This is a genomic window from Kitasatospora sp. SolWspMP-SS2h (assembly GCF_003259315.1).
Lineage (GTDB): Bacteria > Actinomycetota > Actinomycetes > Streptomycetales > Streptomycetaceae > Kitasatospora > Kitasatospora fiedleri.
On sequence record NZ_QLLT01000010.1, the window covers coordinates 168777 to 226447 of the forward strand.

At 75.2% G+C, this 57671-nt stretch carries 31 protein-coding genes (2 of these 31 cut by a window edge); 17 read left to right on the top strand and 14 right to left on the bottom strand.

All coding sequences use genetic code 11. The features are described from left to right. The 8 genes from K353_RS14700 to K353_RS14735 all read left to right on the top strand — a co-directional run. On the top strand, nt 1–807 hold the 3' portion of the coding sequence (locus K353_RS14700) for an FAD-dependent oxidoreductase (protein ID WP_305000303.1). The gene continues 612 nt to the left of window position 1, outside the view; only the last 807 of its 1419 coding nucleotides appear in the window; its start codon lies off the left edge, out of view; it ends in the stop codon at nt 805–807. 105 nt (nt 808–912) lie between these two features. Further along, entirely contained in the window at nt 913–2622 is a 1710-nt protein-coding gene (locus tag K353_RS14705) for a class I adenylate-forming enzyme family protein (RefSeq protein WP_111554041.1), read from the top strand. Continuing rightward, nucleotides 2622–4061 (top strand): KamA family radical SAM protein, encoded by a 1440-nt coding sequence (locus tag K353_RS14710; protein WP_111554042.1) that lies wholly within the window; start codon nt 2622–2624, stop codon nt 4059–4061. Before K353_RS14705 ends, K353_RS14710 begins: the two co-directional genes overlap by 1 nt. Further along, nucleotides 4058–5122, top strand: a complete 1065-nt coding sequence (locus K353_RS14715) for a RimK family alpha-L-glutamate ligase (protein WP_158585411.1) — start codon at nt 4058–4060, stop codon at nt 5120–5122. The genes K353_RS14710 and K353_RS14715 overlap by 4 nt, the downstream gene beginning before the upstream one ends. Continuing rightward, nucleotides 5119–6330, top strand: a complete 1212-nt coding sequence (locus tag K353_RS14720; protein ID WP_111554044.1) for a phenylacetate--CoA ligase family protein — start codon at nt 5119–5121, stop codon at nt 6328–6330. The genes K353_RS14715 and K353_RS14720 overlap by 4 nt, the downstream gene beginning before the upstream one ends. Beyond that, nucleotides 6327–7673, top strand: a complete 1347-nt coding sequence (locus tag K353_RS14725) for an MFS transporter (RefSeq protein ID WP_146616467.1) — start codon at nt 6327–6329, stop codon at nt 7671–7673. Before K353_RS14720 ends, K353_RS14725 begins: the two co-directional genes overlap by 4 nt. Next, nucleotides 7670–8509: an SDR family NAD(P)-dependent oxidoreductase gene (locus K353_RS14730; protein WP_111554045.1), complete on the top strand. Its 840-nt coding sequence runs from the start codon at nt 7670–7672 to the stop codon at nt 8507–8509. The genes K353_RS14725 and K353_RS14730 overlap by 4 nt, the downstream gene beginning before the upstream one ends. Nucleotides 8510–8521: 12 nt before the next feature. Further along, nucleotides 8522–9784, top strand: a complete 1263-nt coding sequence (locus K353_RS14735) for a phenylacetate--CoA ligase family protein (RefSeq protein ID WP_111554046.1) — start codon at nt 8522–8524, stop codon at nt 9782–9784. A gap of 76 nt (nt 9785–9860) precedes the next feature. Here K353_RS14735 and K353_RS14740 read toward each other — a convergent pair whose 3' ends face one another. From K353_RS14740 to K353_RS14790, 11 genes are all read right to left on the bottom strand, one after another. Then, complete coding sequence (locus K353_RS14740) at nt 9861–10598, bottom strand: ferritin-like domain-containing protein (protein WP_233533585.1); 738 nt, start codon at nt 10596–10598, stop codon at nt 9861–9863. Between the two features lie 146 nt (nt 10599–10744). After that, nucleotides 10745–14869, bottom strand: coding sequence for a bifunctional nitrate reductase/sulfite reductase flavoprotein subunit alpha (locus tag K353_RS14745; RefSeq protein WP_233533586.1), 4125 nt, complete (start codon nt 14867–14869; stop codon nt 10745–10747). Nucleotides 14870–15068: 199 nt separating this feature from the next. Further along, nucleotides 15069–15455 (bottom strand): hydroxyphenylacetyl-CoA thioesterase PaaI, encoded by a 387-nt coding sequence (gene paaI, locus K353_RS14750; protein ID WP_111554048.1) that lies wholly within the window; start codon nt 15453–15455, stop codon nt 15069–15071. A 175-nt stretch (nt 15456–15630) separates the two neighbouring features. Beyond that, nucleotides 15631–18507 (bottom strand): BTAD domain-containing putative transcriptional regulator, encoded by a 2877-nt coding sequence (locus tag K353_RS14755; protein ID WP_111554049.1) that lies wholly within the window; start codon nt 18505–18507, stop codon nt 15631–15633. A 155-nt stretch (nt 18508–18662) separates the two neighbouring features. Further along, on the bottom strand, nt 18663–35222 hold the full coding sequence (locus K353_RS14760; protein ID WP_111554050.1) for a toxin glutamine deamidase domain-containing protein: 16560 nt from the start codon (nt 35220–35222) through the stop codon (nt 18663–18665). Between the two features lie 4 nt (nt 35223–35226). After that, a complete protein-coding gene (locus tag K353_RS14765) occupies nt 35227–36303 on the bottom strand; it encodes a hypothetical protein (RefSeq protein ID WP_111554051.1) in 1077 nt (358 codons plus the stop codon). A 47-nt stretch (nt 36304–36350) separates the two neighbouring features. Beyond that, the gene (locus tag K353_RS36860; protein WP_111554052.1) at nt 36351–38852 is read right to left on the bottom strand and encodes a hypothetical protein; all 2502 of its coding nucleotides are present in this window, start codon (nt 38850–38852) and stop codon (nt 36351–36353) included. Nucleotides 38853–39054: 202 nt separating this feature from the next. Next, complete coding sequence (locus tag K353_RS14775; RefSeq protein ID WP_146616468.1) at nt 39055–39756, bottom strand: hypothetical protein; 702 nt, start codon at nt 39754–39756, stop codon at nt 39055–39057. A 352-nt stretch (nt 39757–40108) separates the two neighbouring features. Beyond that, nucleotides 40109–42247 carry a WD40 repeat domain-containing protein gene (locus K353_RS34355; protein ID WP_111554054.1) on the bottom strand — a complete coding sequence of 713 codons (2139 nt, stop codon included), beginning with the start codon at nt 42245–42247 and terminating at the stop codon, nt 40109–40111. A gap of 45 nt (nt 42248–42292) precedes the next feature. Further along, nucleotides 42293–42862 (bottom strand): GNAT family N-acetyltransferase, encoded by a 570-nt coding sequence (locus K353_RS14785; protein ID WP_111554055.1) that lies wholly within the window; start codon nt 42860–42862, stop codon nt 42293–42295. 273 nt (nt 42863–43135) lie between these two features. Then, a complete protein-coding gene (locus K353_RS14790) occupies nt 43136–44050 on the bottom strand; it encodes a LysR family transcriptional regulator (RefSeq protein WP_111554056.1) in 915 nt (304 codons plus the stop codon). A gap of 199 nt (nt 44051–44249) precedes the next feature. On the opposite strand from K353_RS14790, the gene K353_RS14795 reads away from it, so the two are divergent. Both K353_RS14795 and K353_RS14800 read left to right on the top strand, forming a co-directional pair. Then, complete coding sequence (locus K353_RS14795) at nt 44250–45155, top strand: MBL fold metallo-hydrolase (RefSeq protein WP_111554057.1); 906 nt, start codon at nt 44250–44252, stop codon at nt 45153–45155. Between the two features lie 215 nt (nt 45156–45370). Next, a complete protein-coding gene (locus K353_RS14800) occupies nt 45371–46369 on the top strand; it encodes an NADP-dependent oxidoreductase (RefSeq protein ID WP_111554058.1) in 999 nt (332 codons plus the stop codon). Nucleotides 46370–46376: 7 nt separating this feature from the next. Here K353_RS14800 and K353_RS14805 read toward each other — a convergent pair whose 3' ends face one another. Both K353_RS14805 and K353_RS14810 read right to left on the bottom strand, forming a co-directional pair. Then, on the bottom strand, nt 46377–48551 hold the full coding sequence (locus tag K353_RS14805) for a DEAD/DEAH box helicase (protein ID WP_233533587.1): 2175 nt from the start codon (nt 48549–48551) through the stop codon (nt 46377–46379). Between the two features lie 97 nt (nt 48552–48648). Next, a complete protein-coding gene (locus tag K353_RS14810; RefSeq protein WP_111554060.1) occupies nt 48649–49896 on the bottom strand; it encodes an MFS transporter in 1248 nt (415 codons plus the stop codon). Between the two features lie 242 nt (nt 49897–50138). Between K353_RS14810 and K353_RS14815 the strand changes: the two genes are divergently transcribed. Then, a complete protein-coding gene (locus K353_RS14815; protein WP_111554061.1) occupies nt 50139–50630 on the top strand; it encodes a helix-turn-helix domain-containing protein in 492 nt (163 codons plus the stop codon). Nucleotides 50631–50709: 79 nt separating this feature from the next. Here the strand turns inward: K353_RS14815 and K353_RS14820 are convergent, their stop codons facing one another. After that, on the bottom strand, nt 50710–52143 hold the full coding sequence (locus tag K353_RS14820) for a glyceraldehyde-3-phosphate dehydrogenase (protein ID WP_111554062.1): 1434 nt from the start codon (nt 52141–52143) through the stop codon (nt 50710–50712). Nucleotides 52144–52552: 409 nt separating this feature from the next. Here K353_RS14820 and K353_RS14825 point away from each other — a divergent pair, with 409 nt between their 5' ends. The 6 genes from K353_RS14825 to K353_RS14855 form a co-directional block, all read left to right on the top strand. Next, nucleotides 52553–53083: an EF-hand domain-containing protein gene (locus K353_RS14825; protein WP_111554063.1), complete on the top strand. Its 531-nt coding sequence runs from the start codon at nt 52553–52555 to the stop codon at nt 53081–53083. A 211-nt stretch (nt 53084–53294) separates the two neighbouring features. Then, nucleotides 53295–54428, top strand: coding sequence for an isocitrate/isopropylmalate family dehydrogenase (locus K353_RS14830; RefSeq protein WP_111554064.1), 1134 nt, complete (start codon nt 53295–53297; stop codon nt 54426–54428). After that, entirely contained in the window at nt 54425–55234 is an 810-nt protein-coding gene (locus K353_RS14835; protein ID WP_111554065.1) for a cysteine hydrolase family protein, read from the top strand. The genes K353_RS14830 and K353_RS14835 overlap by 4 nt, the downstream gene beginning before the upstream one ends. A 119-nt stretch (nt 55235–55353) precedes the next feature. Continuing rightward, a complete protein-coding gene (locus tag K353_RS14840; RefSeq protein WP_111554066.1) occupies nt 55354–56307 on the top strand; it encodes an SAM-dependent methyltransferase in 954 nt (317 codons plus the stop codon). A gap of 83 nt (nt 56308–56390) precedes the next feature. Next, a complete protein-coding gene (locus tag K353_RS14845; protein WP_111554067.1) occupies nt 56391–57035 on the top strand; it encodes an RNA polymerase sigma factor in 645 nt (214 codons plus the stop codon). Then, nucleotides 57032–57671 carry the 5' portion of a CU044_5270 family protein gene (locus tag K353_RS14855; RefSeq protein ID WP_158585412.1) on the top strand. 398 nt of this gene lie beyond the right edge of the window, so only the first 640 of its 1038 coding nucleotides appear in the window; it begins with the start codon at nt 57032–57034; its stop codon lies beyond the right edge, outside the window. The genes K353_RS14845 and K353_RS14855 overlap by 4 nt, the downstream gene beginning before the upstream one ends.

Here is a 57671-nt window from a genome sequence, read left to right on the forward strand (position 1 = left end):
GTCCTGCACATGGCCTTCTACCTGCGCTCGGGCGGCGGCCTGCGCTACCTGAACGCCTTCGCGGGCGGCGCCCAGCAGGACCGGGTGGCGGGCGGCGCGCACCGGCTGTGCGAGCGGCTGGTCCGGCGGCTGCTGGACGCCGGCGGGGTGCTGCGCACCGCCGAGCCGGTGCTGGCCGTCGAGCAGTCCGACGCCGAGGTCACCGTCCGTACGCCGGACGGGAGTTACAGGGCGGAGGCGGCCGTGGTGGCGGTGCCGCCGCTGCTCGCGGACGCGATCGAGTACCGGCCGGGGCTGCCGGTGCGGCGGGCCGCCTCGCGGACCGGGCGGGGCTGCGCGGTGAAGCTGCACCTGGTGTTCCCGGAGCCGGTGTGGCGGGCGCACGGGCTGTCCGGCTGGTCGGTGAACGCGGCCGGTCCGCTGCTGTCCACGGTGGACGACACCCCGCCGGAGGGCTCGCCCGGCGTGCTGACCGGCTTCGTCACCGGCGCGGAGGCGCACCGCTACGCCGCCCTGCCGCCCGCCGAGCAGCGGGCGGCGGCGCTCGACCAGGCCCGGCGGCTGTTCCCGATGCTGCCCGAGCCGGTCGGCTTCCACCTCACCGACTGGGTCAACGAGCCGTGGAGCCGGGGCTGTTACGCCGCGCTGTTCGGCCCCGGCGACTGGTCGGCGCTCGGGCCGACGCTGACCGCCCCGCACGGCCGGGTGCGGTTCGCGGGCACCGAGACCAGCACCGAGTTCTTCGGCCTGCTGGAGGGCGCGATCCGCTCCGGCCGCCGGGCGGCCGCCGAACTGCTCGACACCTGACGTTCCATCAGATCCCCATCCCGGCCAGCCTTCGGACCATTTCCCCCGGACCGGTGCACGCCCCACGAGGGCCGTCCCGGCGACCCGTCCTGCTTGGAGACCCCCATGAGCGACCAGACGCCCCTCGCCCCGCTGTCCGTCCGGGAGCGGTTCATGACCGATCCGGACCTCGGCGCGGGGAACTTCCTCGACCGGGCGGTCGAGGCGAACCCGAACCGGGCGGTGCCGTACGCGTTCTCCCACCGGCTCGACCACCGCGGCGAGGTGGTGTTGGTCGGGCACAGCCTGCTGGACCTGGTGGCGCTGCGCGACCGGTACGCGGCCTGGTACCACGCGATGGGGGTGCGGCCGGGCGAGCCGGTGGCCGTGGTGGTCGCGGAGGGCCTGGAGCCGCTGCTGCACTTCTTCGCGCTGACCGCGCTGGGGGCCGTCCCGGCGCTGGTGAACGACGCGATGCGGCCGGACGTGATGGTGCGGTACCTGAACCACGTCGGCGTGGTCGGGGTGGTGGCGGACGACACCACCCGGCTGGCGTCCGCGTACCGGCAGGACCCGCAGCGCCGGCCCCGGTTCCTGGCGCTGACCGCCGAGGTGCAGGCGTTCGACGCGGCCGCCGCGCCGCTGCCGGCGGAGTACCCGTACCGGCACGCGGCCGAGGACGTGGTGGCGCTGATCCACTCCTCGGGGACGACGGGCACCCCGAAGTCGACGATCCTGGCGCACCGGCAGTTCTGGGAGGGCAAGCAGCCGCGGATGGTCCGCTTCCCGGCCGAGCCGTCCGACCGGCTGATGTCGCTGATGCCGCACACCCACGCGGGCGGTCTGAGCTACTTCCTGACCGCGACGCTGCTGGGCCTGCCGACGGTGGTGATGGCGGGCTGGCGGCGGTCGGTGGTGGAGCCGGTGATGGAGGCGTTCCAGCCGACCATGGTGGCCTCCTTCCCGCGCACCTTCGTGGAGTTGGCGACCGGCGAGCTGCCGGTGAGGGGCGCCGCCAGGGTGCACTCCTGGTTCAACACCGGTGACAGCGCGCACTACGGGCACGTCCGGCGGCTGGTGCAACTGGGCGAGCGTCCGGCCGGGTTGATCCGGCCGTGGCTGCTGCCGCAGGAGAAGGCCGAGCAACCCGCGCTGCCGGGTTCGCAGTTCGTGGACGGGCTGGGCTCCTCCGAGATGGGCATGGCGCTGTTCGGGCAGGTCACCTCGCCGGAGACGGATCGCGCCGACCGCTGCGTGGGCAAGCCGTCCGAGGTGGTGGAGCACGCCACCGTGCTGGACGAGGAGGGGGCCGAGCTGCCGGTCGGGGCGGTCGGCCTGCTGGCGGTGCGGGCGCCCTCGATCACGCCCGGGTACTGGAACGACGCGCGGCTGACCGAGAGCTTCCACCTGTCCGGGTACTGGCTGACCGGCGACGTCGCCCGCCGGGACGCCGAGGGCCGGTTCTTCCACCTGGACCGGACGGTCGACGTGATCGACACCCTGGACGGGCCGGTGTACAGCCTGCCGCTGGAGGAGGTGCTGCTGGCCGACTGCGCCGAACTGGTGCAGGACTGCTCGGTGGTGGGCGTCCCGCACCCGGACGGCGGACAGCGCCCGATCGCCGTGGTGCGGCTCCAGCCGGGGGCCGGGTCCGCCGACGAGGACGGGCTGCTGAAGGCGGCCAACGCCGAACTCGGCCGGGCCGGGCTGGCGGAGCTGGCCGCGCTGCGGGTGGCCCGCGCGGACGGCGACTTCCCGCTCGGCCCGACCGGCAAGGTGCTCAAGCGGGAGCTGCGCACCCGGCACGCCGGCCTGCTCACGTCGAGAGTCTCCTGATGGAGCGGCACGGCGGCTCCGGTCAGCCGCCGCCGCAGCCCTACCCGTACGTGCGGCAGCCGCTGGCGGAGCCGGACTGGCGGCGGCTGCCGGGCTGGCGGGAGGTGACGGCCGCGCAGTGGCGGGACGCGCAGTGGCAGCGGGCGCACTGCGTGCAGGGCGAGCGGCAGTTGCGGCAGGTGTTCGGGCCGCTGCTGACCGACCGGTTCTATGACGAACTGGCGGCCGATCAGCGGGAGTTCGCCACTATGTCGGTGCTGGTACCGCCGCAGATGCTGAACACCATGGCGGTCGGGGCGCCGCTGGTGCCGGACGCGTTCACCGAGGCGTTCCTGGCCGATCCGGTGCGCCGCTACATGCTGCCGGTGCGCGCGGACCGGCTGGCGTCCTGGCCGAGCCACCCGCTGGCGGCCCGGGACTCGCTGCACGAGGCGCAGATGTGGGTGGTGGAGGGGCTGACCCACCGCTACCCGACCAAGGTGCTGGCCGAGCTGCTGTCCACCTGCCCGCAGTACTGCGGGCACTGCACCCGGATGGACCTGGTGGGCCGCTCCACCCCGCAGGTCGCCAAGACCCGGCTGGTGCTGCGTCCGGCGGACCGCGAGGAGCAGATGCTCGACTACCTCAAGCGCACCCCGTCGGTGCGGGACGTGGTGGTGTCGGGCGGCGACCTGGCGAACGTGCCGTGGCCCCGGCTGGAGTCGTTCCTGCTGCGGCTGCTGGAGCTGGGCTCGGTGCGGGACGTCCGGCTGGCCAGCAAGGCGGTCGTCGGCCTGCCCCAGCACTGGCTCCAGCCCCGGGTGCTGGCGGGGGTGGAGCGGGTGGCCCGGCTGGCCGCGCGGCGCTCGGTCAACCTGGCGGTGCACACCCACGCCAACCACGCGGCGTCCGTCACCCCGCTGGTCGCGGAGGCGGCCCGGGCCCTGCTGGACGCGGGCGTGCGGGACGTGCGCAACCAGGGCGTGCTGATGCGCGGCGTGAACGACACCCCGGCGGCGCTGCTCGACCTGTGCTTCGCGCTGCAGGGCGAGGCCAACGTCCTGCCCTACTACTTCTACCTGTGCGACGTGATCCCGAACGCCGAGCACTGGCGGCTGCCGCTGGCCGCGGCGCAGCGCCTCCAGGAGGCGATCCTCGGCTACCTGCCGGGCTACGCCACGCCCCGGCTGGTCGCGGACGTGCCGCACGTCGGCAAGCGCTGGGTGCACCAGGCGGTGGGCTACGACCGGGTCCGCGGCGTCTCGTACTGGACCAAGAACTACCGCACCGGGCTGGAGCTGCGCGAGGCCGGGGGGCCGGGCGGCGGGGGCGGGCTGGACCGGCGCTACCCGTACGTGGACCCGGTGGACACACTGCCGCCCGAGGGCCGCGCATGGTGGGCCGAACGGGCCGGCGCCGAGCGGGAATTCGACCTGAGCGAACTGGAGGAGAGCGAGTGAGCGAGCCGCAGGCGCCGCTGCGCCGGATGTGCTGGATCTTCCCGGACCGGGAGTCGAGCCGGTCCGGGGCGATGTGGAAGCACTACTTCTGGGACATGTACGCGGAGATCGCCGCCGAGCTGGGCCTGGCGTGGACGATGCACGCGCCGGAGGCGGTGACGGTGGACGGCACCGACCCGGGCCGGCCGCGGGTGTACGTGGACGGCGAGCCGGTCACGCCGGGGGACACCCTGTTCCTCACGGCGCTGTACTCGCTGCCGTACCAGTCGATGGACGTGTTCAACCAGTTGACGCTGTGCGCGGTGCTGGAGCAGGCCGGGTTCTACCTGCCGTTCCCGGCGCAGGTGTCGCTGCTGGGCAACGACAAGCTGGCGACGGTGCTGTTCCTGGCGGACTCGCCGGTGCCGCCCGTCCCGTCGGTGCGGATCGGCTCCGGCCGGGACGTCTCCAAGCACCGGTACGAGGCGGCGCTGGACGGCCTGACCTTCCCGGCGATCGTGAAGCCGTCCGGCTGGTGCGGCGGCGGCGGGATCTGCCTGGCCCGCTCCCGGGAGGACGTGCGCGGCCTGGCCAGCCTGGCCCAGGGCGGCGACACCGTGCTGGTGGCGCAGCCGTACCTGGGGGACGGCACGGTCGACTACCGGGTGTACGTGATCGACGGGCGGCCGTACGCGGCGCTGCGGCGCACCCCGGAGGCGGGCTCGCCGGTGGCCAACGCGAGCCGGGGCGGTTCGATGGAGTTCTGCGAGGTCCCGCCCGAACTGGTCGACGCCACCGGCTACTTCGCGAAGAAGTTGCCGATCCCGTTCTTCTGCGTGGACTTCCTGCACGACGGCGAGCGGTTCTGGTTCTCCGAGCTGGAGCCGGACGGGGTGATCGCCCCGGACCTGGACGATCCCGGCCGGCCGGTGCAGCGGGACGTCACCCGGGCCCGGTTCGCCGCCTACCGGGACGCGCACGCGGCCTTCCTGGCGGGCGGGGGCGGCCCGGCGCACGGCCCCGCGAACGGCCTCTCGAACGGTCTCGTGGACGGCCTCGCGGGCGGCGGTGCGCGGCGATGACCTTCTCCCTCACCGAAGCGGAAGCGGCGGACGGCCTGGCGGTGGCCCGGCGGACGCTGGAACTGCTGCGCGGCGTACCGGAGTTCGGCGAGCGGTACGCGGACGCGGCGGTGCCGTCCTCGCTGGCGGAGCTGGCCGCGCTGCCGCCGCTGGCCAAGGACGACCTGAACACGGCGCTGGCGCACCTGGAGCCGGCCGCCGAGAGCGGCGCGACCTGGCTGTTCCAGAGCGGTGGTTCGACCGGCGCGCCGAAGGTCGGCTACGCGCCGACCGGGTTCTACATGGCGGAGGTGCACCGGCACTGGCAGCCGCTGGATCGGGACGACGTGTTCGTCAACGCCTGGGGCGCGGGCCGGATGTGGGGCGCGCACTTCCTGGCGGCGGGCCTGGCCGACCTGTCCGGCTGCCGGGTGGTCGCGCTCGGGTCGGTGACGGCCGAGGAGTACCCGGAGTGGCTGGGCTTCCTGGCCGACCGCGGGGTCACCGCGATCGGCGGCACCCCGAGCGTGCTGCGGCTGTGGTTCGCGCACGCCCGCGCCGCCGGGATCGCACTGCCCTCGCTGCGCAAGGTGCTGTGGCTGGGCGAGGCGTGGCAGCCCCAGCTGGAGGAGGACCTGGCGGCCGTCGCGCCGAAGGCCCGCCGGCACGGCATGTTCGGTTCCACCGAGACCTGGGTGGTGGGCTCCAACTCCCCCGACTGCCCGGCCGACACCTTCCACCCGTTCCCGCACCAGCTGGTGCACGTCGGCGCGGACGGGCTGCTGGACTTCACCTCGCTGGACCCGGCGATGCTCAACCCGGTGCTGCGCTACCGCACCGGCGACGCGGGCGAGTTGGTGCCCTGCCCGTGCGGGCGGCCGGGTCCGGCGATGCGGGTGCTGGGGCGCCGCGACAACGTGGTGCAGGTCCGCGGCCTGGGCCTGCACGTGGACGAGCTGCTGGCCCGGGTCGAGCGCGAACCGGGCGTCACCCGGGCCCAGGTGCTGGTCACCGAACAGGGTGGCCGGGCCAGGGGGGTGGACGTCCTGGTGCTCGGCGAGCTGCCGGACCCGGACGCGCTGCGGCGCGAACTGCTCTCCGCCACCTTCACCCTGAGCACCGCCTTCGCGCACGACCCGGAGAACGTGCGGGTCCGGGTGGTGGACGCGCTGATCAGCAACGACCGCACCGGGAAGACCGCCGGGTTCGCCGTCCGGGAGGAACTGTGAAACTGCGCAGCCCCGAGCAGCTGGGCCGGGCGTTCAACCTGTTCTGGTTCGGCAAGTCGGTCTCCAACGTCGGCGACCGGGTGACGGTGTTCGTCGTCCCGACCCTGATGATCTTCGTGCTGCACGCCTCCGCGTTCCAGGTCGGCGTCGTGGCGATGGCCCAGTACCTGGGCATCCCGCTGCTCGGGCCGGTGGCGGGCGTCCTGGTGGACCGCTGGGACAAGCGGCGCACCCTGATCGCCTGCGACCTGGTCCGGCTGGCGGCCGTCGCGGTGATCCCGGTCGCGTACTGGCTGGACGTCCTCTCCACGCCGCTGCTGTTCTGCTGCGTGGCGGCGGTCTCCGGCGCCACGATCTTCTTCAACGTCGGCTACCTGGTGGCCGTCCCGGCCGTGGTCGAGCAGCCGCACCTGGTGCGCGCCTACTCCCGGCTGGAGGGCAGCGGCTCGGTCGCCGAGGTCTCCGGGCCGTCGATCGCCGCCGCCCTGTACGCGGCGCTCGGCGCGGCCTCGCTGCTGGTCGACGCCGCCAGCTACCTGGTCTCGGCGGTCTGCTTCCGCTGGATGCGGCCGTGGGGGCAGCCGACCGTCGCCCGGGGCTCGGTGTGGCAGCGGCTCACCCTCGGTTTCCGGCTGAACTGGCAGGACCCGGTGCTGCGCCGGGTGGTGCTGGCCGCCGTCACGCTCAACTCCGGCGGCCCGGTGTTCGTCACCGTCATGCCGGTGCTCGCCTACCGCGGCCTGGGCGTCAGCGTCGGCGTCTACGGCGCCGCGATGTCCACGGCCGCGGTCGGCGCGCTGCTGGGCGCGCTGGTCGCCCCGAAGATCGGCGAACGGTTCGGCATCGGCCGGACCCTGGCCTGGGCGCTGCTGCTGCACTGCCTGGTCGGCCTGGGCGTGCTGGCCGCGCCCGCGCTGCCCTCCGGGCCGGTCATCGCGGCCACCATGGGCTGCTACGGCTTCTTCATGTCCTGCATCAACGTGTGCTCCGCGCCCGCCCGGCAGTCCCGGATGTCCGCGCAGCACCAGGGCGTCATGCACGCCGCCTTCCGGACCGCCACCTGGGGCGTCATCCCGCTGGCCGCGCTGGCCGGCGGCCTCGCCGTCTCCCTGCTCACCGGCCCGCTCGGCGTCCTGGAGGCGGCCCGCTGGACCATGGTCGGCGGCACCCTGCTGGCCGCCTGCTCCTTCCTGCCCGCGCTCGGCATCCAGTCCCGGATGGACGCCGACCTGCCGAAGGCCGTGGACCGGATCGCCGGGCTGGCGGAGGACGGCGGCCCGGCCGAGGGTGCGGGACCGGCGGGGGCCGGCGGCCCGGCCGAGCCCGCGGAGGTGGTGAAGTGACCGGCCGCCGGGTGCTGTTGGTCACCGGCTGCTCCTCCGGCATCGGACTGGCCACCGCCGCGGCGGCCGACCGGGCGGGCTGGGCGGTGGTCGCCACCGTCCGCGACCCCGGGCGGGCCGACGCCCTGCGGGCCGCCGCGCCCGGCGCGCGGGTACGGCGGCTGGACGTCACCGACGAGGAGTCGGTGGCCGACTGCTTCGCCGGGCTGGAGCGGCTCGACGCGCTGGTCAACAACGCCGGGATCTCCAACTTCGACCCGACGCTGGAGATGTCCACCGCGAAGGCGCTGCGCGCCAACCTGGAGGTGAACTTCTTCGGCACCGTGGCCGTCTCGCGGGCCGCGATGCCGCTGCTGCGCGCCTCCGGCGGGCGGCTGCTGACCATCGGCAGCGTGCACGGCGTGGTCGGCCAGCCCTTCAACGAGGCGTACTGCGCGGCCAAGTTCGCCGTCGAGGGCTTCATGGAGGCGCTCGCCCCGGTCGCCGCCGCGCACGGCGTACGGGTGTCGGTGCTGGTGCCCGGCTACGTCCCGGACACCCGCTTCGGGATCTTCCCGGACGTCAACCGCCGTACCGTGCAGGCCGCTTCGGGCCCGTACGCGGAGACCTTCGCCGCGTACGGCGCCCGGATCGGCGCGCACTGGGCGGGCGCCGGGCAGCCCGCCGCGGAGGTCGCCGAGGCGGTGCTGCGGGCGCTGGCCGAGGAGCGGCCGCCGTTCCGCATCCCCACCGGGCCGTGGGCGGCGGCCTACCTGGACGCCAAGCTCGCCGACCGCGACGGCAGCGCCGTCCAGCGGCTCGCCCACGACTGGATCGGCCTGAACCCCCTGCCCTGAGGAGCAACCGCCATGCCCGCACTGCCACTTCACGTGCTCGTCGACCACGCCCGGCGGCACTCGCCGTTCTACGCCGAGCTGTACCGCGACGTGCCCGCCGTCGTCACCTCGCTCGCCCAGCTGCCCCTGATCGACCACGTCGCGTTCTGGTCGGCCAACCGCTGGCCCGACAACCGGCTGCTGACCGGCCCGCTCACCGACGCCGCCGTCTACAAGTCCGGCGGCACCACCGGCGCGCCCAAGTTCTCGCCGTGGACGCGCTCCGAGCACGTCGACTCGGTCAGCGCGTTCGGTGCCGGGCTGGTCGACGCTGGGCTCAAGCCCGGGCAGAAGGTCGCCAACCTGTTCCGGGCGGGCGAGTTCTACAGCGGCTTCCTGTTCATCGAGGGGGCCCTGCACCACGCGCCGATCGACAACGTCCGGCTGCCGGTGGCCACCGCGCCGGACGAGTACGTGGCCGACCTGATCCACTCGTTCGGCGTCGACGTCCTGGCGGGCGAGCCGATGAAGCTGTCCGCCGTCGCCGAGACGCTGCTCAAGCAGGACCGGCCCGCCCCGCAGGTCGAACTGATCCTGTTCGGCGGCGACATCCTCTTCGCCGACCTGCGCCCGCTGCTGCGTTCGGCCTTCCCGAACGCCGCGCTCTCCTCGATCGGCTACGCCTCGGTGGACGCCGGGCTGGTGGCCGGGCCGGTGCCCGCCGGGGACGACCTGCGGGTCCACCGGGCCTTCCCGAACCGGACGGTGGTCGAACTCGTCGACGACGCCACCGGCGAGCCGATCACCGAACCCGGCGTCCCGGGGCGGGTGGTGGTCACCAACCTGTTCCGCACCCTGGTGCCGATCCTGCGCTACCCGGCGGGCGACCGCGCCGAGTGGACGGGCCCCGGGCGCGGCACCTTCCGGCTGCTCGGCCGCTCCACCGAGGGCGCCCGGATCGGGATCGTCACCATGCCCACCGAGGACGTCCGCGACGTGCTGCTCGCCCACGACCCCGACCACCGCATCACCGGCCTCCAGTTCGTCCAACGCCGCTGGAAGGGCCGCGACGGCCTGGTCATCCGGCTCGGCCACACCACCGACGCCCCGCCCTCCGCCGCCTTCACCGAGACCCTGCGGCAAGCTGTCCTGGACGCCCGGCCCGCGTACGCCTCCGAGACCGCGATCGGCGCGATCCACCCGCTCCGGCTCGAATGGGTGCCGCGCGGCGAGCTGGTCACCAACCCCCGCACCGGCAAGCTCCGCCAGGTCATCGACGAGCGCCCCGCGCACTGACCGACCGCCCTGCCCCACCCCGGCCCGCCCCGGCCCGGGTGCGGCGCACCGGCGGCAGCGCCGGCGGGTGGCCGCCCTACCCGGTGAGCGGGTCCGCCGCGACCCGCCCGGGGCGGGCGGTCATCCGGGCGCCGACCGACCAGGCGTGCCGGGTGACCGCGAGCAGGAAGCGGGTGCGGGAGGCCCGGACGGCGTGCAGGGCGGGGCCGTGGTCGACGGCGACGAAGAGGGCGCCGGCCAGCGCCAGCAGGAGCCAGACCGGGTTCACGAACGGTCGGGCGGAGGGCGGCAGTTCGGCGGCGGACTGGTGCAGCCGGCGGACGTGGAACGGGATGTGGCGGCGCTCGTCGCGCAGGATCCGGTCGGTGACCTCGCGGGCCAGCGGGTCGGCGAGGCCGTCCCGCAGGCTGCGGTAGTACTCGACGGCGACCAGCTCGGCGACCATCAGCACCATCAACTCGGTGCGCAGGCCCAGCAGTCGGCGCACCCGGACGAAGATCCCGTCGCTCCAGTGCCCGTCCAGCAGCGGGACGCCGGCCGCGCCCAGCAGCTCGGCCAGCAGCCGCGCGTGGTTGCGCTCCTCGGCGACGAACAGCCGCACCGCCGCCGCGTACTCGGCGTCCCCCGCCAGGTCGGCCTTGGCCAGCAGGCTGGTCCCGTCCCCGTCCTCCCCCACCTGGAACTTCTGCAGGCTGCGCGCCACCGCCGCGGGCAGCCGCACCCCGTGCCCCCACTCCGGATCGGCGATCCACTCCCGGCGCGCCTTCTCCGCCTCGAACTCCGCCACCCACTCACCGAATCCGCTTCCGGGCATGGCTGCGCCCCCGCTCTCGTGCCTGTGCTGCGCCCGCCGCGCCGGCGGCACGCGGGCATACCGGGACGGACGCCGCGGTGCGGCGGCGCCCGACCCGTACGCTACCGCACTCCTGAACGCGTTCAAATAGCTGGCGCGGACCCCGCTCAGTACACGTCGCGGACGTAGCGCTTCTCGGCGGCGAGGGACTTGACGTAGGCGGCGGCGTCGGCCGGGGTGAGGCCGCCGTGGGTGGTGGCGAGGTCGCGCAGGGCGCGGTCGACGTCCTTGGCCATCCGGGAGGCGTCGCCGCAGACGTAGAAGTGGGCGCCGTCCTGGAGCCAGGACCAGAGGTGGTGGCCGTGTTCGCGCATCCGGTCCTGGACGTAGACCTTGGCGCGCTGGTCGCGGGAGAAGGCGGTGTCGAGGCGGGTGAGGGTGCCGTCGGCGAGGTGGGCGGTGAGTTCCTCGCGGTAGTAGAAGTCGGTGGCCTCGTGCTGCTCGCCGAAGAACAGCCAGTTGGGGGCGCGGTGGCCGCGGGCCCGGCGGTCGTCCAGGAAGCCGAGGAAGGGGGCGACGCCGGTGCCGGGGCCGACCATGACCATGGGGGTGGCGGGGTCGGCGGGCGGGCGGAAGTGCGGGGAGCGCTGGAGGTGGACGGGGACGGTGGCGCCGGGTTCGGCGTCGGCCAGGTGGGTGGAGCAGACGCCGCCGCGCGGCCGGCCCTTGAGGCTGTCCCAGCGGACCACCGAGACGGTGAGCGAGACCTGGTGGGGGTCGGTGAGCGGGCTGGAGCAGATCGAGTACTGGCGGGGCTGGAGCCTGCCGAACACCTCGGCCCACTCCTGGGCCGAGGCCCGGACGGCGAACTCGGCGGCCACGTCGACGGCTTGGCGGCCCCACGTCCAGCGGGCCAGTGCGTCGGTGTTGTCGGCGCGCAGCAGGGCGCGCAACTCGCGCCCGTCGCGGGTGCGTTCGGCGGTGAAGCGGAGCAGCGCGGGGCCGACTCTGGTGATGTCGAGGTGCCGGGCGAGCGCTTCGCGCAGCGGCAGCTCGCCGGGGCCGGGGAGGGTGACGGTGCTGTCGCCGGACAGGCCGGTCACGGAGAGCCACTCGTCGACCAGGGCGGGCGGGTTGACCGGGTGGACGGCGAGCGCGTCGCCGGCCGCGTAGTCGAGCGGGAGGCCGAGGCCGCCGGTGTCGAAGGTGAAGCGGCGGACCTCCTTGCCCGAACCGGCCCCGGAGAGCAGGCGGTTGCCGACCAGCCGGGCGGGGACGGTGCTGCGGCGCGGAGCCGGGGCGGCGGGGACGGTGACTGCGGGGGCGGTGGGCGCGGGGGCTGCGGGCGCGGCGGCCCGGCCGAGGGCGGTCAGGACGCTGTCGAGCCAGCTGTCGGCGGTGCGCGCGTAGTCGGGTTCGCAGTCGGCGCGCGGGGCGAGGCGGTGGGCGCCGAGTTCGGCGAGGCGGGTGTCGAGGCGGCGGCCGTGGCCGCAGAAGTCCTGGTAGCTGGAGTCGCCGAAGGCGAGGACGGCGTAGCGGCGGCCGTCGAGGCGGGCGGGACGGTCGGCGGTGAGGGCGTCCCAGAAGCCGGCGCCGTTGTCGGGGGCGTCGCCGTCGCCGTAGGTGGAGGTGATCAGCAGCAGGTCGGCGTCGCCCGGCAGGGCGGCCGGGTCGGTGTCGGCCATGGCGTGCAGCGCGGCGGGGTGGCCGTCGGCGGTGAGGCGGGCGACGGCGGTGGTGGCGAACTCCTCGGCGGTGCCGGTCTGCGAGGCCCACAGCACGAGGAGCTGCCGGGTCGGCGCGGCGGGCGCGGCCGGGTCGGGTGCGGCGGCCCGCGAGTACAGGCCGGCCAGGGCGCCGTTGACCCACTGGGCGTGCCCGGGGTCGAACGGGGCGTCGGCGGGGAGCACCGGCACGCCGGGCCGTCCGGTCGGGATGGCGGCCAGGAACCCGGCCAGGTAGCGGCGTTCGCCCTCGGCGAGGACCGGCGGGGGCGCGGCGTCCAGCCCGAACACCGAGGCGGCGGCCCCGGGGGCGGCGGCCGGAACGGCGAGCGGGACGGCGGGCGGGACGGCGAGCGCGGGCACGGTCACGGGCGCGGGAGCGGTGCCGGCGGGCGTCGGGACCCTGCTCAACGCCACCGCGCAGTACTTGAGTTCGGGCTGGAAGGAGAGCGGGTCGACGGCGTCGGAGGTGACGGCGTTGACCGACAGGTACTCGCCGAACAGGTCGTTCCAGTGGAACGGGGCGAAGCAGCTCCCCCGCTGCACCCGGTCGGTGACCTTGGCGGGCAGCACGGCCCGGCCGCGCCAGGAGGAGACCTCGACGCCGTCGCCCTCGCCGATGCCGAGCGCGGCGGCGTCCTCGGGGTGGATCTCGACGAACGGCGACGGGTTCAGCTTGGCGAGTTTGGCGACCTTGGCGGTCTTGGTGAGGGTGTGCCACTGGTGCGGGAGGCGGCCGGTGTTCAGGACGAACGGGTAGTCGTCGTCCGGGAGTTCGGCCGGGTCGAGGTGCGGGCGGGGGTGGAAGGCGGCCCGGCCGGAGGGGGTGGGGAAGCGCGGGGTGCCGTCGGGCTGCAGGTAGCGGATCGGGTTGCGGTCGGGCCCCTCGGGGTCGGCGGCGGGCCACTGGACGGGGGTGTCGCGCAGCCGGGGGTAGGAGGCGCCGCGCAGGTCCCAGCCGGTGACGGGGTTGTGGGCCCGCTTGAGCTCCTCGAAGACCTGCTCGGCGTCGGTGAAGTCGAAGCCCTCCGAGTAGCCCATGGCGCGGGCGACCTCCGCGATGATCCGCCAGTCCGGGAGCGCCTCGCCGGGCGGGTCGGCGGCGGGGCGGGCCAGGGTGAGGTTGCGCTCGCTGTTGACCAGCACGCCCTCGGTCTCGGTCCACAGCGCGGCCGGGAGCACCACGTCGGCGTAGGCGTTGGTCTCGGTGTCGGTGAACACGTCCTGGGTGACGACGAGTTCGGCCCGCTCCAGGCCCTCGATGACGGTGCGCCGGTTGCCGACCGAGGCGACCGGGTTGGTGCAGATGATCCAGCACGCCTTGATCTCGCCGTCGGCCATCCGCCGGAACATCTCGACGGTGCCCCGGCCGACGCCGTCGGCGCGCAGCGTGCCCGGCGGCAGGTCCCACAGCCGCTCGGTGAACTCCCGGTCGGCGGCGGCCAGGACGGAGCGCTGGCCGGGCAGCCCGGGGCCCATGTAGCCCATCTCGCGGCCGCCCATGGCGTTGGGCTGGCCGGTCAGCGAGAACGGGCCGCTGCCGGGGCGGCAGATGGTGCCGGTGGCCAGGTGCAGGTTGACCAGCGCGTTGGTGTTCCAGGTGCCGTGCGTGGACTGGTTCAGCCCCATCGTCCACAGGCTGGTGAACTCCCCGGCCTCGCCGATCAGTTCGGCGGCCCGGCGGATGTCGGCCTCGGCCAGGCCGGTGAGTTCGGCGACCCGGTGCGGCGGGTAGTCGGCGAGGAGCTCCGGCATCGCCTCCCAGCCCTCGGTGTGCCGGGCGATGAACTCCGGGTCGGTGTGCCCGTCCGCGTGCAGCAGGTGCAGCAGGCCGTTCAGCAGGGCCAGGTCGGTGCCGGGGCGCAGTTGCAGGAACAGGTCGGCCTTGGCGGCGGTGGCGGTGCGCCGGGGGTCGACCACGATCAGCTTGGCGCCCGCCTTGACCCGGTCCATCATCCGCAGGAACAGGATCGGGTGGCAGTCGGCCGTGTTGGAGCCGATCACCAGGAACACGTCCGCCAGGTCGAGGTCCCGGTACGAGCCGGGCGGGCCGTCCGCGCCCAGCGACAGCTTGTAGCCGGTGCCCGCGCTGGCCATGCACAGGCGGGAGTTGGACTCGATCTGGTTGGTCCGGACGTACCCCTTGGCGAGCTTGTTGGCCAGGTACTGGGCCTCCAGGCTCAGCTGGCCGGACACGTACAACGCGAACGCGTCCGGCCCGTGCTCGTCCACGATCGCCCGCAGCCGCCGCCCGGTGGCGGCGATCGCGTCGGCGACCGGCGTCGGCACCGGGTCCTCGCCGCGGACGGTGCGCACCAGGGCGGTGGTCAGGCGTCCGGGCGCGGCCAGCAGGTCCGCGGTGGTCGCGCCCTTGGTGCACAGCCGGCCCCGGTTCGCCGGGTGGTCCGGGTCGCCGGAGACCCTCCGCACGGTGCGGCGGCCGTCCGGGCCGGTGCCGACGTCCAGGAGCAGGCCGCAGCCCACCCCGCAGTAGGAGCAGACCGACCTGACCTGTCCGGTCCCCGGCCGCTGCGGCTTCGCTGCGTCCTGCGCCACCTGTCCGGCCACGGGAGCCCTTCCGTTCGACCTGCACCTGCCTGCGGCGACTGTAGGAAGGGCGCGTTTCGCGGCTGTCTCCGCGGCGCACGGCCCGCGGTTACACCGGCCGCACAGCGGGGCGGGCCGCCCGGTGAGGGCCGCGACGCCCCGCCGGGGCCCTCACCGGGGCCCTCCACGGGGGCCGCCCGCACCCGTGGGCCCGGCGGGCTCAGCTGCTGTGCGGCACCCCGGTGACCAGCACGCTCTGGCCCCGGAACTCGGCGACCACCGCGCCCGCGGCGGTCCGCACCGTGACGTCGTAGACGCCCTGCCGGCCCGCCAGGGTCCGCTCCACGGCCTCCGCCACCAGCTCGTCGCCGAGTTGCGCCGGGGCCAGGAAGCTGATCTGCGCGCCCTGGGCGAGCGCGACCGGCCCGTAGCTGTTGCAGGCGTACGAGAAGGCGGCGTCGGCGAGCAGGAACACGTACCCGCCGTGCCCGATGCCGTGCGCGTTGGCCATCTCCTCGGTGACCTTCATCCGCGCCACCGCGCGCCCTCCGGACACCTCCTCCAGCACGATGCCCGCCCCGCCGGCGGCCCGGTCGCGCTCGAACATTGCGTCGATCCTGGAACGTCCCACGGCGGCCCCCCGGTGAGCTGGTCATTCGGCGAAGCAGCATTAGACCGACCGCATTGACGGCCTGTCAATGACGTACCGGCGGAACCCGTTCCGTCCGCGGCGGCCGGACGTGACGCGGGACACGCCGCCGACGGCGGTGGCCGGCGGTCGGTCAGACGGGCGACAGCAGTTCGGCCCGGCGGCGGTGGGCGGTGGCGGCGTGGGTGTGTCCGGCGGCGTCCTCGGCGCGGGCGAGGGCCCGCAGGACCTCGGCGGTGGCCTCGTCGTGGCCGACCCGCTCGGCCTCGGTGAGGGCGGTGCCGAGCCGGGCCCGGGCCTCGGGGTGGCGGCCGAGGGCGGAGAGTGCCTCGCCGGCGGCGGTGTGCAGCAGGACGCGGCGCGGGCCGGGCCGTTCGCCGGTGCTGAGCGAGATGCCGTGCAGGGCGTGGTCGAGGGCGGGGCCGGGGCGTCCGGCGTCCAGGTGGTGGCGGGCGAGGTGCTGGAGGACGAGGGCGACGGTGTGCGGGTGGTCGGCGGCCAGCGCGACCTCCAGGGCCCGGGCGAGTCCGGCTCCGGCGGCGGCGTGGTCGGCGAGTTCGGAGTGGACGGCGGCCAGGTTGATCAGGGCGATCGCCCGGCCGACCCGGTTGCCGGCCCGGGCGGCGAGTTCGGCGGCGGGGGCGAGGCAGGCTGCGGCCTCGTGCAGGCGGCGGTTGGCGACCAGCACCCAGCCGAGCAGCGCCCGGACCTGGCTCTCGCCGTCCAGGTGGCCGGTCTCCACGGCGGCCTCCAGGGCGAGTTGGAGCTGCGGCACCCAGCCGTCGCGGACCCGGCGCAGGATCAGCGGCCACTGGGTGAGCACCAGTCGCCAGGCGCGTTCGGGGTCGGCGGTGGCGATCACTTCGGCGAGCGTCTCGCGGTGCGCGCCGAGCCAGTGCAGGGCGTCCTCGACGGTGGTGAACTCGGGTACGGCGCGCGGACGGTGTGCGGCGGCGGGCGGTTCGCAGCAGGGCTTGCTGCCGGGTTCGGCGCACTGCGCGGCGGCCAGGCCGGTGTACAGGTACTGGTCGGCGAGCCGGGCCCGGGCGGTGCGCTGCTCGGCGCGGTCGGTCTCGGCGGCGAGTTGGCGGGCGTACAGCCGGACCAGGTCGTGCAGGGTGTACTGCTCGGCGCCGGTCTCGGTGATCAGGTGGGTGGCCGCGAGCTGCTCCAACGCCTGGGCGGCGTCCGGTTGTTCGAGGTCGGCGAGGGCGGCGGCGGCGTAGGGGTCGACCATCGGGCCGGGGTGCAGTCCCAGGGCGCGGAACAGTCGGGCGGCGGTGGGCGGGAGCTGTTCGCAGGAGATCCGCAGGGCGCTGGTGACGCTGATCTCCTCGGCCGCCAGGTGGCTCAACCGGCGCTGTTCGTGCCGCAGTTGCTCGGTGACGGCGGCCAGGCCCCGGCGCGGGTCGGCGGCGGCCTTGGCGGCGGCGATCCGCAGCGCGAGCGGCAACCCGTCGCACAGGTCGGCGAGTTCGCGGGCGGCCTCGGGTTCGGCGGCGATCCGGGACGGGCCGAGCACCCGGGCCAGCAGGGCCGCGGACTCCTCGGGGCGCAGCACGGACAGCGGGACGGGGCGCGCGAGTTCGGAGGCGACCAGGCCGAGCATCCGGTGCCGGCTGGTGACCAGGGCGGCGGAGTCGGTGCCGGCCGGGAGCAGCGGGCGGACCTGCTCGGACGTGCGGGCGTTGTCGACCACCACCAGCAGCCGGCGGTCGGCGGTGGCGCGCCGGTAGAGGGCGGCGCGGCCGGCCAGGGTGGGCGGCAGGTCCTCGTGGGCGGTGCCGAGGGCGGCGAGGAACTCGGCCAGCACGTCGCCGAGTTCACGGTCGGGACGGTCGCTGAACCCGCCGAGGTCGGCGAACAGCACCCCGTCGGGGAAGCGCCGGCCGTGCCGGTGCGCCCAGTCCAGTGCGAGCGCGGTCTTGCCGACCCCGGCGGGGCCGGTGACCAGGGCGATCGCGCCGTCCGGCCCGGGGCGCAGCGCGTCACCGAGGGCGGCGAGTTCGGCGGCGCGGCCGTAGAAGCCGCGCGGCGGGCGGGGCAGCAGGTCCACGGCGGGCGGCGCGGCGGCCCGGTCCGCGGCCCCGATGGGCGCGGCGAGCGTGAGCGCGGGGGCGGCCGACCGCGGACGCGCTGGACTGCGCGTACCGGCGGGGGCGGCGCCCGGCCCCATGGCGCCCGGCCTAACGGCGTCCGGCCCCACGGCGTCCGGGCCCGCGGCGTCCGGGCCCGCGGCGTCCGGGCCGCCGGGCGTGCCCTCGCCGCGCAGGATGCGCTCGTACGCGGCGTTCAGGGCCCGGCCGGGGTCGACGCCGAGGCGGTCGGCGAGGGAGTCCCGGGTGCGGTGGTACCAGGTGAGGGCGTCGGACTGCCGGCCGGCCCGGAACAGGGCGAGCATCAGCGCGGAGACCAGGGACTCGCGCAGCGGGTGGGCGACCATCTCGGCGCGCAGCAGTTCGGCGGCGCGGGCGGGCTCGCCGAGCCGCTGGAGGTGGTCGGCGAGGCTCTCGACGGCGGCGAGCCGGTTCTCCTCCAGGGTCTGCCGCCACGCTTCCAGCGGGGCGCTGGGGACGGTGCCGGTGAGGGCGGGGCCCCGCCACAGGCCGAGGGCGTGTTCGAGGGCGCCGACCACCTCGGTGGAGCGTCGCTCGGTGCGGGCGGCGGCCACCAGGGCGTCGAACCGCTCGACGTCGAGCATCCCCTCGGGCAGGCGCAGGGTGTAGGCGTCGCCCGCGGTGGTGAGCCGGACGCCGGGCCGGCCGGTCCCGGCCTCGCCCCCGGCCTCGGCGAAGAGGGCGCGCAGCCGGGAGACGTGGCTCTGCACGACGGTGCGGGCGTTGGCGGGCGGTTCGTCGACCCAGAGCGCCTCGGTGAGCTGGGCGACGGACACCGCGCGGTTGCGGCGCAGCAGCAGGAGCGCGAGCAGGCTGCGCCGCTTCTCCGGTCCGAGGTGGAGTGCGCCGCCGGCGCCGTCCGCCTCGACCGCCCCGAGCAGCCGGAATTTCACCCTGTTCCCCCCGCCGTGGTGCCGCGTCCGGTGACGGAGGCTATCCGGTCGTTATCCGGTGCATGCCACCGGCCCCGGTGGCATGCCGGTCGGACCGCCCGGGAGCCGCCGCGCCCGCAGGTGGGACGCGGCGGCCCGGGACGGCCCGGGGCGGCTCAGTCGCTCGCCTCCGACGCCCCGCTGCGGTCCGCGACGAACCGGTCCAACCCGGCGGATCGGGCGTCGGCCTCGGCCTGGGCCTGCGGGTCGCGCTGCTGCCCCTCCTTCGGGTTGAGCTGCCGGATCATCAGCTCGCGACTGCGGTCGGAGCGGGCGGTGATCCGGTAGTCCCAGTCCTGGCCCGCGCCGGGCTTGCCGGTCAGCCGGACGGTGACCTCGCTCGGCCGGGTGCCCGGCTTGAGGTAGGTGTCCCCCTCGATGGTCCGGATCTGGTCCGTCACCGGGCCGTCGTCCAGGTCGAACGTCCGGTGCAGCGGCAGTTCGGGGCCTTCGCCGGTCACGGTGAGGTGCAGTAGCCCGGCCGCGGGCGCCCCGCCCCGGAGCAGTGGTCCGGCGGCGTCGGCGGCCGTCGCCATGGCGGCGGTGACCAGTTCGCTGGCCGGGCCGTCGTCGGTCCACGTGCCGCGGTGGATCTCGTACGGCTCGCGGTCGGGCCAGTCGTCCTGCGCCCCGGCGACCAGGTCGTCCAGCGTGACCGGCCCGGCGGTGTTCTTCCGCGCGACGTAGTCGATCACCTGGCGCACCTGCTCCGCCTTCAGCGCGGTCCCGCCGGGGTCCTTGAGCAGGGTCCCGAGCAGGGCGGAGGTGTCGGCCGTGGTGCCGCCGGCCAGTTCGACCAGCCGGTGGGCGGCCTTGATGCGGGCGACGCCGGCGTCCGTGCCGGAGGTGAACTCCCCGTTGGCGAACGCCTGTCCGAGCCGCGCGGTGCCCATCAGCTGCTCGTGCCGGGCGGCGGCGGACGGGACGGGGCCGGTCGGAGCGGGAGTGATCGGAGCGGTCGGAGCGGGGCCGGTCGGAGCGGTCGGGGCGGGGGTGGTCGACCCGCCGCCGTCGCCGTCCGGCGTCAGCGCCCGCTCGACCTCGGCGAGCCGCCACGCCCCTTCGGCGAGGCGCGCCTCGCCGCCCTTCTGCTCCGGGGTGAACGCCAGGTAGTGGTCGCCCGGCACGGACTTCGCGGTGGTCTCCGCCGTGGGGATCTCGACGGTGAAGGGAACGACCCCCTTCTCCGTGACGCGCTCCTTGTTCCCGTTGAAGAACGTCACGTCGACCTCGGCGTAGCCGGTGTAGCGCGCCATGTCGTCGGAGTACTTGGCGTTGGAGATCACCTGACCCGAGTCGCTGTGCCCGCCGCCTTCGCGTCCGACCCGGGACGCCCCGCCGATGAGCGACGGGCTGTTGGAGGTCGGGTCGCCGGTGACCTTGGCGCCGACCTGGGCCTGGAGGCCCGCGTTGTTCGCCGAGAGGTCGTACCGGGTGCTGCCGGAGGAGAGCGTGTTGGCCGGGGCGACGTCGGCCTTGCCGCTCGACAGGCTCTCCAGGGAGACGACCTTGACGCCGATCTCGACGCCCTTGCCGCCGCCGAACGTGACCTTGTTGGTCGGGACCGTCGCCGCCACCTCCGCGCCCTGGCTCGCGCTGCCGAACAGCGCCGAGAGGTGGCTGTGCGTGGTGATCTTCCCGACCTGGGGTTCCATCTTCTCCCAGGTCGACGCGCCGAAGTACTGCGGTCCGCGCAGCCGCACCAGGTCCTGGACGCCGCCGACGTCGCCGAGCCAGCGCAGGACGTCGGTGTCGCGCAGGCCGGTCTCCCAGATCCGGTCCGGCGGGACCTGGACGGTTCCCGGCCCGGACGGCTGGAGCGAGACGGTCTGCGGCTGCCGGTCGGCGGCGGGCGCGGCGGTGGCGGCGGCGTCGGACTGCGCCTGCGCCGGCACGTTCTCGCCGGACTCGACGATGGTCTCGTAGCCGATCACCGCAGTGCGCCGCCGGTGGACCTGGGTGCCGACCCACGGCTTGCGGGAGATCGTGAACTGGAGCTCCGCCTCGCCCTTGTAGGCACTGCCGTCCGCCTTGGTCTTGGTGGCGGCACCGGCCGTGGTGCTCCGGGTCTGGACGTCCACCTGGTTGTGGCCCCGGCCGCCGGTGCCGATCAGGCCCCCCGTCACCGAGACGGCGGGTGCGTGCGGCACCGGGACGGCGGCCACCGCCCCGAACACGCCCTGGTGGGTGGTGCCGGTGCCGTCGGCGGTGGCGAAGGTCCGCTGCACGTCGGTGCCGGCGTTGAACTCGGTGGTGCCCGAGTCGCCCAGGTGCTCCAGCTTGTCGCGGAGGACGGCACCGACCCGGACGGTGGTCCGCCCGTGCCGCACCACGATCTCGTCGCCGGCCGTCATGCCCTTGAGCCTGGACTGGAGCTTGTCGGGGGTGAGTTCCGCGTCCAGCTTGCGGCGGACGCCCGCCCAGTCGCTGCCGAACGGGTTGCTCTCCGCCCCGGGCCGCCCCTGCCGCCCGCTGCCGGGCAGGCGCAGGCCGCCGGGCTTCCAGCCCGACTCCACCTGGGACAGGATCGACTCGCCGAGGGTGCGCCGGGGAGCGGGGGCCGTCCCGGCGGAACCGTTCGGCGTGCTGTTCGGCGTGCCGTTCGCCGGGGTCGGCGACACGGTCGGCGTCGGGTCGGGCAGCGCGTGGACGTCGGTGACGATCGCCGACGAGTCCAGGCGCCGCTGCTCCACGAAGCCCTTCGGCTGCTTCGTCGTGTCCCGCTGGACCGACCCGCTCACCGGCTCGGCGTCGCGCTCCGGGACGGCGACCCGCGCCACCGTGTGCACCTCCAGGGGGACGGTCCCGTGGTCCACGCCCAGCTGGGTGAACTTGACCTCGACGTCGTAGGCCGTGTCGACGTCGAAGAGCACGGCCTTCTCGACGTGCTTGCCGCGGTTCGAGGCCGAGCCCACCGTCTCCGTGGTCCGGCCGTAGCTGCGCTCCAGCCGGTACGCGTAGCCGGTCGGGATGTCGACGAACGGCGCCTTGATCTTGACCTGGCCGCCGCCGGCCGTCCGGTCGCGGCCGTCGTGCAGATTGCCCTGGCCGCTCGACGCCCGGGTGCCGGACTCGAACTCGTACTTGTCCGCCTTGGAGTGGTAGGTGGCCTCCCCCAGCCGGGCCCGGACGGTGATCTCGGCCGACCAGGTCTTGCCGGAGACGGTCTCGGTGATCTTCCCGCCGCGGGTGAGCTGGGAGAGCTGGGTCTTGAGCGCGACCCGGTCGAAGCTCGCGTCGAGCCGCTGCCTCATCTCCTCCGACGGCTCGCCGTGCTTCCGGCGCAGCGCGTCGTTCACCGCCGAACGCACCTTGTCGGCACCGCTCAGGCTGTGCACCACGTAGGACGCGTTCAGCTCGTGCTGCTCGCGCATCCGGCGCGGTGCGACGTGGGTCGCGTCCGCCTTCGGCGCGGTGCTGGTGGTCGTGTCCGCCTTCGGCGCGGTGCCGTCCGTCGCGTCCGCCTTCGGCGCGGTGCTGGTGGTCGTGTCCGCCTTCGGTGCGGTGCTGGTGGTCGCGGGCCGCTTGAAGTCGATCACGCCGTCCTCGGTGCGGGGCGCCTGGACCTTGACGGTGTCCCGGGCGTCCATGCCCACCTCGGCGCGGACCGGCACCGACACGTCGGGCTCGCCGTCGGCCGCCTTGCCGGGCGGGCCGATGCGGACGTCCACGACCAGCTCGGTGCCGTAGATGACCTGGGGCGCGCCGTACTTGCCGCTGGCGTACACCCGGTCGGCCTGCCGGCCCTGTCCGCCCGCGCGCCGGCGCTGCTCGGCGGCCGCGGTGGCGGTCAGGTCGAAGCCCGGCGTGCCCTTGACCGGTACGCCGCCGACGTGGCCCTGCTCCATGGTCGTGCGCGCGCCCAGCCGACGGTCCAGGCTGAACGAGCTGGTCTCGTTCACCACGTTGAGTTCGGCCTTGCCGTCCTCCCGGCGGTAGGTCATCGTCCGGACCTCGGCGACGGCGGTGACGACGAGGCTCTCCTTCCCGGGGACCTTGATCTCCAGCGGCTCGCCGCGGGTCATCCCGGTCAGCCGGGCGGACAGGTTCGGCTGGCTGAACCCGCGCATGACCTGTTCGCGGACGGTGTCCCAGTCCTTGCCGAACTTCGCCCGCCCGGCGGTGTCCAGCGCCTCGCGCAGCTGCTTGGTGCTCTCCAGGTCGCGGACGACGACGGTCTCGCCCAGCCCGCCCGTGTCGTCGCCGCCGTGCCAGACACTGGCGGGCGGGCTGACGACCTCGTGCAGCTGCGGCCCGGTGGAACCGTCCGTCTTCGGGGCGGTCCCGTCCGCCTTCGGGGCGGTTGCATCCGCCTTCGGCTGGTCCGTCTTCGGCTGCTCCGTCTTCACCGACTCCGGTGCCGTGTCGGCGCGGTCCACCAGCAGCCGGACGGCCGCCGTACCCGCATCGCTCGCCACCGGCTTGCCGTTGAACGACAGGTCGAAGTGGACGGTGCCGTCGTAGACGACGCCCGGCACCTTCGACTTGCTGGTCAGCTGGGAGGTGCGGGCCTCGCCGGTGACCGAGACCTGGTCGCGCCCCAGCCGCCCGGCAACGCCCGGCGGGGAGATCAGAGCGGCGCCCGGCTTGACCACGGACGAGAACCCGAGCTGACCCGCGTGGCCGGTGTTCGAGGACTTGCTGCGCACCTGCTGCATGCTGGTGCCGATGTTGAACTCGGTCTCCTTGGTGGTGCCGACCTGCTTCAACTCCTCCACCCGCGCGGTGATCTCAACCGTACCGAGCGGCTTGCCGCGCCGGTCGGTCAGCGTGACGGAGACCGGCTCACCCGCCGTCATGCTCTTCAGGTCGCGCTGGAGGCGGGCCAGGTCGACCTCGGCGAGGACCTTGTCCCGCAGCGCGGGCCAGTCGTTGCCGAACGCCTCCTTCGCCGACGCCTCCGCCTTTCCGAGCAGCGCCTCCACCGGTCGGCGGTCGTGCGACGCGCCACGCGGCGAGAGGTCGAGCACGATCTCCTGGCCGCCGACCCGGCCGTCCTGCAGCCGCTGCGGAGGGACCCGCTGCTCGCTGCTCGGCGTGATCTCCGGGCGCTGCGGGACCGCGACCGTCAGGCCGAGGTCCACCTTCTCGGTGTGCCCGCCGGACTCGTTGCGCACCGGAGTGCCGTGGTGGCTCAGGTCGTTGAAGTCGATTTCCAGCTGCATCGTCGACCGGAACAGGTCGGCTTCCTCGTTGGTCTTCGACCGTGCCACCGTGCCGCCGAGGTCCATGGTGACCTCGGCCCGGCCGCGGTCGTGGTAGTAGGCGACGAGTTCCTGCGGCTCGCCGACGCCGCGCGTCTGCCTGGTCTGGGCCCCGACGTTGAACTGCCACGCCGAGTCCCGGTCGGTGCCGATCGCCACGGTGCGGTCGGCGCCGTCCTCGAACTCGATCTTCCTCTGGCCCGCGGGCGTCGACTCGGTGACCTGGCCGCGCAGTTTGACGTTGCCGCTCCAGCCGTTGCCCTCGAAGGGGGCCGTCCACACCTCGCCCCGGGAGAGCGCGCTGAGCATCGGACGCAGCGTCGCCGGACCGAAGTTGGCGTCCGCGAACGCCCGGGCCGCCGCCCGGTCGCCCGGCACGGCCCGGGCCAGCACGTCGAGGACCTTCTTCCGAACGGCCGTCTCGTGCTCGGTCAGCCCGACCACCAGGTCGGTGCCCGCGATCGGCTTCGGCTCCGGCTTCGGGGCCGGCTTCGCCTCGACGACGGTGTCCGGCTTCGGCGGCTCCGACTCGTCCCCGGGAGTCTTGAGCGGCGGCTGCTGCTCGGCCTCCGGCGCGGGTTCCGGCTTCGGCGGCTCCGACTCGTCCCCGGGAGTCTTGAGCGGCGGCTGCTGCTCGGCCTCCGGGGCCGGCTTCGGGGTCGGCGCCGACTCGGGCTGCTGCTCGGCCTTCGGGGCCGGCTTGGGCGGCTGCTGCTGCTCGTGCTCCGGGGCCTTCGCCTCCGGCTCGGGGGTGGTCGTGGTGTGGCCGACCGCCGGGGTGACCGGCTGCGGTTCACTGCCGTCGTAGTGGTTCCCGCGGTGGTACACCGTCGCCGGCGTCCCACCGGGGGGGCCGAAGACCGCCCGGGTGATGCCGTCGTGGTCGACCACCCGCAGGCGCAGGTCCAGCGCGTGGGCGGCGGCGGCCGGCAGCATCTCGCCCTCGTCCGACCCCCACCGACCCGACCAGTCCCGGACCGTGCCGAGCAGGGCCCGCTGTTCGCGGGGCGACGGGTCCGGCGAGTTGACGGCGAGGTGGTCGGAGATGATCGCCCGCAGCTCGGAGTCGGGCATCCCGACGAACCCGGACCGGTTCTCGGACGGGAGGAACTCGAGGAGTTCGCTCTGGCGCAGGTTCGACCGGCTGAGCAGGTGGTTGCGATAGTTGGCCACGACCTCGGTCGGCCAGTCCTCCGGACGCAGGGTGCCGAAGTGCTGCTCGACGGCGTTCTGCAGACCCTCGGGGTGGCGCCCGGACAGGCCGGGGACGCTGGCTTCGAGCGAGTGGATCAGGCAGAGGCCGTCACCCTTCACCGGGATGCGGGCACCGAGCGGCGGGAACTCCGACACGGGCGCGCGCTCGGTGCGCGGCTCGGGAGTCGTCGTACGCGGCTCGGGAGTCGTCGTGCGGTCGGTCGGCTTCGGGGTGTCCGTGGTCTCCGGCTCGCGCCGCCCGGGGACCGGGTTCCCGTGCGGGTCGCTGACGGACGCCGACACCGTCCAGTCGGCGCGGAAGTGCTCCGGCAGTCCGCCGGTCGCGGGGGTCACCTTGCGTACCGCCGGGTCGGCCCAGCGCAGTTGGCCGTCGCGGTCGTGGACCAGCGCGACGGCGTGGCCCGCGCCGTTCGGGCCGGTGCCGAGCACGGTGGCGAAGCTGCCCTTCCCGGCCGCCCGTACCTGGTCCATCAACGTCCCGATGGCGTCCGGCCCTTGGCCGAGCCGGACGGGTCCTTCCGAGCCGACCGCCGGCGCGTCGCCGTGCGGCGGCTGTCCGGCCACCCGGGGGCGCCCGAAGTGGGTGTCGCGGTACGCGCCGACGCTCTCCAGGCTGGTGTCCGGGTTCAGGTCCGGGTCCTGGCCGGGCCGGGTGCTCTCGGCGGACCGGCCCGACGCCTCGGGCGGATTGACCTTCTGGAGCAGGGCGTTGCTCAGCGGCGGGTGCATCTTGGGCTCGCCGCCCAGGTAGTCGATCAGCTTTCCGGTCAACTCGGCCTGCGGGGCCGTCTCCTGGCGTTCGCCGCCGTGCGTCGGACCGGTCGTCGGGACGGTGGTGCCGTCCTCCCCGGCCGTCGGGCTCTCCGGCCGGGAGGGCGGTAGCGCCACGTCCGCCGGGGTGGCCTCGCGCACGGGCGCCGGTTCGGGGGCGGGCTCGGTCCCGGGCCGGGCGAGGGTCGAGTAGGTGTCCATGAAGTTCGGGTCGTGCGGGCCTGAGATGTTGTTCTCGTGCGGGTCGGCGACCGAGGCCCACACCGTCCAGTCGGCGCGGAAGTTCTCCGGCAGTCCGCCGGTCGCGGTGGTCACCTTGCGGTCCGCCGGGTCGGCCCAGCGCAGTCGGCCGTCGCGGTCGTGGACCAGCGCGACGGCGTGGCCCTGGCCCTCCTTGCCCGCACCGAGCACGGTCGCGAAGCTGCCCGGCCCGCCGGCCCGGACCTGGTCCATCAGCTTCCGGACCGCGGCGTCGCCCTCACCGAACAGCGCCGGGCCGTCGTGCCGCTTCCAGAGCGTGTTGCCCGGATTCGGCTCCACGTCCCCGTGCAGCGTCTGCCCCGAGACCCGGGGACGCCCGAAGTGGGTGTCCCGGTACGCCTCCACGTTCTCCAGGCAGGCGTTCAGGTCGTTGCCACGCTGGAAGCCCGCCGCGGCGTTGACCGGTTCCTGGTGCGGATTGACCTTCTGGAGCAGCGAATTGCTCAAGGCCGGGTGCACCTTCGGCTCGCCGCCGAGGTAGCCGAGCAGATCCTGGCTCAGCGGGTGCTCCGGGCCGAACGAGCGGTAGCCGCGGTCGTTCATCACCCCGTCGGTGTTCTCGTACGCCGGGGTGCGGCGCCGCTTGGTGTCCCGCTCGGCGGTCGACCCGTCCTGCTCGTCCTGCTCGCTCCGCTCGTTCTGCGGGTCCGGCTCGTTCTCCTCGTCCTCACGTCCGCGCTTGCGCGGGTTCGGCAGGTCCTGCGCCGTGTCACCGTCCCGGTCCACGGCCATCGGGTCCGGGTCGGGATCCGTCCGGTGCTCGACCGACGGGGTCGGAACGGTCGACTCGATCGGGCTGTCCAGCTGCATCGGGTCCGGCGTGTGCCCGCGCGGCGTGTCGCTGCCGGGCGCCGGGGTGTGGTCGGTGGTCGGGACGTGGTCGGTGGTCGGGGTGGGCACCGAGCCGAACCCGGGCTGGTGCGCGGTCACGGGCGCGGTCACGGGCGCGGGCGCGGACTGGAGGTACGCGTCGGTCTCGCGGTGCAGGCCGTCGATCCAGGCCGCGTTCTGGCCGGGCTGGAACTCCTCGACCAGCGCCTCGACGTGCGACTTGAAGGAGAACGGCCTGCCGGCGGGCTCGTTGAAGGCCATCCGCAGGGCGCTCTCCAGCATGATCGCGCTGTTGTTCGCCGCCTGCTCGTTCAGCACCCCGTTGTTCCGCAGGGTGTCCGCGGCCGTCCGCAGTTGCTGGGGCGTCGTGCCGGGTTGCCGGAGGTCGGCGAGGGTCTGCTCCTGGGCCGCCAGCCGGTCGTGGAGGCCGTTGATCTCGTTGCGCACGGTGTCCCGCATCCAGCCTTCCGGGACCTCCCGGAGCAGCCGGGCGGCCTTCCCGTCGAAGCGCTGGACCTGCTCGGTGGCCACCGGGTGGTAGAGGCCCACGGTGCGTCCGGTGAACTCCGGCCCGGTGGGCGGGGCCAGGTTCAGCGGTCGGCTGCTCTGCCGTCCGATGTGGTGGTCGCCCGGGGCCTTGACGACTTCCTGGCTGATCACCTCCCAGCCGTCCGGGCCGTGCCGCAGCACGTTGGTGGCTTCGAACAGCTGGCCCTGGCCGGGCGTCACGTACTCGTCGACGCCGAACCAGTCCGTGGCGGGGTGGCGCAGCCGGAAGTCGGCGGCCGGGCCCAGGTTGGAGGTCGCCGAGTACGACTGGACGTGCCAGACCTTGAAGGAGTTCGGGCCCACGTCGGTGACTGCCAGCGCGCAGCCGTTCATGCCGCCGGTGAACACCAGCCCGTCGCCCGGCCGCGCCGGGTCGGGGTGGCGGACCACGTCCACACTGCCGATCGCGGCGTCGTTGACCGGCCGGCCCTGCTTGTACGGGATGTAACCGGCCCGGACGTACTCGTGGTCGGGCTTCGGCGCGGGCAGCGCGACCCCGTTCGACGGCCGCGGGAACGACGGGTCGTGCTCCGCGTACTTCTCCCACGCCGGGGTGAGGACGTACGCGTCGTGCCCGGCCGGGGCGTTCGGGTCCCGCTCCAGGGTGAACCAGTGCTCACTGCTGCGCTCGAACGCGTCGACGAAGGTGAACGCGTCGTGCTGCTGGAGGCCCGGGGTACGGCTCATGACGCCGTCGGCGAAGGAGACCGAGACCGGGGTGTGGGACAGGAATTCCACCGGGTCGTGCACCAGCCCGTGCTCGGCGGTGCCGACCGGGGGCAGCAGCGGCTCGTGGCCCGGCGCGGGGTCCTGGACGTGCTGCTGGTGGTCGGTGTCCTGGTGGTTGGTGTCCTGGTGGTCGGTCTGCTCCTGGACCTGGTCGTGCTGGACCTGGTCGTGCTGTGCGGGATCGTGCTGGACCTGGTCGTGCTGGTTCGTGCTGTGGACGGACGGGCCGCTGTGGTCCGTGCCCTGCTGGCCGGTGGGTGCCGTGGTGCGGGGGGCCGATCCGAAGCCGCGCGAGGGGCCGGGGGTCCCGTCGTTGCCCTGGTGCGCGGGGGTGCTGGTGCTGCTGCCCGTCGGCGGGGTGACCGGCGGGGTGTCGGCGCTCGGCTGTTCCAGGCGGAGTTCGCGTCCCGGACCGCCCTCCTCCGTACCGGGGTAGCGGTTCAGCTCGTTCCCGTCGTGGGTGAGCACCACGTCGCGGCCGAGGTTCTTCGCCAGCGCGGTGAAGTAGGCGTCGCGGGACGGGCCGGGTGTGTCCAGGCCGGTGCTGCCGGGCCTCACCAGGTTCTTGATCACGGCGTCGAGGGTCTGCTTCTCGATGCCGGCGAGCGGGCCCTGCCGGTTCCCGTCGATCCAGGTGGCGAAGTGCTTGCCGAAGTCCTTGGCGTCCTCGGGCGTGCGGAGGTCGTGCAGTTCCAGCACGCTGCGGCGGATGCTCGCCTCGTCGTGTCCGGTCAGCGGGACGGCGAGGGTGTCCGAGTCGGTGCTGCGGAAGCGGCCCATGTACTGCTCGGCCTGCTGGCCCTTGGACGCCTTCGGCGCGTGCTCGCCGGTGCTCGGCGAACCGGTGTTCTCGTCGCCCCGGGCCTGGACCACGCCCTGTCGGCGGGCGGCCTTCTCCTGCCTCCGCTGCTGCTTCTCCTCGGCCTTGCGCTGCCGCTCCTCCCGCTCCTCGCGTTCGATCCGCTGCCGCTCCTCCTGCCGCTGCCGGTGCTGCTCGTCCAACTCGGCCTTGCGCTGCTGGAGTTCGGCGGTGCGCTCGGTGACCTCACGCTCCTTGGTGCGGCGCTCCTCCAGCATCGTCCGGGCCTGCTCGGCGCGCTGCTCGGCGGCGTTCAGCCGGTTGCGGTGGTCGGGGCCGGGGTTGGGCTCCTGCCGGAGGTTCCGGGCCTCCTCCTCCGTCTGCCGGACGAACTCCTCGGTGCGGGTGACGGACTTCCGGGCGGCGGAGACGGCCGGTTCGTACTGGCGCAGCGCGTCGCCGAGGTTCGTCCTGGTCTCGCCCTTGGCGTAGTTCTTCTCGCCCTCGCGCTGCCGGTCGTCGACCCGGTCGGACATCCGGGCGGCGGTGAACGCGAGCGGGTCGAGGGTGCCGTCGCCGCGGTAGCGGCCGTCACCGTCCGCGTTGTGGACCAGCAGCGGCCGGAACGGCGGGCGGGCCTCGCCGTTCGGGCTCGGCTCGTGGCCGGGGCGCGGGTCGATCGGGAGTCCGGAGCCGAACTTCGCCTCCGGGCGGTAGAGCCGGGAGACCAGGTCGCCGAGGTCCTTCTCGGCCCTGCTGACCCGCGCCTGGGCGGCGGCCTCGCCGTCGGTGCCCCGGGCCGTCTCCAACTCGCCCTTGGCGGTGGTCAGTTCCTGATTGAGCTTGACCGCGTGCTCCTTGAGCGCCGGCCCGGCCCGGTGCACCTCCTGGACGACCGACAGCGCCAGGCCCTCGACCACGTCCTTGCCGTGGAAGACCTCCCGGTCGAAGGTGGTCGGCTGCCTGGTGCCGCCGCTGCCCGGGTAGGTGTGCTCCCACTTGCTCTTCTGGCCCGTGGTGGTGGCGCCGTTGGCGTACTCGGTAGTGCGCACGACCTCGCCGTCGGGCAGCTTGAACTCCTGCATGGCCTTGCGGTCCAGCGGTTCGAGCTGGTCGTGCAGGGAGACCCAGCCGTCGTAGTGCGAGAGGATCTCGGGGCCGAACACCATGGTGGTGGGGCCGTACCGGGTGACCATCTTCTCGTTGCCGACCTCCATCCGGAAGAAGGCGAAGTCGTCGTTGCCGAGGCTGCTGGTGTTGGTGCCGCTGCTCTTCCCGGACGCCATGAACTTGAAGTCGCGCCGCTTGAGGTCGCCCTGCGAGGAGAGCATGCCGGAGTTGGCGATGGCGTGGTAGGCCGGGGTGGAGTGCTTGAGCCGGTAGGGCAGGTCCTGGAGGGAGTCGTAGAGGCCCTTCAGCTCGGGGTCGGCCCTGAGGTGCGGGTCGACCTGGGCGTGCAGGTCGCCGAGGTTGCGCTCTGACAGCGCGCGGACGAAGTCGGCCCGCTTCTCGGGCGGGAGGGTGGCCAGGTCCTCGGGGAGGTTCGCCAGGTCCTCGGGGGTGAGCGTCTTCAGGTCCTCGGGCTTCGGGGCGTTCGCGTCCTCGGGCTTCGGGGCGTTCGAGTCCTCCGGCTTCGGCGCGTTCGGGTCCTCGGTCCTGGGCGTCTCGGACCCGGGCGGGCGCTCGTTGCCGGCGCCGTTCCTGATCTCCTCCTGGACGGTCTTCCACTGGGTGCCGGTGGGCACGTCGGCGTACGCCTGGTCGCGGCGGAACGTGCGCACCTTGTTCCGGACCATGTCCATCAGCTCCCGGTTGAGCGCCAGCGGGACGCGCTCCCCCTTGTCGCCCGTACCCGGCTCGGACAGGGTCTTGGAGAGGCCGGACAGCGGGCCGTACTCGTTGCGCAGGTTGTAGAGGCCGCCGTGCTCGGCGGCTCCCGTCACCTGGCCCTTGAGCAGGCGCTCCAGCTCCTCGCCCCGCCTGACCGTCTCCTGCTCGTACCGGAGCTGCGCCTCCGGCGTCGGGTGCGCCTCCTCGAAGCGCGGACGGTCGGCCATCAGCATCAGCCGGTCGCGCAGTTCGTCGCCCTTGCCGACGATCTCGCTGCCGGTGGAGAGCAGGTGCTTGGCCGGGTCGCCCTGGCCGTTGCCCAGCCGGGCCTGCTCGTCCAGCCACTGCGCCCGCTCCAGCACCCTGCCGGCGGTCTGCGGGTAGTCGCTGCGGATCAGCATGTCGGCGAACTGGTGGAGTTCGGGCTGCGACAGGCGGTCGACGTCGACCTCGACCGGGGTCTTCTTGCGGGTGCCGAAGTCCTCGTCCATCCACTTCGAGAACGCGTTCGGGTCGGCCGGGTCGTCCTCGGACCTGGTCCACTTGTTCTCGTCCGCGTTCCACTTCAGCTTGACCGGGCCGCCGCCGGAGGCTGCGGCCTCGCTGTCGTGCTGCTGGATGATGTCCGTCTCGTCCTGGCGCTGACCGGAGTTCGTCACCGTGCCGAAGCCGTCGTCCGGACGGGGCTGCTCGGTGCGCGGCTGCTCGACGTGCGGCTGGTCGGTGTGCGACTGCTCCGGGGCGGGCCGCTCCTCGGGGCGGGTGAAGCTGGAGTAGGTGTCCATGAAGTTCTGGTCGTGCGGCCCGGAGATGTTGTTCTCGTGCGGGTCGGCGACGGAGGCCCAGACCGTCCAGTCCTTGCCGAAGTTCTCCGGCAGGTTGCCGTCCGCCGGGGTGACCTTGCGGTCGGTCAGGTCCGCCCAGCGCAGCGTGCCGTCCTGGTCGTGGACCAGCGCGACGGCGTGGCCGTCACCCTGCTTGCCCGTACCCAGCACCGTGGCGAAGGTGCCCGGACCGCCCTCCTTGACCTGCTCCATCAGCTTCTGGACGGCCGGACCGCCCTCACCGAACAGCGCGGGCCCGTCGTGCCGCTTCCACAGCGTGTTGCCGGGAATCGGCTCGACCGTGCCGTGCAGCGTCTGTCCCGAGACCCGGGGACGCCCGAAGTGGGTGTCCCGGTACGCCTCCACGTTCTCCAGGCACGCGTTCAGGTCGTTGCCGCGTCGGAAGTCCGGCCCTGCGTTGACCGGCTCCTGGTGCGGATTGACCTTCTGGAGCAGGCCGTCGCTCATCTCCGGGTGCGGCTTGCCCGGGCCGCCGAGGTGCTGCACCAGGTCCTGGGTCAGCGGGTGCTCCGGGCCGAACGAGCGGTAGCCGCGGTCGTTCATCACCCCGTCGGTGTTCTCGTACGCCGGGGTGCGGCGCCGCTTGGCGTCCCGCTCGGCGCCGCCCTCGTCGTCCCGGTCGTCCCGGCCGCGCTTGCGGTCGTTCGTCCCGGGCGTGGCGGTGTCCTGGTGGGGCCGCTGCTCGACGGGGCCGGTCGAACGGTTGCCGGTGGTCGACGCGGGCTCGTGCGGTGAAGGCTCCTGCCGCGCGGGGCCGTTCGCCTGGTGGTCGGTGCGGACCGGCGGCTGCTCGGGGGTCGCCCCGGCGGGCCGGCGGCGCGGGTTGGCGATCCTGCGGCCCAGCGTGTTGGTGTTCCCACCGGCGTGCTCGCTGCCGAACGCCTCCTGGTGCGAACGCTTGGTCCCGCCCGAGACGGTCCCCGTGCCCCCCGCCTTGGGGGTGCCCGTCCCCACCGGGCCGCGGGACGACCCGCCGCCCGGGTGGCCGCCACCCATCGCTCCCGGGGCGAAGCCCGCACCGGTCATCGGGGTGCCCGTCGGCGCCTGGTTCTGCGGCACGCCCGTGGGGACGGAGCCGTCGGCCAGGCCGTTCGGGACGGTCTGGTCGGGGGTGTTCTGCGTACCCGGCCGGGACTGCGCGTGGGCCTGACCACCCGCGATGCGCGTCCCGCCGTCGAGGTGGGTGGCGCCCTCCCCGACACCGCCCAGGTGGGCGGCACCGGACAGCCCGGGCACCGACCCCAGCCCACCGACCCCCGGCGAACCGGGCTGGACGCTCTCGTGCACCGCACCGGACCCGGCGGACGCGGCCACCGGCTCGGGACGCGGCGCGGCCTGCTCCTGGTGCGGCACCACGTTCTCGTGCGCCGGGGCCGACTCCTGACGCGGGACGGGCGTCTCGTGCGACTGCGGCGCAGCCTGCTCGTGCCCGGTCGGCGGCGCCGACTCCTGGCGCGGCGCCGGGGTCTCGTGCGACTGCGGCGGCGCCTGCTCGTGCGCGACGGGCGCGGAGTCGTGCCCCAGCTGCGGCGCAGCCTGCTCGTGCGCGACCGGCGGCGCCGACTCCTGACGCGGTGCCGGGGCGTCGTGCGACTGCGGCGGGGCCTGCTCGGCACGCGGCGCCACCGACTCGTGCGCGACCGGCGTGGAGTCGTGCTCCACCCGCGGCGCGGCGGACTGTTCGGGACGCGGCGCGGCCTGCTCCTGGTGCGGCGTCACGTTCTCGTGCGCCGGGGCCGACTCCTGGCGCGGTGCCGGGGTCTCGTGCGACTGCGGCGGCGCCTGCTCGTGCGGGACGGGCGTCTCGTGCGACTGCGGCGGCGCCTGCTCGTGCGCGACGGGCGTCTCGTGCGACTGCGGCGGCGCCTGCTCGTGCGCGACCGGCGGCGCCTGCTCGTGCCCGGTCGGCGGCGCCTGCTCGTGCGCGACCGGCGGGGCCGACTCCTGGCGCGGTGCCGGGGTCTCGTGCGACTGCGGCGCGGCCTGCTCGGCACGCGGCGTCACCGACTCGTGCGACTGCGGGGCCGCCTGCTCCTGGTGCGGTGCCGGGGTCTCGTGCGACGGCGGCGGCGCGGAGGCCAGCGCGGACTGCACGTGCGGCATCGCCGATTCGACCTTCGGCGTCGCCGTCTGGGTCTCGGCGCGCGGCGCGGGGTTGTCCTGGGCCCGGATGCCCGACTGCTCGTGGGTCACGGGCGCGGACGTCTCGTGCGTGGCGGGCGCGGACGTCTGGTGCGGGGCCGAAGAGGCGGGCGCGGACGTCTGGTGCGCGGTCGAGGAGGCGGGCGGAGCCGTCTCGTGCGGGGTGGAGGAGGTGGGTGCGTTGGTCGGGTGGGTGTCCGCGCCGTCCCCGGCGCTGCGGGTCGAGCCGAACGGCGTCAGGCCGTTGACCTTCGAGTCGCCCGCGCCCGTCGTCCCGGAGCTGTGCCCGCCGGACGAGCCGGAACCGGAGCCGGCGGCCATGGCCGCACCCGCTCCCGCCCCCGCGCCCGCGCCCGCGCCCGCGCCGAGCAGCGAGCCGGTGTCGGCACTGCTGCCGTGCGTGCCCGTCCCCGAGCCGCCGCTGCCACTGCCGCTGCCACTGCCACTCCCGCCACCGGACGAGGACGTCCCGGACGGGCCGTGGTAGGCGCTGTCACCGGAGGAGGTGGCGGGCTTGTTGAAGGTGGGCGGACCGTCGTGGCCCGCGCCGCCGGTGCTGCCGGTGCTGCCGGGGAGGTCGAGCTTGGGGGCCTCGGCGGGGGTGGGGGCGTTGGCGTGGCCCTTGATCGCGGAGGCACCCGCGTGCAGGCCCGCGCCCGCGCCGCCGGAGAGGCCGGAGCCGAGCAGGGACTCGCTGTCGACCTTGCCGGTGGTGATCAGCTGGGTGGAGACGTCCGCGCCGACGCCGACCGCCGCGCCGCTGGCCATCTTGCCGGCGGTGGAGTTGAGGGCGCTCTCCGCGCCGATCTTCTTGCCGGCCGCGCCGATGCCCTTGCCGATCAGGTGGGCGGACGCGCCTCCGACCGCGCCGCCGAGGGCGTTCTGGCCGACTTCCTTCATGTCGATGCTCTTGCGGTGGCCCTCGGCCAGCTCGATGCCCTGGGCCAGGAAGTTGATCGCGGCCATCTGGGCGGCCTGCTTGGCCGCCATTTCGAGCATCTCCTTGAGCAGCTTCTTCAGCAGCTGCGAGACGACCACCCGGCTGGCCGCGATCATCACCGGCACCTCGAGCAGCGAGGCGCCCGCGGTGAACGGCGCCTCCGCCTCGGCGGTGGCCAACTCGAAGGCCAGGATGCCGAGTTGCGCGATGATCTGAATCTTGGCGGTCTCCGCGGAGTTGGCCACCTGCTCCAGCATGTCGCCCATGCCGTTGAGCGCGTTGATCGCGCCGGGCAGGTAGCCGGGGTCCTGCTCGGTGCCCTTGCCGACCGAGTACTTGTCCCAGTACGCGCCCAGGGCGTCGGCGGCGGCGCCCTTCTGGCCGTCCAGGGCCCGCTTGATGGTCGAATCAGCGCTCTGCGCCGCGTCCTTGAGGGAGTCGGCCGCCTTGCGGCAGTGCTCGGCCATGTCGCGGAGCTGGTCCTCGTCGGCCTCGGGCCAACGCGTTCCGGCGAGCAGCAACAGGACCCACTGGAGCGGCTCCGGGAGTTCGACAGCCATGGGTTCAGTGCCTTCCGCTCTGGATGGGCCGCGTGCTGATGATCGGTTGGACGGGGGCGGACGGGAGCGAGGGCGCGGTGGGCATCTGCACGGTGCTGTCGATGCCGTCGAGTTCGGAGACGACGTTCTCGTCCGCGTTCTGGTAGCTCTCGGCCATCGCCTTCAGCCCGTCGGCGATGCCCTTGAGCGCGTCGGGCAGGCCCTTGACGACGTCCATGGTGTCGTGGCTGTACTTCAGGTAGCCCTTCTCCCCCTCGGCGAACTTCTTGCCCGACTCGTCGTTGCCCCAGGGGTTCTGGGCCTCCATCGAGGGCAGGAAGGCGCTCAGCGAGCGGTAGACGTTGGCCACCTGCTCGGAGGCCGCGAGCATCGGCGAGACGGCCGCCCGGTACTGCGCCGGGTCGACCTGGAAGCCCGACCCGGCACCCCCCGATCCTCCGCCGCTCGCGGAGGACGCGCTCCGCTTGGCGGCGCCCTGGCCGGAGGAGGCCGGAGCCGCCGCGTCACGGGCGACGGCGCTGGCCCGCTGCAGGGGCTGCGCGGGCTCGCTCCGCTCCGTCGGACGCAGCGGCTCGGTCCCGTCCTGCATCGGAACGCCCCGCTCCGTCGGGCGCAGCGGTTCGGTCGCCTCCCGCGCCGGAACGCCCTGCTCCATCGGCTGGAGCCGCGCCGTCCCCTCCTGCATCGGAACGCCCCGCTCCATCGGGCGCAGCGCCTCGGTCGCCTCCCGCGCCGGAACGCCCTGCTCCATGGGCTGGAGCCGCGCCGTGCCCTCCTGCATCGGGACGCCCCGCTCCATCGGCTGGAGCCGCGCCGTCCCCTCCTGCATCGGAACGCCCCGCTCCATGGGCTGGAGCCGCGCCGTCGCCTCCTGCATCGGAACGCCCCGCTCCGTCGGCTGCAACGGCACGCTCTCCGCCCGCTGGAACGGCTGCAGGGGCTCCAGCGGGGCGCTGTCGGGCATGACCGTGCCGACCCGCATCCGGGTGGGCTCGATCGCTTCCTCGGGCAGCAGGCGGGCGGTGCGGGTGGGCTCGGCCAGCGCGTCGGCGGTGTACCAGGCCGACTCGTCGTTGCTCATGGGAGGGTTCCTTCGTCAGGGCGGGCGCGGCGGGCGGCGGGCGCGGGTCAGTCCGCGGCGGGTGCGGCCAGCCGGGAGAGGGCGGCGCGCAGGAACGGACTGGGCACCTGGTAGCCGCCCTCCTCGCGGAGCGGGGCCCGCTGCCCGGTGGCCGCCGCCCCTTCCGCGGAGGCGGAGGCGGAGGCGGAGCCCGACCCGGACCCGGACCCGCCCCCCGCGCGAGCACCGGCGCCGGTGCTCGCGCTCGCGCTCGCGGCGGACGCCACGGTGGCCTCGGGCGCGTCGGGGTGGCCGCGGCGGGCGGCAGCACTGCGCGAACGCTCCAGGTAGGCGTCGTCCGTGCCGCCGGAGGTCTCCGCCGAAGCCGTGGCGCCGGTGGCGCCGGCCGGCGTGTCCGTCGAGGCGTCCGACCCGCCCGCGGCCCGGTCGGAGTCCGGCGCGCCGTCGGTCCCGGTGCCGTCGGGGGTTCCCGCGCCGCCGCCGAGCAGGACGCCGGCCAGCTGGTTGATCATCTCGCTCTCGCTGGTGGGCCCGGCCGGGGCGGTGGTGGTCGGCTCGTGCTCGGGGGCGGCGAAGGTGCCCTCGGCGCGGGCGTCGTCCAGCCAGCGGCGGCGGGCCCGGTGCCAGTGGCGGTCGCGCGGGTCGACGTCGGCGGCCTGGCCGAGGATGCCGGCGTCGCCGAACAGCTCCTCGTCCTCCTCGCCCTCGTCGCCGAACCGGGTGGGGCTGACGAAGCGGTTGCCGCCCTTGTGGTCCTTGCCGCCGCCGCGCCCGCCGCCGCCGGTGCCGGGCATGTGGCCGCCGGCGCCGGCCGCGCCGGTGGCGCCGGTGCGGCCACCGGTGCCGCTGGTGCCGCCGGCGCCCAGGACGCCCGCGCCGGCCCGGCCGACCGCGGAACCGGCTCCGGCCGCGCCCTTCGCGGAGGCCCCGCCGGCCGCGCCGAGGGAGCCGGCGCCGCCGCCGCGTCCGGCCAGCGCGCTGGTGCCCGCGCCGATGCCGCCGCCCGAGCCGCGCAGGGTCGATCCGCCGAGGCTCCCGGCCCCGCCGGCGCCGGGGCGCAGCGCGGAGCCGCCCGCGCCGCCGACCCGTCCGGCCGTGCCGCCGACGCCACCGAGACCGCGGCCGGCCGTGCCGCCGACGCCACCGCTGCCGCCGGTGCCGCGCCCGGACGCGCCGCCCGCGCCGCCGAGGCCGAACGGGCTGCTGCCCGTCCCGCCGAAGGGGGTGAGGCCGCGGCCGGTGGTCGAGCCGCCGACGCCGCCCGCGCCGCCGAGCGAGCCCAGGGTGCCGCCGAGGGCGCCGCCGAGGTTGAAGCTGCTGCCGGTGCCGCCGCCGGTGTTGGTGCCGCCGATGCCGAGGCTGCCGGGGTTGCCGGGGCTGTAGCCGCCGAGCGGGCTGTAACCGCTGCCTCCGGTGCCGCCGCCCGCGCCGCCGCCGAGGTCGCCGAGTCCGGCCAGGCCGAGGGAGCCGGCGCCGCCGGTGGAGAGCGGGGTGAACACCGGGGCGGAGCCGCCGCCGCCGGAGCTCGAACCGCCGCCGAAGCTGGGCAGGTTGGGGGTGAGCGGGGTGAAGGGCGCCAGTCCGGAGCCCGAGCCGCCGCCGGCCCCGCCGCCGCTGCCGCCGCCGAAGCCGCCCGCGCCGCCGACTCCGGCCATGCCGCTGTACGAGCCGGCGCCGCCGACCCCGCCGCCCGCGCCGCCGCCGGTGCCGCCGAGCCCGTCGAAGCCGCCCGCGCCGCCCGCGCCGGCCGCGCCGCCCAGGCCGCCCGGGTTGCCGACGCCGCCCAGCGCGCCCGTGCCGCCGAAGCCGTCCGCACCGCCCGGGGCGCCCGGGGTTCCGGCGCCGCCGAGCCCGTCGAGGCCGGTCGTGCTCGGGGCGTACGGGTCGCCGGGCAGGGTGCCGGCCCGGCCGCTCATCGCGGTCATGCCGCCGTCGGCGCCCGTTCCGCCGGCCCCGCCCGGGCCCGAACCGCCGCTCGCGGACGTCCCGTTGAGGGCGCAGGTCTGGCCCATGCCGGTCATGTCGGTGATGTGGCCGGCGCTCTGCCGGAGCATGCCGTCGACGTTGTTGCCGACCTGCCCGATGTACTGGTGGTAGACGGCGGCGGCCTGCTTGACGCCCTCGGACTGCGCGATGTCGTCGTGCTTTCCGGCCGGGTGGGCCTCCATGTACTCCTTGGCGTACTGGAGTTCGCGCACCATCTCGGACTTGGTGCCGCTGACCGCCTGCGCGGCGCCCTGGAGCGAGTCGGCCACCGCCAGGCCGGACTGGAGGGTGGTGGCGACGTGCGAGCCGTCCCCGGCGGCGAACTTCTGCAGGTACTGCGCGAAGCTGTCGGCCGCAGGGCCGGACATGCTGGACATGGCCCGCTGGGCGGCCTCGGTGATCGCCCGGACGTGGGTGTCGGCCACCTCGTTCCAGGATTTCCAGGCGTCGGCGAGGGTGGCGAGCAGGTCCTCGTCCCCGTCGGGGAAGGCGATGTCCGCGCCGTTCTCGTTGCTCTGGACGGTCTTGAGGACTTCGGCGAGGTCGGGGGGCAGCTCGATCATGGCGGCAGGTCTCCGGAGAGGGGAGGTCGGGTGCGGAGCGGGTGGCCGGTGGCCCGGGGCCGGTGCGGCGCGGTCGGCAGCAGCGGCGGACGGTGCGCGGTGGTCGGTGCGCGGTGCGCGCCGCCCCGCGGCGGCGGGGCGGCGCGGACGGTGCGGACGGGCGGTGCCGGGCGGTGGCCCGGTGCCGCCGTCCGGCGGTCCGTCAGATGACTCTCGGTCCGGCGCCGCCGGCGTAGCCCGGCCGCATCAGCGGGTTGGGGTGGTTGTAGTCGAGCTCGGGCGCGTCCGGGTCGTGGTAGCCGACTCCGGGGTTGGTGTCGCCGATCGGGGTGATCGGGGCCGGCGGCGGGGGCGGCGTCGGGTGCTGCACGCCGTCCGGTTCGAGCAGTGGCCGCAGGGGCGCGTCGGGCAGCGAGGCGGGTACCGCCTGGACGCCGTCCGGTTCGAGCAGCGGCAGCCGGGGGGCGTCGGGCAGCGAGGCCGGAACGGTGCCGACCGGTGTGGTGCCGACGGTCGAGGAGAGCGCGCCAGGCAGCTGCGGGTCGGTCGGCATGGCACCGGTGTCGGTGATCCGGCCGATCGCGGTGGCCTGTTCGTCGTCGTTGGCGCGGTGCCGGGCGACCATGCTCTGCAGGTTCTCGCCCACCGCGGTGGCGTTCTGCATCAGGGTGCGGATGCCCGCGAGGACCTGTTCCTGGTGCTGGGCGAGGCCGCCCACCGAGGAACTGCCCCCCAGCAGCGCCTTGCCGAGCAGGTCGGTCCCGTAGACGGACTCCTGCACCTGTTTGACCGCGGCCTCCAACTTGTTGGCCGGTCCGTTCAGTTCGTCCAGCAGCCCCATGATCTTCTTGGCTGCCGCATCGACCTCGTCGAGGTCGATCCACACTGTCTTCTCGTCCGCCACCGCACACCTTCCCGAACTCCGCCCGCCCCCGGTCGGTACGCGTCCGCACCGGTGGCCCGGTCGGGCATGCAAGAACACCGGAGCCGGGTACGGCTCCGGACGTGCCCGTGCCATGCCCGCACCGGCCCTTTGATCCCAGGCAACCCTAACCTGCTGCAATGAGCGCGCACAGCCAAGTCAGCGTGCCGGGATGACGTCACGTCACCCCGACACGAGCTTCGCAGAGCTTTCCGGCTCCGCAAGGGGCCGGAAAGCATGCATCAGGTAAATTCACGGCGTGAAACCGTAAGGGAAGTAAAGAGCGGAAGTGCGCACTCCGCGTTTTTCGTGGAGATCCTGGGGAGATCGGGCGCTAGAGGGTGACGGCCCCGCTCGGGGTGACGATCCGCAGGCCCGCCTCGTCCAGCTCGATGGCCAGTGGAGTGCCGTCCAGCGCCGCCTCGTTGAGCAGCGTCGCGCTGGAGAGGTGCCACAGCCGCAGCGTCCCGGCGGCGTCCCCCGCCGCGAGCAGCGCCTCGCCGTCGAACTCCCGGCCCACCACCGCCCGCACCGCCGCGCCGCCGCCGGTCAGTTCGGCGGTCCGGCTGCCGTCCTGGACGTCCCAGACCAGCACCGTGCCGTCGCCCGCGCCCGCGATCACCACCGGGCGGCCGCCGATCTCGGCGAACGCCACCGCCTCGGCGGGGCGCGGCAGTCCGGCGCAGACCGGCCCGGCCGCGCCGCTGCCCGCGTGCCACAGCCGCACCGTCAGGTCCTCCCCGGCGGTGGCCAGGATCGGCTGCCCGCCGGCCACCGTGGCGGCCAGCGCGGTGAACGGGCCGCGCCCGGTGGCGAAGCGGCGGCTGTCGGCACCGGTGGCGGCGTCCCGGACCGAGAGCGCGCCGTCCCGCCCGGCGGAGGCCAGCAGCGGCTGCTCGCCGGGGGTGAAGGCGATCCCGGCGACCGGCCCGGCGTGCGGGACGGGCAGCGGCAGCGCGCCGCCGTCGGCCAGCCGGTGGCTGCGGACGGCGCCCGCGACGGTGCCGCACAGCAGCAGGTCGGCGGTGAGGTCGAGGGTGTGCACCGGCCCGCCCTCGCCCGGCAGGTCGAGGAGTTGGCCGCCGGTGGGGGCGTCCCAGACCGCGACCGAGCCGTCGCCGAACCCGGCGGCCAGCACCGGGCGGCCGTGCAGGGTGCCGGCGGCCAGCGCGGCCAGCGGGCTGCCGGGGCGTCCGGCGGGCACCGCGGCCGCGGCGGCGGGGCGGCCGGTGGCGGCCTCCCAGACGGTGATCCGGCCGGTCTCGTCGCCGGTGTAGAGCAGGCCCTCGACGGCGGCCAGGCCGGTGAGCCACTCGCCGGCCGGCCAGCCGTGCAGCGGGCGGCCGTCGTACACGTCCCAGGTGCGGACGGTGCCGTCCAGCGCGCAGGAGGCCAGCACCGGGCGGTCGTCGAGGGTGGTGAAGGCGAGGCCGGTCACGGTGCCGGTGTGGCCGTCGAGTTCGGCCACCGACTGGCCGGTGGCCAGGTCCCACAGCCGGATCCGGCGGTCCTGCCCGGCGGAGGCCAGCACGGCCTGGTTCCCGAGGGTGAGCACGGCCAGCGCCGCGACCTCGCCGCGGTGGCCGACCAGCAGGTGCATCAGCTCGCCGGTGCCCGCGTCCCAGACCCGGACGGTGCCGTCGGGGGAGGCCGCGGCCAGCAGGTCGACCCCGGCGCAGTGCGCGGCGCGCAGCGCGGTCGCGCCCTGCCCGCCGGTGGGCAGGGTGCCCAGCACCCGGCCGTCGTCGGCCCGGACGGCCCGCAGGTCGCCGGACTGCCCGGCCGAGAAGGCCACCGGGATGTCGCGGCAGACCAGCGCGGCGACGGCCTGCGCGCCCTCGCCGCCGGTGGTGCCGTGCGCGACCCGGCCGGTGGCGGCGTCCCAGACCTGGACCGAGCCGTCGGTGCTGCCGACCGCGAACAGCGAGCGCCCGCCGGCCTCGCCGAGCGCGACGGCGGTGGGGGCCAGCCCGGCGTCGGCGTCGGAGCCGCCGAGCGGGGCGGCGTCGTCCAGCGCGGTGAGGCCGAACGCGCCGCCCTCCTCGACCAGGGCGTACGCGGCGCGGCCGGCCACGGTGCCGACGGCGGCGGCGCTGCGGGCGGCGCCGACGGCGGGCTCGGTGCGGGCCAGCACGGGGGGCAGCGCGGCCGGGGCGGCGGGCTCGCCGAGGGCCTGGTCGAGCAGCGCGACGAGGGTGGCGGCGGCGGCCGGGAGGGCCGCGTCGGTGCCGTCGGTCCACTGCCGGTCGGGCTGGCCGGGCTGGCCCTGGATGGTGAGCCGCCGGGCGGCGGCCGGGGTGCCGTCCGGGGCGGGGGCGGGGGCCTGGCCGGCTCCGGCGAGCACCCGGCGGATCAGCGCGGGGTCGATCCGGCCGGTGCGCTCGTGGTCGGCGCGGGTGGCCCGGAAGGCGCCGTCGGCGGTGATCACCAGTTCGCCGAGGTTGCCGTCTTCCAGCCGTACGCTTCCTGACATGTCGTCACTCCTGGTTCGGTGCGGGGAGTTTGGGAGCCCCGTGGGTCAGCAGAGGTCTTCCGGTACGAGGGTCGCGTGCACCGCGTCGTGCAGCCGGTGGGTGCGGGAGCTGCGGAACAGCGCGGGGCGGTAGCCGGCCCGGCGGAAGCCGATGGCGGCGCCGGTGAGCTGGCTGGGCATGTTGTCGGCGGCGGCGAAGGCGTCGATCCGGCGCAGGCCGATCCGCTCGAAGCCGAAGCGGCACACCAGCCGCAGCGCGGCCTTGGCGGTGCGCAGCCGGCGGTGTTCGGGCAGCAGCCAGACGGCGACCTCGGCGCGCTCCAGCTCCGGGTCGAGGTTGACCAGTTCGGCCCAGCCGAGGGCCTCGCCGGTGTCCGCCGACTCGACGGCGAAGTAGGCGGCCCGGCCGGTCTCCCAGAGCATCGGCGGGATCTCGGTCAGCCACTGCTCGGCGGCGGCGGTGTCCCGGTGCGGGACGACGGCCTGGAGGAACTCCCGCACCAGCGGGTCGTGGGTGCCGCGGTGCACCAGGGCGGCGTCGGTGGGGCGCGGTCTGCGCAGCACCAGCCCGTCGGCCGCCATCGGTTCGTCCCGCACTTCGGCGAGCGCCAGCATCGCTCCCCCCCGTCCCGCCGTCCCCGACCACCTCTGCGGGCCGCCCGCCGGGGCCGCCCGGCGTACCCTCCCCCGCCGTTCGACCCGCCGTCAAGTCAACCACAGCCGCCGGGTGTTTCCGCACGTCAGCGGGACGTTAGCGGAACGTGAGCGGAGCCGCGGAGACTCGGTGGCGGGGCTCGTCACTCCACGTCCCGCCGCCCACCCGGCCCACTGCGCTCTCCCGGGCCGGGCGCCCCCGCACGGGCGGCGGGACCCTCCGCCCCTCCGGCCTCACCCCTCCGGCGCGCTCGCCCCGGCGGGCAGCGGCGCCTCGCGCAGCGCCCGGACCAGGGCGCGGACGGCGGCGGTGCGGGCGAGTTCGGGGGTGGTGACGTAGCCCACCCGGCGCGCGGGCCGGTCCGGGCCGAGGTCGGTGACGGCCAGCCCGGCGGGCGGCCGGTCCAGGCTGAGCCGGGGCATGACGGCCATGCCGAGCCCCTGGGCGGCGAGCGAGAGCACCACGGTGTCGTCGGAGACGTTGATGGTGGCGGTCGGCAGCCAGTCCTGCCGCCGCCACCAGTCCGCCGTGTACGAGCCGCAGTTCTCGTCCCAGTCGACCAGCGGCAGACCGCGCGGGTCGGGGTGGCCCCGGCGGTGGACGAGCGCGTACTCCTCGCGGTAGAGCGGCGCGGCGAGCAGCCCGGGCAGGGTGGCGGTGGTGCCGCGCGCGTCGAGGGTGGCCAGGGCGAGGTCGGCCCGGCCGTCGGCGACCTCGCCCGCGGTGCCGCGGCCGAGGTCGCGCACGATCCGCACCTCGGGCACCAGCCCGGGGCAGCGGGCCGCGAGCACCGCCAGCACCGGCGGCAGCACCTGGACGGCGGCGCTGCGGAACGCGGCGATCCGCAGCGGCCCGCTCGGCCCGGCCCCGTCCCCGGCGGCGGCCTGCCGGACCTCGCCGGGGAGCGCGGCCAGCAGCCGCAGCACCCGCCGGGCGTGCCCGGCCGCCGACTCCCCCGCCGGGGTGGGCCGGGCGCCGCGCCGCCCGCGCTCGAACAGCACCGCGCCGAGTTTGCGCTCGCAGCCCCGGACGGCGTGCGACACCGCGGACTGGGTCAGCCCGAGCCGTTCGGCGGCGGCCGTGAAACCGCCGCTGTCGGCGACCGCGACCAGGATCCGCAGTTCCTGCGGGAGGAGATCGTCTGCCACCCCGCGCAGCCTAGTTCCCCGGTCGGGCGGCGACCTGGCGGCCCGGCGGGCCGGCGGCAGGGACGCAGGGGCCAACTCGGCCCGTCGGTACGGCGGCTAGGGCCCGGTGGGCCGTCTCCGGTTGGTGTACGTTCGGGTCCGTCCGTCCGACCGGCCGGTCAGTCGTCCGACCGTCCCCTCGTCTGCCCGAAGGAGCGCCGTGACAGCCGAAGTCCCCGGCCGTCCGCCGGTCGATTTCACCGCCCCGGTCGAGGGGCGCTCGCTCGACGTCCGGTGGATCCACGGCTCGGCCTCGGCGAAGCACGACACCGACCCCGAGATCCAGGTCCACCACTACGACGCCCACACCGTGATCCTGCGCCAGAACATGGCGGTCGACTACGAGGCGCCGTTCCTGTTCCTGCTCTTCGGGAGCGACCGGGCGGTGCTCCTCGACACCGGTGCCACCGCCGAACCCGCGTACTTCCCGCTGCGCCGGGTGGTGGACGAGCTGGTCGCGGCGTGGTGCGCGCGGCACGGCCGGGCGGCCGGACCGGGGCGGGAGCCGTACGAGCTGGTGGTGCTGCACACCCACGGGCACGGCGACCACGTCGCGGGCGACCCGCAGTTCGCCGACCGGCCGGACACCGTGCTGGTCGACGCCGGGCTGGAGAGCGTCACCCGGTACCTGGGGCTCGGGCCGGACCCGGACCGGCCGGTGCCGCTGGACCTGGGCGGGCGGGTGCTGGAGTGCCTGGCCAGTCCCGGGCACCACCCGGCCGCGGTCACCTACTACGACCCGTACACCGGGTTCCTGCTCACCGGCGACACGGTCTACCCGGGGCGGCTCTACATCCAGGACTGGGACGCCTACACCGCGACGGTGGACCGGCTGATCGACTTCGCCCGGACCCGCCCGGTCAGCCACCTGCTGGGCTGCCACGTCGAGATGACCGACGAGCCGGGGGTGGACTACCCGATCCGCACCGTCCACCAGCCGTCCGAACTCCCGCTCCAGCTGCCGGTCGAGCGGCTCCTGGACGTCAGGAAGGCGCTGACCGAGGTGGCCGGGCGGCACGGCCGGTTCCCGTTCGCCGACTTCGTCCTCTGCCACGGCACGAGCTGACCACGGCACGAGCCGACCACGGGACGGGCCGACCACGGGACGGCGCCCCGGGTCCGAGCTTCCGAGCGTCCGAGCACCCGAGTACCCGGGCGCCCAGGCATGAACACCGCTCATGGATCGGCGGCGGCCATCGACGCCGCCCCCTGCCGGGGGAGCCACCCGCGCCGTAGCGTCCTGGCACGTCGACTCCCCCTCCCCCTCCGGAGCGTTCCGCCATGCCCGTGCCCTTCCGCGCCGTCCACCAGATCGCCCGCCCGAGCGGCCGGCCGACCGCCGACCTGTTCGCCTTCGTCGACGGCACGCTGCTCGCGCCCGCCGCGGGACAGGTGCTGGTGGAGAACGCCTACCTGTCCGTCGACCCGTACATGCTCGGCCTGATGGGCGGCGGCGAGGGCGGCTACCCGCTGCACGCCCCGCTGGAGGGGCGGGCGGTGGGGCGGGTGGTGGAGTCCCGTTCGGCGGCGCTGCCGGTGGGCACGCCGGTGCTGCACCGGCAGGGCTGGCGCACCCACGCGGTGCTGGCGCCCGAGCAGGCGCGGGTGCTGCCCGAGCTGCCGGGCGTGGCGCTGAGTGCGCACCTGGGCGTGCTGGGCGGCACCGGCCTGTCCGCGTACGTGGGGCTGACCCGGATCGCGCGGCTGAAGCCGGGCGAGGACCTGTTCGTCTCGGCGGCGGCCGGCGGGGTGGGCACGGCGGCCGGGCAGCTGGCCCGGTTGCTGGGGGCCCGGCGGGTGGTCGGCTCGGCCGGGAGTCCGGCCAAGACCGCCTTCCTGACCGGGGAGCTGGGCTTCGACGCGGCCTTCGACCACCACGCCGGGCCGGTGGCCGAGCTGCTGGCCGGGGCCGCCCCGGACGGCATCGACGTGTACCTGGACAACGTCGGCGGCGAGCACCTGGCGGCGGCGATCGGCGCGCTGCGCGAGTTCGGCCGGATCGCCTGGTGCGGGGCGGTCGCCCAGTACGGGGCGGCCGCCGCGCCCGCCGCCCCGCACAACCTGTTCGACCTGGTGGCCCGCAGCATCCGGCTGGAGGGCTTCCTGGTCCGCCACCACCTGGACGCCCAGGGGGAGTTGTACGCCCTGCTGGGCCCGCAGCTGCGCTCCGGCCGGGTGCTCGCCGCGGAGACGGTGCTGGACGGCTTCGACCGCACCGTCGAGGCGTTCCTCGGCGTGCTGGCGGGCGCGAACACCGGCAAGATGCTGGTGCGGATCTGACATGCCGTCAATTCGCCGGTCCGGCCAGCCGCAGCTGCTCGTCCTCGACGATCCGCACCGCGAGCGCCCGGTCGGAGATGTCGACGGCCTCGGGGGCGGCCTCGGCGAGGTCGCTGCGGCGGGCGTAGTGGTCGAACAACTCGGCCTTGCCCCTGAGCAGTTCGACCAGCCGCCGGTCCAGGCTGTCGGTGGCGAGCAGCCGGTGCACCCGGACCCGGCGGACCTGGCCCATCCGCTGGGCGCGGGCCACCGCCTGGTCCTCCAAGGTGGGTGTGAGCTGCGGCTCGCACAGGATCACCACATTGGCGGCCTGGAGGTTGAGGCCGAGCCCGCCGGCCTGGATCTGGCAGAGCAGCACGGCGTGCCCGTCCGCGCCGGTGAAAGCGTCGACCAGCTCCTGCCGCGCCCCGGCGGGCAGCGATCCGGCGACGGTCCCGGCGACGGCCGCGCCGAGCGCCCCCCGGACGGCGGCGAGCACCTCCCGGAAGTACGAGAACACCACCACCTTGTGCCCCGACTCGGCGGCCTCGGCGACGAGTTCGCACAGCCGCCGCAGTTTCGCCGAGTGCGCGGGCGCGGCGTACGCGGCCCGGCGCATCGCCATGAAGTTGCCCTCGGCGACGGCGGCGGCGTACGCGGCCCGGTCCGGCCCGGAGAGCTCGTCCCACTCGTCGACCCGTACCACGTCCGGGAGTTCGGTGAGCACGTCCTGCTGGTTGCGGCGCAGGTAGGCGGGGGCGACGGCGCGCCGGAAGGCCAGCGGGCCGAGCGCGCCGAGACCGGCCGGGAGGTCGGCGAGCAGGTCGGGCTGGAGGTGGCCGATCAGGGTGCGGAACTCCTCGACCCGGTTCTCCATCGGGGTGCCGGTCAGGAACAGCACGTGCCCGGTGCGGGCGGCCCACTCGGCGACCAGCCGGGTGCGGCGGGCGGCCGGGTTCTTCACGAAGTGCGCCTCGTCGACGACCAGCGCGTCCACCGGGTCGGCGGCCAGGGTGCGCAGCGACTCGTAGGTGGCCACCAGCACGCCGCCGCCCGCCAGCCAGCGCTCCCGGGCGGCCTCCCGGCCGGGGCCGTGGTAGCGGTGCGGGGTGAGCACCGTCCGTTCGGCGGTCTCCCGCTGCCAGTTGACCAGCACCGAGGCCGGGCAGACCACCAGGAAGCGGCGCGGCGCCCCGTCGGCGGCCAGGTGGGCGAGCACGGCCAGCGCCTGTACGGTCTTGCCCAGGCCCATCTCGTCGCCGATCACCACCTTCCGGCGGGCCAGCGCGAACCGGGCGCCGAACGCCTGGTAGCCGCGGAGCGAGACGGTGCAGCCCCGGTCGTCGAAGGGCTGGGCGCGGACCTGCTCGGCCAGGCCGTCGGGCAGGTGGCCCTCGGCGGCGGCCCGGCCGTCGGTGGCGGTCGGACCGGCCAGCCGGCCCTCCTCGGCGAGCACCGCCAGCTCGGCGTAGAACTCGGCGGCCCGGTGCTCGAACTCGACCCAGACCTCGACCTCCCCCGCGGGCGGGCGCAGCAGGTCCGCGGACGCCTGGGCGAACCGCAGCGCCACCCCGTCCGCCTCGGCCCGCTCCCCCTCCCGCGCCAGCGACTCGACCGCCCGCCGGGCCCGTTCGCGCTTCTCCGCGCCGACCAGCAGCCCGCGCAGCCGGCCCCGGGCGTACTTCGCCTCGGCGAGCGGGGCCCGGTAGCGGTCGTCCAGGTCGGCGGCCTCGGCGGCGGCCCGCCGGGCGGCGGGCCCGGCCAGCACCAGCCGGTGCAGGGCGGTGACCAGCGCGGTGGTCGCCGCGTCGGGGTGCGCCGGGTCGAGGCGGACGGCGGTGCCCTCCCGCACGGCGGCGGCGATCTGCCCGGCGGCGCCCAGCAGGTGGGCGGCGGTGGGGCCGCCGATGCCGGGGACGCGCAGCAGGTCCTGCCGGGTCGCGTCGTGCACCGCCGCGACGGTGGGGTAGCCGGCGGCGCGCAGGGCGCCGGTCTGCAACCGCCCCTCGGTGACGTCCTTGAGCCGCTCGACCGGGATCGCCGCCAGCTCGGCCCGCACCAGCCGCTCGAAGACCAGCCCGTGGGCCCGCGCCACCTCGGCGACCGCCGCCGCGTGGTCCGCGACCAGCGCCCGCGCCGCCGCCCGCTGCCGCCCGGCCACCGCGAGGACCTCCCTGGCCCACCGCCCGCTCCGTCCCGCCACCCGCCGCTCCTCCGCGCTCACCACTCGCCCGGCCGCCCATCCTGGCACCCGCCACCGTCGCCCGGAGCGGCGGCGGGGGGCCGGGGCCGGGCGGGGGTCACGGGCGGCCGGGCGCGGGGGCCGGGGCGGGGCGCGGGGCGCGCGGGCGGCGGGGCAGCAGGAACGGGGTGCCGAGCATGAGCAGGCCAGCGGTGGCGAGGGCGGTGCGGGGGCCGGTGGCGTGCGCGAGCAGGCCGCCGAGGGCGGTGAGCGCGGCGGTGGCGGCCTGTTGGCCGATCGACCAGGCGGTCAGGGTGCGGGCCAGCAGGTGGGCGGGGGTGCGTTCGAGGCGGTGGGTGGCGAGCACGGGGGTGTAGAGGCTCATGTGGACGATGATCGCCAGCTCGACGGCGATCACGGTGAGCAGTCCGGGCAGACCCGGGCGGACGAACACCAGGCCGATCAGCCAGACGGCGCGCAGGGTGCCGACGGTCCGGAAGACCGCGGGGCGGCCGTAGCGGGCCACCACCCGGTGGGCCAGCCGGGAGCCGAGCAGGCCGCCGAGGCAGGGGGCGGCGAAGGCGAGGGCGTACTGCCAAGGGGGGAAAGCGAGTTGGCGCAGCAGCAGGACGGCGAGCAGCGGTTCGGTGGCCATGATCAGGCCGGAGACCAGCAGGTTGTTGAGGTACAGCGCCCGCAGTTCGGGGTCGCCCAGCAGGTGCCGCCAGCCGTCGAGCACCCCGCCTGCCCGGACCGGGCCGGGGCCGCCGGGCCGGGGCGGCGGCGGCTCCTCCCGGCCACCGATCGCGGCGATGCCGAGCGCGGAGAGCAGGTAGCTGACCGCGTCGGCCAGCACGGTGACGACCGGCCCGAACGCCCCGATCGCGGCCCCGCCGAGCGGCGGGCCGATCGCGATCGAGCTCCAGTTGGTCGACTCCAGGCGGGAGTTGGCCACCAGCAGGTCCTCCGGCCGGACCAGCGCCTTGAGATGGGCGCCACCGGCCGCGTTGAACGCGATCTTCGCGGCGGCGACCACCACCGAGACCAGCAGCAACTGGCCGAACCCGAGCAGGCCGAGCGCGTACGCCGCCGGAACGCTCGCCATCGCCGCGCACCGCGCCAGGTCCGCCGCCACCATCACCGGCCGCTTGCGCCGGAACTCCACCCGGGGCGCCAACGGCACCGCGACCAGCGCCCCCACCGCCGGCCCCACCGCCGACAGCACCGACACCTCGGCGGGCCCGGCGTGCAGCACCAGCACCGCGATCAGCGGCAGCGCCCCGAACCCCAGCCCGGACCCGTACGCACTGACCGCGTACGCCGCCCACAGCCAGCCGAACCGCCGCCCCAGCGCTCTCCTGCCCACCCGGCCGCCCCCCGTCGCACACACCACCGTTGACCGGGGAGAGCCAAGCAAGCGGGACAACCGCAGGTCAAACAACCACCACGCGCCCCCTCCACAACCAGTCGTTGTCCCCAGGGGCGGTCGAGGGCCGGATCCGCACGAACGCCCCCCGGTGACTTCTCGTCACGTTCCCCTCCCGGCGCGCAACCGCCTGCGGCCGGCCCGGACCGCACGCACCCGCCGCGCACCGAGGGAGAAGCGCCGTGGTCACGCCGGAACGAGTCCTCCACCCCGACCGCTCGGCACTGGGCCTCCTCGGCTACCAGCTGCGCGAACTCCGCAAACAGCGCGGCCCCTCCCCCACGGTGCTCGCCGACGAACTCCGGCACGGGAAGACCGTGATCGCCGACGTGGAGACGGCGGACCGGCCGATCCCGCTCGAACTGCCGGCCGAGCTGGACCGGCTCTTCCAGACCGACGGCCTGTTCGCCCACCCGTTCGACCTCTCGCTCCGGGAGAGCTTCCCCGACCGGTCGCGGCGGTGCATGGAACTCGAACGGCTCGCCTGCGAGATCCGCGAGTACACCTCGGGGACGTTCCCCGGCCTGCGGCAGGACGACGACTACGGCCTGGCGCTGATCCGGCTCGGCAACCCGCGCACCCACGCCGCCCGGCACCGGTGCTCGACCCGCTGCGGCGACCGCGTCCGGGCGGCCCGCGGCTGCGCCGGGAAGCGCGCGGCGGAACAGGACTGACGGTCCGTCGGGGAGGGAGCGCGGGACCCCGGCCGGCCCGCAGGCCGACCGGGGTCCGCTCCCGCCGTCCGCCGTCGCGTCAGTGCGCGGCCGGGAAGGTCGGGTACTCGACGCCGGAGACGTGCTGGACGACCCGGACGACCTGGCAGGAGTAGCCGAACTCGTTGTCGTACCACAGGTACAGGATCGCGTTGTCGCCCTCGACCTTGGTCGCGCCCGCGTCCACGATCGAGGCGTGCCGGGAGCCGATGAAGTCGCTGGAGACCGCGTCGGGCGAGTCGATGAAGTCGATCTGCCGCTTGAGCGGGGAGGTCAGCGAGACGTCCCGCAGGTGGTCGAGGACCTCCTCGCGGGTGGCCTCGCGGGCCAGTTGGAGGTTGAGGATGGCGATCGAGACGTCCGGCACGGGGACGCGGATCGAGCTGCCGGTGATCTTCGCCTTGAGGTCCGGGAGCGCCTTGGCGACGGCGGAGGCGGCGCCGGTCTCGGTGATCACCATGTTGAGCGGCGCGGAGCGGCCCCGGCGGTCGGCCTTGTGGTAGTTGTCCAGCAGGTTCTGGTCGTTGGTGAACGAGTGGACGGTCTCCACGTGGCCGCGCAGCACGCCGTACGCCTCGTCCATCGCCTTGAGCGGCGGCACGATCGCGTTGGTGGTGCAGGACGCGCAGGAGATGATCCGCTCGTCCGGCTTGACGGTGTCGTGGTTGACGCCGTGCACGACGTTCGGGACGTCGCCCTTGCCCGGGGCGGTCAGCACGACCTTGGCGATGCCGGGGCGCAGGTGCTTGGACAGGCCCTCGCGGTCGCGCCAGCGGCCGGTGTTGTCGATCAGGATGGCGTCGTCGATGCCGTACGCGGTGTAGTCCACCTCGCTCGGATCGTTCGAGTAGATCACCTGGATCGCGTTGCCGTTGGCGACGATGGTGTTGGTCGCCTCGTCCACGGTGATGGTGCCCTGGAACTGGCCGTGGATGGAGTCGCGGCGCAGCAGCGAGGCGCGCTTGACCAGGTCGTCGCCGCCGCCGTCGCGCACCACGATGGCGCGCAGCCGCAGGCCGCCGGCCTTCTCGACCAGCAGGCGGGCCAGCAGGCGGCCGATCCGGCCGAAGCCGTACAGCACCACGTCGCGCGGGGCCTGCCGCTCGATCTTGTGGGCGCCGGTCGCACCCGACACCGCCTCGGCGGTGAACTCCGCCACGGACAGGCCGCGGTCGTCGGCGCGGTGGGCGGCGACGAGCAGGCCGAGGTCGATCTGGGACGGGCCGAGGTCGAGCGAGGAGAGAGCCCGGAGGAAGGGGAAGGTCTCGGTGATCGAGAGTTCCTCGCCGGATATCTGGCGGGCGAAGCGGTGCGTCTTCAGGATGCTGACCACCGACTTGTTCACCAGGGAGCGGCTGTGCAGCAGGACGGTGACGTCCCGCTCGCGGTGGAGCCGTCCGATGATCGGGATCATCGTCTCCGCGAGCTCCTCGCGGTTCTTCCAGTCCGTGAACACGTCGTCGTTGACAGTCACAATTCAACTTTCGGGGGTGGGCCGAGCTGAGGGTCGGCCGGTTCTGAGGGTTGGCCGAGCTAAGGCGCGCCCCATGCTAGCTTCGGCCCCCGCGCCCGCCCGGGGCCGCTCCCCCCGGCCGCCCGCGCCCGTCCGCCCCCGGGCGGCCCGCCGGGCGTGACGGCCGCCACACCGCCCTCCGGCGGCGGCCGGCCGGACCGGACGGACCACCGGACATGACGGCCCGTCAGGCGCCGCCCGGACGGTCACAAGACGTGACAATAATCACTTGGGTAACATTAGTCACTCCCGTGAGTGACGAGCGGTCAGTTTTCGGGACAACGGGCCCGGTTTACCGGCAGAGTAGGAGTTCCCGGCCGAGGCCAGGCCGCGCAGGTCGGGCCCGCCGCGAGCGACGGGACGACTACCCATGGGACATGAGGCCTTCCAGCGGGCCGCACTGGTGTTCACCCTGTTCGACACCAACGGGAACGGGGTGCTCGACGTCGAGGACTTCGACCTGATGACGGAGCGGCTGCTGACCGTGGCCGACGACTCGCCGATCGCCGACCGGCAGGCGCTCGCCGACAGCCTCAGCCGCTACTGGCAGGTGCTGGCGGAGACGCTGGACACCAACCGGGACGGACTGATCAGCCCGGAGGAGTTCCGGGGCTTCGTGCTCAACACCGAGCTGTTCGGCGCCACCGCCGCAGCCTTCGCCGACGCGCTGGCCGTCCTCGGCGACCCGGACGGGGACGGCCTGATCGAACGGCCCCGGTTCCTCTCCCTGATGACCGCGATCGGCTTCGAGAAGCCCAACATCGAGTCGCTGTTCGACGCCTTCGGGCCGGACGCCGAGGACCGGATCACCGTCGGCGTGTGGGCCGAGGGCATCCGCGACTACTACTCGCCCGAGAAGATCGGCATCCCGGGCGACCAGCTGGTCCCGGAGACCTTCTGACCCGACCCGCCGCCCCGGCACCGGAACGTCCCCTCCGACACCGGAACCGTCCGCACCGGAACCCTCCGCACCGACGCCGGCCCCGCCGGCGCCGGCGCCAGTCGTGCCGCCGTCCGGCCGGGTACTCGGCACCCCCGAGTGCCCGGCCGGACGGCGGCCGGAACCACCCGGCCGCCGACGCCTCCCGCACCACCTCCCAAGGAGCCCCGCAGTGACCGCACCCCTCATCGCCCTCGCCGTCGGCCGCGGCACCGGCCCGGACCTCGCCCCCGTCTTCGAGCGGGTGCTCGACCGGATCACCCGGCTGCACGGCCGACCGGTCCGGGTGGAGCGGTCACCGCGCACCTACCACTCGTACGTGTCCCTGCGCGCCGAAGCCGCCGGCACCGCGGAGATCGCCGCGCTCACCGAGCAGGACGCCGCGCACTACGAGCGGTTCTGCCGCGACCAGGCCGCCGCCGGGGCCCGGGCGGTCTTCCGCACCGCGATCAACGCCCAGTCGCTGTACCTGGTCCGGCAGCGGCTGGCCGCCGTCAAGGTCGAACCGCTCACCGCCGGGACGGCCCGGCTGCTGCTGGTCCGCGACCAGGCCCAGGGCTTCTACACCGGCGAGAACCTGCACACCCCCGGCAGGGTGGTGCGCACCATGGAGTTCAGCCGCGACGTCACCGAGCAGGTGGTGCGCTACGCGGTGCGCCGCGCCCGCGAACTCTGGGCCGAGGGCCCCGCCCGGGTACAGCTCGCCTACAAGTACCACCTGCTGGACGGCGCGCTGGACGACTGGGCGGAGGGCCTGTCCGCCGAACTCGGCCTGGACGTCGCCCTGTTCCAGCCCGACACGGTGAACCGCAACCTGATCGCGCACGGCCCCGAGGACCGCACCCTGCTGGTCGCCGGCAACGAGTGGGCCGACATCATGCACGTCGTCCTGCTCGACCGCTACGGCTCCGAACGGCAGGAGAACCGCTGCACCGAGAACGTCCACCTGCACCCGGAGCTCGCCGGCCTCACCGAGTACCAGACCGTGCACGGCTCCGCCGACGACCTCGCGGGCCGCGACCTGGTCAACCCCGTCGCCACCATCCGGGCCGCCGCCCGGATCGCCGAACGGCACGCCGCCTGCCCGGGCGCGGAGGCCGCCGTCGAAGCCGCGATCACCGCCGCCCAGGCCGCCGGAGCCCGCACCCCCGACCTCGGCGGGACGGCCGGGACCACCGCGGTCGTGGACGCGGTCCTTTCCGCCTTTGCAGGAACGTTCGTGCCGAGCCCGGCCGGAGCCGCCGACGGCGTTACGGCCGACACCTCCACGGCCGACACCGCTGCCGCGCCGGCGGGCTCCCGATGAGCGCGGAGAGCCCGGCGGGCACTGAGGGCGTGGCCGCCGCGGTGCCCGGGGCCCGGGACGACCGGAGCGACCGGAGCGACCGGAGCCCGGACGCCTCCGCCGGGACGGCGCTGGTGGTGGTCGACCTCCAGAACGACTTCTGCGCGGGCGAGGTCGCCGCCGCCCGCTTCCCCGGCGATCCCGCGCTGCTGGCCCGGGCCGTCGAGGGCAGCGTCCGCGCGGTGCGGCTGGCCCGGGAGGCGGGCGTCGAGGTGCTGTTCGTCCGCTTCCTCGGCGACCCCGCTTACCAGGGCTCGGCCTGGCAGCGCCGGGACGCCCGGCTCGGCAAGCGGCCCAAGTGCCTGGAGGGCAGCTGGGGCGCCGAGTTCCACGGCGTGCGGCCCCGTCCCGAGGAGGCGGTGTTCACCAAGCGCGCCTGCTTCGACACCTTCCAGGACCCGGACTTCGAACCCCACCTGCGCCGCCGCGGCCTGCGCCACCTCGTCCTGGCGGGCCTGTTCACCGACGTCTGCGTGGACTCCACCGCCCGCACCGCCTTCCAGCGCGGCTTCCACCTCACCGTGCTGCGCGACTGCACCACCGCCCTGCACCTGGCGGACGCCGACATCCTGCGCTTCATGAGCCGGGTCTACGGCGCGCGGATCACCGAACTGGACCGCCGGCCCTTCACCGAACTCGCGGAGTTCCCCGCCTTCCCCGACCCCGCCGGGCCCGCCGAGTCCACCGACCCCGCCGACCCCGCCCGTCCCGCCGGTGCCACCGGCGCGGAGTCGGAGCGGACCGGGGCCGCGGCGACCCGGCGGTGACCACCCCCGCCCGGCCGCACCCCGCACCACCCGCACACCCTCACCCCTACCCTCTGCGAGAGAGCCATGCCCGGAACCCACGGGACCCACGAGACCCACCGCACCACGGCGGCCCGGCAGTGACCGCACGCGGCGCCACCAGCCCCGGTACCACCGGCCCCGCCCAGCCCGGTTCCGCCCGTCCCGACCCCGGGGTCGAAGCCGGGGTCGGCCGGACCGCCCTGCTGGTCGCCAACGCCCGCGCGCTGGAGGCGCGCCGGAGCGAGGCGCTGGCCGTCGACCCGTTCGCCGCCCACTTCGTCCGCGCCTCGCCCGGCTGCGCCGACTGGCCGGACGACCCGGCCCGGGTGGTCCCGGGCGACCCCGTCTGGGAACGGCTGGCCACCTACTTCGCCCTGCGCACCCGGGTGTTGGACGACCACCTGCTCGCCGCGACCGCCGCCGGCGCCCGGCAGGTCGTCCTGCTCGGCGCCGGGCTGGACAGCCGGGCCCACCGGCTGCCCTGGCCGGCCGGCACCACCGTGTGGGAGCTGGACCGCCCCGAGGTGCTCCGCTTCAAGCAGCGCGTCCTGGACCGCCTGGACGCGGCCCCCACCGCCCACCGCCGCACCGTCCCGGTCGACCTGCGCGACGACTGGACGGGCGCCCTGACCGCCGCCGGACTCGACCCGTCCCGGCCGGTCGCCTGGCTGGCCGAGGGCCTGTTCCTGTACCTCCCCGCCGCGAGCGAACTCGCCGTCGCCACCGCCCTGGACGGCCTCAGCGCCCCCGGCAGCACCCTCGCCTACGAGATCAAGACCGGCCTGGAGTCCCCCGCCGTCCGGGCCGCCCCCGTCTACGCGGACGCCCGCGAACGGCTCGGCGTCGACCTGCTGGCCCTGTTCGCCCCCGGCCCCCGCCCGAACACCGCCGCCACCCTGACCGCCCGCGGCTGGACCACCACCGTCCGCACCCCCTTCGACCACGCCCCCGCCTCCCGCCTGCGCCCCGAACCCCACGACGCCCTCGCCGCCAACCGCTGGGTGACCTGCGTCAAGCACACCGGCACCAGGACGGTGGTCCGGCTCCCCTAGCGTTCTCCCGGCCCCGGTCCCCGTCGGCCCCCGGTGTGACGCGGCTCACGGGAACCCGGGCGGACGGACGGACAGGGAGGGGTGTGGAACTGTCGCAACGGGCCCGGGTGCGGGCGGGGGAGCAGACGGCGCTGGGGGAGCTCTTCGACGAGCACGCCCAGGCCCTGTACGGGTACGCGCTGCGGGCGCTGGGCGACTGGGCGGCGGCGGAGGACGTGGTGTCGCTGACCTTCCTGGAGGCGTGGCGGCTGCGCGGGAAGCTCCGGGAGGACGGGGAGTCGGTCCGGCCGTGGCTGTTCGGCATCGCCACCAACGTGCTGCGGAACACGGCGCGGGCCGGGCGGCGGCACCGGGCGGCGATGGCCCGGCTGCCGGAGCGCGAACCGGTGCCGGACTTCGCCGAGGAGCTGGTGACCCGGCTCGACGACCACGCCCGGCTCGCGGCGGTGCAGCGGGCGCTGGCCGGGCTGCGGCGCGGCGAACGGGAGGTCTTCCGGCTGTGCGTGTGGGTCGGACTGGACTACGCGGCCGCCGCCGAGGCGCTCGGGGTGCCGGTCGGCACCGTGCGGTCCCGGCTGTCCCGGGCCCGGGCGCGGCTGCGTTCGCTGACCGAGAGCGAGCTCACCGGACGGGAGTCGGCGGAGGACCGGGAACCCGGGCCGGGCAGCGGACAGGTACGGGACGGCGGCTACGGAGCCGCCCGGTCGATCCAGGGGAATACGCGATGAACCACGAACCCGGAACGCTCCCCGCCGACCGCGCGCGGCTGCTGAAGGAGCACCTGATGAACGAGATCGCCAGGGACCACACCACCACCGCGGCGCGACGGCCGCGCAGACGGCGGGGCTGGCTGGTCGCACCCCCGCTGGTGGTCGGCCTGGCCGCGGCCGTGGCCCTGCTCGCCACCGGCCACCCGACGGGCGACCCGGCCCCGGCCGGTGCCGCACCGTCAGCCACCACCGGCACCCCGACCCCGACCTCCACCTCAACCTCCGCCTCCGCCTCGCCCACCGCCTCGACCTGCCCGGACGGCGCCGCCCCCACCGACCGGGCCTCCGCACCGCCCTCCGCGCCCGCCGGGGTGACGGACGCCCGGCAGGCGTTCACCGCCGCCGCGCAGGCCGCCGCGTCGAAGCCGGTGCCGCAGGTGGACGACAGTCAGTTCGTCTACAACGAGACGCTCCAGCGCTTCTCCGGCGCGGACGCCTGCGTGCGCCGGGAGTGGCTCGCACTGGACGGCCGCACCGAGGGCCTGATCATCGATCCGGGCCACGACCAAATGTCCTACAGCCCCAACTCCGGCGGCCTGCCGACCAGCCTGTTCGTCCCGGACTACGCCTTCCTGGCCGCCCTGCCCACCGACC

Coding starts and splice junctions, on each gene's coding strand:
- K353_RS14705 (WP_111554041.1), top strand. CDS start 913: ATGAGCGACCAGACGCCCCTCGCCCCGCTGTCCGTCCGGGAGCGGTTC.
- K353_RS14710 (WP_111554042.1), top strand. CDS start 2,622: ATGGAGCGGCACGGCGGCTCCGGTCAGCCGCCGCCGCAGCCCTACCCG.
- K353_RS14720 (WP_111554044.1), top strand. CDS start 5,119: ATGACCTTCTCCCTCACCGAAGCGGAAGCGGCGGACGGCCTGGCGGTG.
- K353_RS14735 (WP_111554046.1), top strand. CDS start 8,522: ATGCCCGCACTGCCACTTCACGTGCTCGTCGACCACGCCCGGCGGCAC.
- K353_RS14740 (WP_233533585.1), bottom strand. CDS start 10,598: ATGCCCGGAAGCGGATTCGGTGAGTGGGTGGCGGAGTTCGAGGCGGAG.
- paaI (WP_111554048.1), bottom strand. CDS start 15,455: ATGTTCGAGCGCGACCGGGCCGCCGGCGGGGCGGGCATCGTGCTGGAG.
- K353_RS14760 (WP_111554050.1), bottom strand. CDS start 35,222: ATGGCTGTCGAACTCCCGGAGCCGCTCCAGTGGGTCCTGTTGCTGCTC.
- K353_RS14765 (WP_111554051.1), bottom strand. CDS start 36,303: ATGAGCAACGACGAGTCGGCCTGGTACACCGCCGACGCGCTGGCCGAG.
- K353_RS36860 (WP_111554052.1), bottom strand. CDS start 38,852: ATGATCGAGCTGCCCCCCGACCTCGCCGAAGTCCTCAAGACCGTCCAG.
- K353_RS34355 (WP_111554054.1), bottom strand. CDS start 42,247: ATGTCAGGAAGCGTACGGCTGGAAGACGGCAACCTCGGCGAACTGGTG.
- K353_RS14785 (WP_111554055.1), bottom strand. CDS start 42,862: ATGCTGGCGCTCGCCGAAGTGCGGGACGAACCGATGGCGGCCGACGGG.
- K353_RS14800 (WP_111554058.1), top strand. CDS start 45,371: ATGCCCGTGCCCTTCCGCGCCGTCCACCAGATCGCCCGCCCGAGCGGC.
- K353_RS14825 (WP_111554063.1), top strand. CDS start 52,553: ATGGGACATGAGGCCTTCCAGCGGGCCGCACTGGTGTTCACCCTGTTC.
- K353_RS14835 (WP_111554065.1), top strand. CDS start 54,425: ATGAGCGCGGAGAGCCCGGCGGGCACTGAGGGCGTGGCCGCCGCGGTG.